Annotated in this window: 44 protein-coding genes; 24 read left to right on the top strand and 20 right to left on the bottom strand. The window is 59.1% G+C overall.

The features are described from left to right. Nucleotides 1-120: 120 nt before the first annotated feature. The 3 genes from VH599_05885 to VH599_05875 all read left to right on the top strand — a co-directional run bounded on the left by VH599_05885 (nucleotide 121) and on the right by VH599_05875 (nucleotide 5,108). Complete coding sequence (locus tag VH599_05885) at nucleotides 121-1,083, top strand: hypothetical protein (GenBank protein ID HEY7347831.1); 963 nt, start codon at nucleotides 121-123, stop codon at nucleotides 1,081-1,083. 213 nt (nucleotides 1,084-1,296) lie between these two features. Then, entirely contained in the window at nucleotides 1,297-2,994 is a 1,698-nt protein-coding gene (locus VH599_05880) for a hypothetical protein (GenBank protein ID HEY7347830.1), read from the top strand. A 188-nt stretch (nucleotides 2,995-3,182) separates the two neighbouring features. Next, nucleotides 3,183-5,108 (top strand): hypothetical protein, encoded by a 1,926-nt coding sequence (locus tag VH599_05875; GenBank protein ID HEY7347829.1) that lies wholly within the window; start codon nucleotides 3,183-3,185, stop codon nucleotides 5,106-5,108. Nucleotides 5,109-5,312: 204 nt separating this feature from the next. Here the strand turns inward: VH599_05875 and VH599_05870 are convergent, their stop codons facing one another. The 5 genes from VH599_05870 to VH599_05850 form a co-directional block, all read right to left on the bottom strand. After that, nucleotides 5,313-5,741 carry an HNH endonuclease gene (locus VH599_05870; GenBank protein ID HEY7347828.1) on the bottom strand — a complete coding sequence of 143 codons (429 nt, stop codon included), beginning with the start codon at nucleotides 5,739-5,741 and terminating at the stop codon, nucleotides 5,313-5,315. Further along, on the bottom strand, nucleotides 5,738-6,154 hold the full coding sequence (locus VH599_05865) for a hypothetical protein (GenBank protein HEY7347827.1): 417 nt from the start codon (nucleotides 6,152-6,154) through the stop codon (nucleotides 5,738-5,740). The genes VH599_05870 and VH599_05865 overlap by 4 nt, the downstream gene beginning before the upstream one ends. 61 nt (nucleotides 6,155-6,215) lie before the next feature. Further along, a complete protein-coding gene (locus VH599_05860; protein HEY7347826.1) occupies nucleotides 6,216-7,193 on the bottom strand; it encodes an electron transfer flavoprotein subunit alpha/FixB family protein in 978 nt (325 codons plus the stop codon). Between the two features lie 29 nt (nucleotides 7,194-7,222). Further along, nucleotides 7,223-8,005, bottom strand: coding sequence for an electron transfer flavoprotein subunit beta/FixA family protein (locus tag VH599_05855; GenBank protein HEY7347825.1), 783 nt, complete (start codon nucleotides 8,003-8,005; stop codon nucleotides 7,223-7,225). A 15-nt stretch (nucleotides 8,006-8,020) separates the two neighbouring features. Next, entirely contained in the window at nucleotides 8,021-9,163 is a 1,143-nt protein-coding gene (locus tag VH599_05850; GenBank protein ID HEY7347824.1) for a hypothetical protein, read from the bottom strand. A 493-nt stretch (nucleotides 9,164-9,656) separates the two neighbouring features. On the opposite strand from VH599_05850, the gene VH599_05845 reads away from it, so the two are divergent. After that, a complete protein-coding gene (locus tag VH599_05845; protein HEY7347823.1) occupies nucleotides 9,657-10,544 on the top strand; it encodes an LLM class flavin-dependent oxidoreductase in 888 nt (295 codons plus the stop codon). Between the two features lie 24 nt (nucleotides 10,545-10,568). Here VH599_05845 and VH599_05840 read toward each other — a convergent pair whose 3' ends face one another. The 6 genes from VH599_05840 to cofE all read right to left on the bottom strand — a co-directional run bounded on the left by VH599_05840 (nucleotide 10,569) and on the right by cofE (nucleotide 15,019). After that, nucleotides 10,569-11,486 (bottom strand): LLM class F420-dependent oxidoreductase, encoded by a 918-nt coding sequence (locus VH599_05840; GenBank protein ID HEY7347822.1) that lies wholly within the window; start codon nucleotides 11,484-11,486, stop codon nucleotides 10,569-10,571. Nucleotides 11,487-11,536: 50 nt separating this feature from the next. Continuing rightward, nucleotides 11,537-11,938 (bottom strand): PPOX class F420-dependent oxidoreductase, encoded by a 402-nt coding sequence (locus tag VH599_05835; protein HEY7347821.1) that lies wholly within the window; start codon nucleotides 11,936-11,938, stop codon nucleotides 11,537-11,539. A gap of 63 nt (nucleotides 11,939-12,001) precedes the next feature. After that, nucleotides 12,002-12,688 (bottom strand): 2-phospho-L-lactate guanylyltransferase, encoded by a 687-nt coding sequence (gene cofC / locus VH599_05830; GenBank protein HEY7347820.1) that lies wholly within the window; start codon nucleotides 12,686-12,688, stop codon nucleotides 12,002-12,004. Beyond that, nucleotides 12,685-13,608, bottom strand: a complete 924-nt coding sequence (gene cofD, locus VH599_05825) for a 2-phospho-L-lactate transferase (protein ID HEY7347819.1) — start codon at nucleotides 13,606-13,608, stop codon at nucleotides 12,685-12,687. The genes cofC and cofD overlap by 4 nt, the downstream gene beginning before the upstream one ends. Nucleotides 13,609-13,619: 11 nt before the next feature. Then, entirely contained in the window at nucleotides 13,620-14,252 is a 633-nt protein-coding gene (locus VH599_05820; GenBank protein HEY7347818.1) for a nitroreductase family protein, read from the bottom strand. A gap of 17 nt (nucleotides 14,253-14,269) precedes the next feature. After that, nucleotides 14,270-15,019: a coenzyme F420-0:L-glutamate ligase gene (gene cofE / locus VH599_05815; GenBank protein HEY7347817.1), complete on the bottom strand. Its 750-nt coding sequence runs from the start codon at nucleotides 15,017-15,019 to the stop codon at nucleotides 14,270-14,272. A gap of 179 nt (nucleotides 15,020-15,198) precedes the next feature. On the opposite strand from cofE, the gene VH599_05810 reads away from it, so the two are divergent. Continuing rightward, on the top strand, nucleotides 15,199-15,501 hold the full coding sequence (locus tag VH599_05810; protein HEY7347816.1) for a hypothetical protein: 303 nt from the start codon (nucleotides 15,199-15,201) through the stop codon (nucleotides 15,499-15,501). A gap of 64 nt (nucleotides 15,502-15,565) precedes the next feature. After that, nucleotides 15,566-15,781, top strand: a complete 216-nt coding sequence (locus tag VH599_05805) for an LUD domain-containing protein (protein ID HEY7347815.1) — start codon at nucleotides 15,566-15,568, stop codon at nucleotides 15,779-15,781. Nucleotides 15,782-17,408: 1,627 nt separating this feature from the next. Here VH599_05805 and VH599_05800 read toward each other — a convergent pair. Then, the gene (locus VH599_05800; protein HEY7347814.1) at nucleotides 17,409-19,163 is read right to left on the bottom strand and encodes a protein kinase; all 1,755 of its coding nucleotides are present in this window, start codon (nucleotides 19,161-19,163) and stop codon (nucleotides 17,409-17,411) included. 440 nt (nucleotides 19,164-19,603) lie between these two features. Here VH599_05800 and VH599_05795 point away from each other — a divergent pair, with 440 nt between their 5' ends. Together VH599_05795 and VH599_05790 are read left to right on the top strand one after the other, a co-directional pair. Then, nucleotides 19,604-20,632: an ABC transporter ATP-binding protein gene (locus tag VH599_05795; GenBank protein ID HEY7347813.1), complete on the top strand. Its 1,029-nt coding sequence runs from the start codon at nucleotides 19,604-19,606 to the stop codon at nucleotides 20,630-20,632. Then, entirely contained in the window at nucleotides 20,622-21,434 is an 813-nt protein-coding gene (locus tag VH599_05790) for an ABC transporter permease subunit (GenBank protein HEY7347812.1), read from the top strand. Before VH599_05795 ends, VH599_05790 begins: the two co-directional genes overlap by 11 nt. Before the next feature lie 9 nt (nucleotides 21,435-21,443). Here the strand turns inward: VH599_05790 and VH599_05785 are convergent, their stop codons facing one another. The 6 genes from VH599_05785 to VH599_05760 form a co-directional block, all read right to left on the bottom strand. Further along, the gene (locus VH599_05785) at nucleotides 21,444-22,034 is read right to left on the bottom strand and encodes a TetR/AcrR family transcriptional regulator (GenBank protein HEY7347811.1); all 591 of its coding nucleotides are present in this window, start codon (nucleotides 22,032-22,034) and stop codon (nucleotides 21,444-21,446) included. Between the two features lie 59 nt (nucleotides 22,035-22,093). Further along, nucleotides 22,094-23,863: a CocE/NonD family hydrolase gene (locus tag VH599_05780; protein ID HEY7347810.1), complete on the bottom strand. Its 1,770-nt coding sequence runs from the start codon at nucleotides 23,861-23,863 to the stop codon at nucleotides 22,094-22,096. Nucleotides 23,864-23,961: 98 nt separating this feature from the next. After that, complete coding sequence (locus VH599_05775; GenBank protein HEY7347809.1) at nucleotides 23,962-24,744, bottom strand: hypothetical protein; 783 nt, start codon at nucleotides 24,742-24,744, stop codon at nucleotides 23,962-23,964. A gap of 170 nt (nucleotides 24,745-24,914) precedes the next feature. Then, on the bottom strand, nucleotides 24,915-26,183 hold the full coding sequence (locus tag VH599_05770; protein HEY7347808.1) for a Glu/Leu/Phe/Val dehydrogenase: 1,269 nt from the start codon (nucleotides 26,181-26,183) through the stop codon (nucleotides 24,915-24,917). A 122-nt stretch (nucleotides 26,184-26,305) separates the two neighbouring features. After that, entirely contained in the window at nucleotides 26,306-27,793 is a 1,488-nt protein-coding gene (gene gatB, locus VH599_05765; protein HEY7347807.1) for an Asp-tRNA(Asn)/Glu-tRNA(Gln) amidotransferase subunit GatB, read from the bottom strand. A 73-nt stretch (nucleotides 27,794-27,866) separates the two neighbouring features. Further along, nucleotides 27,867-29,042 carry an aminotransferase class I/II-fold pyridoxal phosphate-dependent enzyme gene (locus tag VH599_05760; GenBank protein ID HEY7347806.1) on the bottom strand — a complete coding sequence of 392 codons (1,176 nt, stop codon included), beginning with the start codon at nucleotides 29,040-29,042 and terminating at the stop codon, nucleotides 27,867-27,869. Between the two features lie 204 nt (nucleotides 29,043-29,246). Here VH599_05760 and VH599_05755 point away from each other — a divergent pair, with 204 nt between their 5' ends. Next, nucleotides 29,247-30,233, top strand: a complete 987-nt coding sequence (locus tag VH599_05755; protein ID HEY7347805.1) for an alcohol dehydrogenase catalytic domain-containing protein — start codon at nucleotides 29,247-29,249, stop codon at nucleotides 30,231-30,233. A 26-nt stretch (nucleotides 30,234-30,259) separates the two neighbouring features. After that, nucleotides 30,260-30,904 (top strand): nitroreductase family protein, encoded by a 645-nt coding sequence (locus VH599_05750; protein HEY7347804.1) that lies wholly within the window; start codon nucleotides 30,260-30,262, stop codon nucleotides 30,902-30,904. 86 nt (nucleotides 30,905-30,990) lie between these two features. Here the strand turns inward: VH599_05750 and VH599_05745 are convergent, their stop codons facing one another. Beyond that, nucleotides 30,991-31,887: an alpha/beta hydrolase gene (locus VH599_05745; protein ID HEY7347803.1), complete on the bottom strand. Its 897-nt coding sequence runs from the start codon at nucleotides 31,885-31,887 to the stop codon at nucleotides 30,991-30,993. Nucleotides 31,888-31,994: 107 nt separating this feature from the next. On the opposite strand from VH599_05745, the gene lysA reads away from it, so the two are divergent. Then, a complete protein-coding gene (gene lysA, locus VH599_05740; protein ID HEY7347802.1) occupies nucleotides 31,995-33,311 on the top strand; it encodes a diaminopimelate decarboxylase in 1,317 nt (438 codons plus the stop codon). 72 nt (nucleotides 33,312-33,383) lie between these two features. On the opposite strand, the gene VH599_05735 is transcribed toward lysA, so the two are convergent. Beyond that, nucleotides 33,384-34,199, bottom strand: coding sequence for an aminoglycoside adenylyltransferase domain-containing protein (locus VH599_05735; protein HEY7347801.1), 816 nt, complete (start codon nucleotides 34,197-34,199; stop codon nucleotides 33,384-33,386). Nucleotides 34,200-34,448: 249 nt separating this feature from the next. Between VH599_05735 and VH599_05730 the strand changes: the two genes are divergently transcribed. The 13 genes from VH599_05730 to VH599_05670 all read left to right on the top strand — a co-directional run bounded on the left by VH599_05730 (nucleotide 34,449) and on the right by VH599_05670 (nucleotide 50,029). After that, nucleotides 34,449-35,414, top strand: a complete 966-nt coding sequence (locus VH599_05730; GenBank protein ID HEY7347800.1) for a glycoside hydrolase family 172 protein — start codon at nucleotides 34,449-34,451, stop codon at nucleotides 35,412-35,414. A gap of 270 nt (nucleotides 35,415-35,684) precedes the next feature. Next, a complete protein-coding gene (locus VH599_05725; GenBank protein HEY7347799.1) occupies nucleotides 35,685-36,206 on the top strand; it encodes a nitroreductase family protein in 522 nt (173 codons plus the stop codon). Nucleotides 36,207-36,641: 435 nt separating this feature from the next. Then, nucleotides 36,642-37,223 (top strand): hypothetical protein, encoded by a 582-nt coding sequence (locus VH599_05720; GenBank protein HEY7347798.1) that lies wholly within the window; start codon nucleotides 36,642-36,644, stop codon nucleotides 37,221-37,223. A gap of 157 nt (nucleotides 37,224-37,380) precedes the next feature. Continuing rightward, entirely contained in the window at nucleotides 37,381-38,070 is a 690-nt protein-coding gene (locus VH599_05715) for a C39 family peptidase (GenBank protein ID HEY7347797.1), read from the top strand. A gap of 14 nt (nucleotides 38,071-38,084) precedes the next feature. After that, a complete protein-coding gene (locus VH599_05710) occupies nucleotides 38,085-38,777 on the top strand; it encodes a lytic transglycosylase domain-containing protein (GenBank protein ID HEY7347796.1) in 693 nt (230 codons plus the stop codon). 50 nt (nucleotides 38,778-38,827) lie between these two features. Continuing rightward, on the top strand, nucleotides 38,828-40,468 hold the full coding sequence (locus VH599_05705) for a serine/threonine-protein kinase (GenBank protein HEY7347795.1): 1,641 nt from the start codon (nucleotides 38,828-38,830) through the stop codon (nucleotides 40,466-40,468). A 115-nt stretch (nucleotides 40,469-40,583) separates the two neighbouring features. Next, complete coding sequence (locus VH599_05700) at nucleotides 40,584-41,375, top strand: crotonase/enoyl-CoA hydratase family protein (GenBank protein HEY7347794.1); 792 nt, start codon at nucleotides 40,584-40,586, stop codon at nucleotides 41,373-41,375. A gap of 28 nt (nucleotides 41,376-41,403) precedes the next feature. Then, nucleotides 41,404-41,817 carry a GntR family transcriptional regulator gene (locus VH599_05695; GenBank protein HEY7347793.1) on the top strand — a complete coding sequence of 138 codons (414 nt, stop codon included), beginning with the start codon at nucleotides 41,404-41,406 and terminating at the stop codon, nucleotides 41,815-41,817. A gap of 123 nt (nucleotides 41,818-41,940) precedes the next feature. After that, nucleotides 41,941-42,417 carry a cupin domain-containing protein gene (locus VH599_05690; GenBank protein ID HEY7347792.1) on the top strand — a complete coding sequence of 159 codons (477 nt, stop codon included), beginning with the start codon at nucleotides 41,941-41,943 and terminating at the stop codon, nucleotides 42,415-42,417. A gap of 149 nt (nucleotides 42,418-42,566) precedes the next feature. After that, on the top strand, nucleotides 42,567-45,551 hold the full coding sequence (locus tag VH599_05685) for an FtsX-like permease family protein (GenBank protein HEY7347791.1): 2,985 nt from the start codon (nucleotides 42,567-42,569) through the stop codon (nucleotides 45,549-45,551). A 712-nt stretch (nucleotides 45,552-46,263) separates the two neighbouring features. Then, nucleotides 46,264-47,841 (top strand): ABC transporter substrate-binding protein, encoded by a 1,578-nt coding sequence (locus VH599_05680; GenBank protein ID HEY7347790.1) that lies wholly within the window; start codon nucleotides 46,264-46,266, stop codon nucleotides 47,839-47,841. 227 nt (nucleotides 47,842-48,068) lie between these two features. Continuing rightward, nucleotides 48,069-49,019, top strand: a complete 951-nt coding sequence (locus VH599_05675) for an ABC transporter permease (protein ID HEY7347789.1) — start codon at nucleotides 48,069-48,071, stop codon at nucleotides 49,017-49,019. Nucleotides 49,020-49,102: 83 nt separating this feature from the next. Then, nucleotides 49,103-50,029, top strand: a complete 927-nt coding sequence (locus VH599_05670; GenBank protein HEY7347788.1) for an ABC transporter permease — start codon at nucleotides 49,103-49,105, stop codon at nucleotides 50,027-50,029. The last annotated feature ends 314 nt before the right edge of the window (nucleotides 50,030-50,343 follow it).

The raw sequence follows: 50,343 nt of genomic DNA, 5'->3' as shown, positions 1-50,343 counted from the left end.
ATAGACAGTGTAGACACTGTAGACAGTCTCAACTCTTCACTTAGCAAAAGAAGTAAGGAGAAGCATACCGATGCTCTTTTTGAGAAGAAGAGAAGCTCTTCAGAACCTCCACTGTCTACAGTGTCTACACTGTCTATAGGGATACAGAGAAATGAGCCAGCCACCCTTCAGGATGAGCCAGCCGCAGGCGCAGACGACGAGCCAGCGCCAGAGGAGACGCCGCTGGACCCTGACGAGCGCGCGCGGCGCGTGGAGCTGCGCCGCCAGCGTCGTCTGCCGCCCGCGCTGCGCCGGAGGCCGGGCGTGACGCCCGCCGAGCATATCGAGACGCTGGACCTGGGCGTGCTGGAGCGCCTCATGCGTATCCCGCAGTGCGCCTTCTCGGAGGAAGCGATCCTCTACGATTCGGCCCGGTTGATGTTTGCCGACAAAGGGAAGCCGCTGGCCGAACGCCGCAGCGCCTGGCGCGATTGGCTGAAGCGGCACGCCCTCTGGCGCAGCGATGCCCCCTGGCAGGACTGGCTGGAGCAGCACGCCGCCGCTGTCGAGGGTGGCAAGCCGGTCCCGCCGCCCCCGCCGCCGCCCGACACCACCCCACTGAGCCGCCAAGATGGCGGCGCTACAGGTGGCCCCACCCCCTTGAGCCGCCAAGATGGCGGCGCTACAAGTGGACGCCTGGAAGGCGGCGCTGCAAGTGGACGCCCCACTCAGCCGGGACGCGCGCGCTCCGGCGAGGTGTGGCCGGTGGCGGGCGAGTGTACCGGCGTCTTCTGCGAGGGCGAATGCGTCTGCGGCGACCACCTCTGCGACGACTGCGGCTGCGAAGCGGGGGCGCTGATTGACGACCATCCCTGGTACTTCGAGCGCCACGAGCCGCGCTCCGGGGCCATCTGCGAATACTGCTTCGCTCCGGCAACGGTGGCCTCGCGTTGGAAGACGCCGCTGTGCGAACGCTGCTGGCTGATTGCCTCGCAGGGTCAGGGCATAGACCCCCGCGCCTATCAGCCGCGCCCCTTTGGTCCCATCCCTGGTGACGACGAGCTTGAGGGCGACGAGGACGAGGAGCCGGGCGAGATGATGTAGGGCCGCAGGAAACCACAGCCGTACCCCGGCTTTCTTTACCGGATGTCCACCAGATCAGCACCAGATCTCCCTACTGTTTGTGCAACCTCTTGCGTATACTCTTGATGAGTGCTTGTGTAGTTTCTTCCGTTCTCTGAGACATTTATCCCTCGCGCCACAAGTACTCTTCTATTGCTGTGATGTGACTGTTTCTGCACACATGGAGGCGCCTGGATGCTTTTCTCGCTTCGCTCAAAGATGAGGTCTGCCCTCCCGTTCCTCACGTTCGCCACCCTGTTGACGACGGTGCTGCTTGGGATGTCCCCAGGGGCCAGCGTCTACGCGGCGGGCGCGCCGACGGCCCACGCGACCACCGGCATACTCACCCGCGCCGGAACGGCGGACCCCATCCATCCTCCGGCCCCCGGACAAGGGGTGGTACCACAGCCTTCTGGCGCGAAGGACGCGCGGTTTGATCATGGGGATGAAGATGCAGGCGGCGGCGCAGGGCAGGGGCCTGTGGCTGCTCCTACCCCGCTGGACGCTCATGGCGCTGGCAAGCTGTTGGCAAACTTCAACGGCGTCAGCAGCCTGGACAGCGCCGTCACCAATTTCGGCGCTGAGTTTGAGCCGCCCGATCAGGGGTTGTGCGTCGGCAATGGATTTATCGTCGAGCCGGTGAACTCCGCGTTCACCATTTATCGCCGCAGCGGCAAGGTGGTTGCTGGCCCCCTCAACGTCAACGTCCTCTTTGACGAAGGGCTGACCGAGTTTACCAGCGACCCGCGCTGCTACTTTGATCCGGCCACACATACCTGGTTTGCGGTCATTCTCTTCATCAACGACAGTTTTGACGCCGCGCGCACCGACATCGCGGTCAACTCGTCGGGCGATCCCACCACGCCCTGGACCGTGTATCATCTCGACGCGACGGACGACGGCGCCAATGGGTCGCCCAGCCATCCTGGCTGCCCCTGCCTGGGCGATCAGCCGCTGCTGGGCATTGACAGCGCGAACCTGTACATCAGCACCAACGAGTTCTCCCTGCTGGGGCCAGAGTTCAACGGGGCGCAAATCTATGCTGTCGCCAAGAAAGACCTGGTTTCCAACTCCAACACGGTGCATTTCGTCCACTTCGATAACCTGAGCATCGGCGGCGATGTGGCGGCTTCGGTGCAGCCAGCCATCAACACCGGCAAGCACGATGGCGATGCTGCCGAATACTTCCTCAACGCGGTGGACCAGGAAGCAGACACCGGCAATCGCCTGGGCGTCTGGGCGCTGACCAATCAGCACGCCGTCGAACACGGGAAAATCCCTACGTTGTCCAGCCTGGTCATCACCTCCGAAGCCTATGGCGTGCCGCCTGGCGCGGTTCAGAAGGGCGCGACGAGCCTGCTGGATACCGGCGATGCCCGCATGCAGCAAGTGCAGTTCATTGATGGGAAGTTGTGGGGTGCGCTGGATACCGTCATCCAACTGCCCAACGACGCCACCCCACGCTCGGGGATCGCCTGGTTTGAGGTGCAGCCGCACCTGAAAGGGCAGACGATTGGTTCGGCGCATATCCGCGATCAGGGCTATGTGGCTGTCGCGGGCAACTATCTGCTCTATCCGGCGATTCAAGCCAGCGCCGAAGGCGTGGTTGCTATCGTTTTCACGCTTTCCGGGGCGGATCACTTCGGCAGCGCGGCCTACGTCGTTCGCTCTGACGACCGCCACGCCTTTGGGCATGTCAAAATCGCGGCGGATGGCGAGGGGCCGTACTTCCGCAGGTCAACCCGCTGGGGCGATTATTCCTGGGCAACCCTTGATCCCAGCGGCAAGAGTTTCTGGCTGGCAACGGAGTATATTCCTCCGCTGGCAAGCCAGACCGTAGATGGTCGGCAAAACTGGGGGACCAGGGTGCTGGAGGTGAGCACCGGGGACTAGCGCAAGCATCTATCCAGACCCCATGCCAGGTGTGAAGACGGCCTGGCATGGGGTTTCCGGCGACTGACCACAGTATCTCTCACCACCAGGCGTGGTCTGGAAGGAGAAAGGAGGTGACAGCAACGTAGCGCGGCGGCCTTTGGCAATGGAGCCAATCAACGCTTCACACAAGAAATAAAGGAGTGAATATGCTGTTGCATCGTCACAAACGGGTCATCCTGTACAGTGTGAGCAGCCTCACGATCCTGGCGCTGCTCCTGGGAGCCTTTGCCCTCATTCCTGGCAACGCACACGCGGCGCCAACCATTACTGGTCAAATCCTCCATTTGACCCCCATCGGCTCGGCATCATTCGATTCAGCGCCGACTGCTACGGACTTCACCACCCAGCCTGACGAGATTGATGCTGCCCTCAACGGTGATGATGAGGACAGCGCGGGTGGCGGTGGCGATGACGAGGAAGCCGGGGTGAACAGAACGGTGCCTGGCGCAACGACCGGGAACGGCAAGCCGGTCAAACCCAATGCCAAGCCCAAATCCAATCCGGTCCTGGGGACCAACTTCGATGGCCTGAACCTCTTTGATCAGCGGTTCGCCAACGGGGGCAATCAGTTCACCGTAGAACCGCCGGATCAGGCGCTGTGCGTAGGGAACGGATTCATTCTGGAGTCGGTCAACGATGTGCTGCGGGTCTATCATACGAATGGTTCGCCCGCGACGGGGGTGATTGACCTCAACACCTTCTATGGGTATCCTGCCGCCATCAACCGCACCACTGGCGCGCGTGGCCCCTCCATCACCGACCCGGTCTGTTTGTACGACCAGGCCATTCAGCGTTTCGTGCATGTCGTCTTAACGCTGGATCATATCGGTACGACGGCCAATCTGAGTGGCACTAATCATCTGGACATCGCGGTAAGCAACACGTCCGACCCGACGCAGGGCTGGACGCTGTTCAAGCTCCCGGTGCAGAATAATGGCACCGAGGGAACGCCCGACCACCACTGCACCAATAACTTCTGCCTGGGCGACTATCCCCACATCGGCGCGGATGCGAATGGCATTTACCTGACCACCAACGAGTTTGCGGTCTTTGGCGCTGGCTTTTTTGGATCGCAGGTCTATGCGATTGGGCATAACGTCCTGACTTCTGGTGTGGGCGGTGTGGTCCTGTTCAACACGCTGGGCGCTGGCCCTGATGGCGCTGGTTTCACCGTCTGGCCGGCACAGTCGCCTGGCAACCAGTTCGACGGGAGTAATGGTGGGACCGAGTTTTTCCTCAGTTCGCGCGCCGTCTTCGATAACGATGGGGTGAGCACCAGCATCCTTCAGTGGACGATGTCCGACACGTCTTCGCTCAATACGGCCAACCCGACGCCGAGCCTGGATGTCACCTCCATTGATGTGGATCAGTATGCTGTGCCGCCGCGAGCGACGCAGCCGGCTGGCAACCGCCCATTAGGCGACTGTATCGCGGATGTGACCATCATGCCGAACTGCAATACAGCCATCGCGGGCATTGCCAGCCACAACAACGCGACCTTCGGCCCGCCCAACGGCAACTTGAACTCCAATGACTCGCGCATGCAGCAGGTTTCCTATGCCAACGGGAAGCTGTGGGGCGCGTTGGATACCGCTGTGGAAGTTGGGGGCGAGATACGGGCTGGTATCGCGTACTACGTGTTCAACCCGCATGCCCACAAGGTTGTCCTGCAAGGGCAGGCTGGTATCGCCGATACCGATATGACGTATCCCGCCATTGGTGTTACCCAGAGCGGGCGTGGGGTGATTGCTTTCACCCTGACCGGTGATAACACGTTCCCGAGCGCCGCTTTTGCTGGACTGGATGCCAAAGTCGGCATGGGGAATGTCCAGATCGCCGCAGCGGGCGCGGGTCCGTGGGATGGCTTCACGAGTTACGTCGTATTCGGCAGCGGGCGTCCGCGTTGGGGTGACTACGGCGCGGCAGCGGTGGTTGGCAACACCATCTGGATTGCTTCCGAGTATGTGGCCCAGACCTGCGACTACACGGCCTATAGGGCTGACCCCACGTGTGGTGGCACACGCGCTCCATTGGGGAACTGGGCGACCCACATCAGTAATGTGACGCCGTAACGCTTTGCTCAGGGGCTTCGGCTGCGCTGCCTCGCCAGGCGGGCCGAATGTCCGGGTTGCTTTCATCATGAACAGAGGGGGCGAACACATTCGCAGTGTTCGCCCCCTCTGTTCTGGCGTCTGGACCACCAGCCTGCCCGCGCTGGAAGGTGTTGCTCTGCGAACGCGGCTCGCAGGCTGCATTGCGGGGCGACGAGGACGCGCTCATTCTTCAGGCGGGTGCAAGCCAACAGCGACCCAAACCTGACGGGCATCCACCAGCACAGAGCGATTGAGTTTCAAGGCAACAACAGTTGCCCGGCCCGTTGGCGTCATCCCAATAACCTGAGTTCCTTCAGGCGTCCAGGTGAAATGCTTGCTCCATCGCTGGGTACGTGGATTGTAGAGGCGCACTACCTCATCGGTGAGCGGGTCTGGCGCCTCTACGCGTTCGCCTTTGTGGTCGTTGCACAGTTTGCACGCTAACCAGAGATTGGATTCGACGGTCAAGCCGCCCCGGCTCTCCGGCACGATATGCTCAATCTCCATTGGCGTGCCGGTAATCGTTTCAGGAGTGAGGCAATAGCCACAGCGATGCCGGGCCTGATCGGCCACGCGGCGGCGGAGTGCTTTAGAAACATATGCCTTGCTCACGGCGTCTGGAGCAGCGGCGTAATATCATGTCCGCGCTGTTTCAGGAGCAAGAGCGCGTGCGAGCGGACGAGCAGCGATTTGTCATACTGGTGCATCAAGACAGCCAGTCGGCGCTTTTCAGCGTCTGTCAGCCGCTCGCCGCGCTGGCGTCTGAAGTGTAACTCCTCGCTCTCGTCAGACTCTTCCTGGGAGAGACGGCTGGCCCGGGCTACCTGCCAGAGCGCCGCATCATCCAGCACAGAAAGCGACGCCACCGCTGCCTGGATGTCAAGAGGAATCGGCTCATCATCCAGCGCCGCTGCTGCCAGCGAGAGCAGTTCATCCTCTATGCTGCGCTGCGCTCCCTCTGCCCGCGCTTTCAACCGCTGATAGAGGTCATCGGGAAAGTTCAATGTCAAACTCTGGTTCGCCATGCCTCGCTCCCCTTTCTCCTCTCCATTGTACCACCAGCCTGCCCGCGCTGGCTGCGCGGTGTTAGCCGCCAGCCGCTTTGCGGCGCTTCAATTCTTCGGTCAGTTGGGGTACGATGGTCAGCGCGTCGCCCACCACGCCGAGATCGGCGGCAGAGAAGATGGGCGCGTTCTCGTCGCGGTTAATCGCCACGATGTACTTCGAGCCTTTCATGCCCGCCAGGTGCTGGATCGCGCCGCTGATGCCGACGGCGATATAGAGGGTGGGTTTGACGGTTTTGCCAGTCTGCCCCACCTGATAGCTGTACGGCACCCATCCGGCGTCAACCACCGCGCGGGTCGCGCCAACCGCGCCGCCCAGGACGTTTGCCAGCGCCTCGACGACTGAGAAGTTTTCGGGCTTGCCCAGCCCGCGCCCGCCGCTGACGATGATCGCCGCGTCTTCGAGTCCCGGCCCTTCGGCGGCCTGCTCGACACGCCGGGTAATGCGCGCCCGCAGCAGTGCGGGATCAATGCTGGCCTGGACCTCTTCAACGGTGGGGGTAATGCCGCTGTGTTCCTCCAGGGCAAACGCCTTTGGCCGGAAGAGGACGAGCTTCGTTCCGTTGTGTACCAGCGTCGCCGTGACGATGTTCTCGCCGCCCCAGGGGACGCTGACGCGCAGTTCGCCGCCGTTGAGCGAGAAGTCAGTGGCGTCGGTAATCAGGCCGCTGCCAAGCATCGGACTCAGGCGCGCGGCCACGTCGCGGCCATCATAGGTGGTGGCAAACAGGAGCAGCGCCGGACGCTGCTGCTCGATCAATGCGCCCAGCGTGGCCGCCGCAGGCATTGCCATATAGTCATCATAGGCCGCGTCGTCGTGGACGTAGACCTTGCTCGCGCCATACGCGCCGAGGGTCGGGGCTGCCGCGCGCGCGCCGGAGCCAAAGACCACTGCCTCCGCCGCGCCTAGCTGGGCGGCTTTGCTCAGCACTTCCAGCGAACCACGAAACGGTTTGCCCTGGTTCAGTTCTACCCATACCCAGATTGTATCCGCCATCATTGCTCTCCTTACCGCGCCATCACTTGAAATTACAGCAATTTATACTGGTCCAGGAAGTCGGCGATTGCCACAGCGGCAGCGCCATCATCTTTGATGACACGTCCGGCGGCTCGCGCCTCTATCTTGGAAACCGAAACGACCCGCTCTTTCGCGCCTGCCTCGCCGACCTCGCTGGCGTTCAGCCCCAGGTCAGCCATGCTCAGGACAGAGAGCGGCTTCTTTTTGGAGGCCATAATGCCCTTCATTGACGGATAACGCGGGGTGTACGCGCCGCTGGCAACGGTGATGACGACAGGGAGTGTTGCCTCGACGACCTGATAGCCGGTGGGGGTGACGCGATGTATCGTGCAGGTATCGCCGTCAATGCTAATTTCACGAGCGAACGTCAGCGCGGGCATCCCCAGCAGTTGAGCGATACCGCCGGGGACCATGCCGGTGTAGCCGTCGGTGCTTTCGGTGGCGCAAATGACCAGATCGGGTTGTTCGCGCCCGATGGCCGCCGCCAGCGCGCGGGCTGTCCCCAGCGAATCCGCGCCAGCCAGCGCCGGATCACTAATGAGAATGGCTCCGTCGGCCCCCATCGCCAGAGTACGCCGCAGCGCCTCCTGGGCGGTTTGCGGTCCCATCGAGACGGCAACCACTTCGCCGCCATGCTTTTCTTGCAGCAGGAGCGCCGCCTCAACCCCGCCTTCGTCGCCGGGGTCCAGCACTAACGAAACGCCGGTGCGCACCAGGCGATTGGTCGCCGGATCAAGCTTACTCACTTCGATATTGGGGTCAGGAATCTGCTTTACGCAGACACATATTTTCACAGTACAACTCTCCCATCATTGTTGGTAGACCCATCTCGGGCCATCTGGTGTATCTTCAATAAGAATACCCGTTTCTTTCAAGGCGTCGCGCAGTTTATCGGCCAGCGCCCAACGCTTTTCACGCCGCAGTTCGCCGCGAATGTCCAGCAGCGTATCAATCACTGAAGCTGGCAGCGGAGGCAGGTCGGCGAATCCAATGGCTTCCAGCGTCTCCTCATCTGCGGCGTGCAACCCGCTGATTCCCAGGCCGCCTTCTCCCTCCTCTTCCTGCTCATCGGCGGGCAGCAGCGATATGAGGGGGGCCGGGCGATACAGGCGCTCCGGGTGGCTGTGCGCTTCGCCGCGCAAGACGGCGAGCGGGAAGGCATCCCCGGTATGATAGACAGCCGGGGGCATGTCTCGACGCAGCAGCGTCAGCGAGCCTCTGCCAATCACGCGCCCTGTCTCAGCGGCGATATTCAGGATGCAGGCGGTGTGTTCGTCAATGCCCAGGATGGTTTCCTGGGCAGGCAGCAAGGACTGGAGCAGCTCGAATCGCTCCTGGCCCATGAAGCAGTGTGAGGTATCGAGTTCTGCCCCGCCCTCTTTATTATTCCAGTGGGGGACAATCGTCAGGTGATAGCCAAAGGGACCAAGCATATCCAGGCCAGAGAGCCAGGAGAGATCAGCGCCAGCCTTAAATATCTCGTAGACTGGCAGGGCGTGCGCGCTCACCGCCAGCACGGCGGCGCTGGAGAAGACCAACGCTGCTCCCTGCGCGTGGCGCTGGCGCACAGCGGCCAGCAGGCGCGAATCTTGTAGTTGGCGAATCATGAAGCCAGGGCTGCCCGCGCCCGCGTAGATGCAGTTGGCGGCTGCGAGCGTTCCGGCTAGCTCAGGGGCGTCAGTATCGTAGGGTCCACCTTTATAACGCGCGTGGACCACCGCTGCTTGAGGCGCAAAGTCTTGCAGGCGATGGGAAACGAAATCAGCCACTTTCTCCGCGACAAGCGTGGCATTGGGTTGAAAGCCAGCCGGTGTCTCAAGGACGGCTACGGATATTGGCCGTTTCAACCTACGAAATACGTTGACAAAGACTTCTCTGCCCAGGGCGGCTGTTTCGCCGGAGCCAAGCAGGGCAATCACGCCGGGTTGTGCAGGAGCACGTTCTTCAGCCATATATGAACTCTTATCCCTTCGCGGCGCTCTCCGCTGACGCTCATGAGCCAGGACATATGCCGCTGCCCTTCCGCATCCCACGCACAATACTCATAGTATAGCCCATCAGGCATATTCAGGGCCATGTCTGTTGCTCATCCCGTTCCACCAAAATGAGGTGTTGGCAAGCGAGACCTGTGACTTGTAGCGCCGCCATCCTGCCTGGCAGGGGGCCACTTGTAGCGCCGCCTTCCAGGCGGCCAACGCTTCGCCCTGGCGCGCGTTCGCCCTCCAGGCCAACGTAGCGGCGGGCCAGCGTTGAGCCGCCAAGATGGCGGCGCTACAAGTGGCTCCCCGATAGGTGGTGGAACCTGCTCATCCTTCCAGGGCCATGTACCGGCCCGTCAGGGGTGTGGAGGCCAGCGGACTGAGATGCGTGATAAAATGGTCTACAGTCATAGAGGCCGCACGGAGTACCCTGAAAATGGTGTCTTGTAGAAGGCAGGAAGGTAGCATGGCTGATCTGGATTTTGGGTTTACGCTCTATCCGGTCGCGCGCGGCGAGGGGCGCGATGTTTCGACCTTGATGGATTATAACCGGCGCTGTCTGCGTTTGCTCTCACCGCGTTTCACCACCGTCTGGGTTGAAGATCACGTTCAATGGGGCGATCAGGCGACGCTGGAATGTTTGACGACGCTCAGCTTTCTGGCGGGTGAGTTTCCTGCGCTGCGTTTTGGCACATTAGTGCTAGGCCAGTCGTATCGCAATCCGGCCCTGACCGCCAAGATGGCCGCGAATCTGCACTATATCACGGGTGGCCGCTTTATTCTGGGCATCGGCGCGGGCTGGAAAGAAGATGAGTATCGCGCTTACGGCTATCCATATCCACCGGCCAGAGTGCGCGTGGCTCAGATGGATGAGGCTATCGAGATTATCCGCAGGCTGTGGAACGATGCCCCGGCCACGTTCAAGGGCGCGCACTATCAGGTCGAGGATGCCTACTGTTCGCCGCGCCCACAGCCTGCTATCCCTTTGATGATTGGTGGCGGCGGCGAACAACTGGTGCTGCGCTCGGTGGCTCGCTACGCTGATTGGTGGAACTATAATTTCTGTACGGCAGAAGCATACGCCCGCAAGCTGGATGTGCTGCATACACGCTGCGCTGAAGAGGGGCGCGACTTTTCGACGATCAGATTGACGTATTACGGCATCGTGAGCCTGCCAACAGACCCGGCCCAGGTGATGAAATCGCAACTGCATGTCATCGGCGGCGCTCCGCAGCAGGTGGCCGAAGAACTGATGGGATTTATCAACCTGGGCGTCAGCCATTTCATGATTCGTTTCAGCGATATTGCCTCGCTGGAACGCTTCAACAGCGAGGTCTTGCCGCTGTTGCCCTGAACAGGCGCGCGCAAGATGGGGCCGCTAGCCCCACCAGATGGCGGGCGCTGGATCGCCAAGATCGGCCAGGGCGGGAATGATGTCTCGCCCAAAGATTTCCAGCGGCTCCAGGGTTGAGACGTTCGGCATACTCAAATTGGCAAGCTGCACGCCAGCTTCTCCCAGGGCGCGCACCTGTTCCAGCGCCTGAGCAGGCGTCAGGCTGCCATCCGCGCCATTGGTGGTGACATGGATACGGCTGTTTGTGGTGCGCAGGATGGCTGCATAGGGGCGGCCTACTTCTTCACAGTGCCGCTTGAGGATCGCTAATTTCTGGCGCTGGGTGTCAGGGTTTCCAAAGGTATTGCAGCCATCGGCGTATTTTGCCACCAGGCGCAGCGTTTTTTGTTCGCCGCTGCCGCCAACCAGGATGGGGATGCGTGGCTGCGAAAGCGGCGCAGGTTTCAAGAGCGGCTCGGCGAGTTGATAATGGCGTCCCTCGTATGGCTCCGCGTTTCCGGCAAACATCTGCTGGGCAATCTGTAAGGTTTCCTCCAGTCGCTCGAAGCGTTCTTTCAGCGGGGGAAAGGCGACCCCCAATCCCTGATGCTCGCGCTCGAACCAGGCCGCGCCAACTCCTAGAAACGCTCTGCCGCCCGAAAGTACGTCAAGGGTGGTTGCCGTTTTGATGAGTACACCAGGATGGCGATAGGTCACGCCAGTGACCATTGTACCCAGGCGCGCTCTTTTCGTAGCGCCTGCCAGGTACGAGAGCGCGCTGTACCCTTCCAGCATCTCCATTTCAGGGGGACCATACGCGCCGATTTGGAAGAAGTGGTCCATCACGGTGATGAAGCTGAAGCCCGCGTCATCGGCAGTGTGCGCGACAGCCGCCAGGCGTTCCTGTAAGGCAGCCGGACCACCCGGCCAGGTGAAATTGGGGATGTGCAATCCGATTCGCATCTCTTGCTCCTCTGTAAGTTCTCGTCTTCCTGGGCGCTGTGCTGACAGCCCTAAAGGTCTTCGATGATGTGTTCTATCTTGAGGCGTATGGTGACTCGCTGCTGTTTGGAGAAGCTTTCGCGGGCCTGCCGCTCGCCCTTTTCCTGACCATGATAGCGTATCGCCAGCCGTTTAATGTCCGGCTGGGCAACTGCCTGATCGTCGTTGAGTTCGACATGCCCGCTGATCGTGACCCAGCGATAGCCATCCAGCACGCAGATTGACGCGCGTTGATCGCGCAGAAGGTTGCGATGTTTCACCCGCCCGGCGGCGGTATTCATCAGGACGGTATCGCCATCGAGGTCATACCACATGGTGGTTTGCTGCGGGGAACCATCTTTGTTGATGGTTGCCAGCGAGGCAAAGCGTGTCTCGCTTAAGAATGCGCGGGCGGCTGGTGTCAATTCTGTCATACGATGCTGCTCCTGAATCGTTTGGATACTGACCAATCCTTCAACGCGAATGAGCGGTTGAGGCTATGGGACGGGAGTTCGAGAGACGGTTTCTGATAGTCGTTCCAGCAGGCGCATCGGGGCGATGGCTTGATGGGTGTGTGTCTGCCCCCGGCTCCTGGCAAGATGAACGAGGTCAGAGGGCGTATCTATATCAAACGCCAGCCCAGGCGCGTGAACCAGATCAACGCGCACTCCACGTTCGGCGGCGGCCTGCTGGTGTCGCTGGAGGCTGTTGGGGCCAAACAAAAAAGGGATGGCTCCGGGCGGGCGTTGAAACAGGGCGTTTGTGCCGGTTGTATCGTGCGCGGGCGCCAGCAGCGCCAGGGGACTCTGCCTGGCCCGCATCCCCCGGGCTATCAACTGCTCAACGGTCGTCGAACATAAGAGCGGAAGATCAGCGGAGACGACCAGTACCGCGTCTGCCCCCTGTGCGCGGCTGTAGGCTGATCCCGCTTCCAGGGCTGCGTTTTGTCCTGTGCTTAGCTCTGGCAAGACCTCAGCCCCCAGGGCGCTGGCCTCCGCCCCTAAAGCGGCATCGGCGGTGACTACCGCTATGCGATCAAGGGTGTGTGCGCCGCGTAAGGCGATCAACACGTCGCGCAGCATTGCCAGGCTCAGGGCGCGGCGCTCGTTGGGACTCAAGACGTGCGCCAGCCGCGTTTTGGCTTGCTCCAGTGTCTTGGCGGGGACGATGGCCCAGGTCGTCATTGAATTGCCGCCAGCGCGGCGCGGGCCAGCGCCTCCTTTTCCGGTAGGCCGCGCATGATGGTATCCATGACCATGACTCGCTGGCCCTGTGCTTCTATGGCCGCTGCCAGCGCGGCGTCTACCTGATCAATAATCAAGACATCAAGGAAATCGCGGTAATAATCAGCGACCCCGCGCGCTGAGACCTCCAGGCCCAGGCCGCTCATCAGCTTATCCGCTGGCCCTTTGATTGTCGCGCCGCCAACGATGGGGCTGATTGCCACGACCGGCGCGGGTGTCTGGCGGAGCGCCGCGCGCACGCCTGGCACCGCGAGAATAGAGCCGATGCTGACAATGGGATTGCTGGGCGCGAGGATGATAGCCTCGGCTTCGGCGATAGCCTCCAGAACGCCAGGCGCTGGATGAGCCGCCTCGATACCGGCGAACTCGACGGTTTGTACGGGATCGCGGGCGTGTCGTTGGACAAGATATTCCTCGAAATGCAGCGAGCCACCTGGGGTGAGGATGCGTGTCGTCACGCGCTCATCGCTCATCGGCAAGAAGCGCGTTTCCAGACTGAGGGAGCGGCGAATCTGGTCGCTGACTTCTGTGAGCGTGCGCCCCTGGTTCAGCAGCAGGGTGCGATGGATATGGGTTGCCAGGTCACGATCACCGAGCAGAAACCAGGGGTCATGTCCATAGCTCTTGAGGGTGTCGAGGCAGTGATAGGTGTCGTTTTGTATACCCCACCCTTGTTTGGGGTCCACCAGCCCGGCCAGGGTATACATGACAATATCCAGATCGGGGGAGATACGCAGGCCATAGAGATCAATATCATCGCCAGTATTGACGATGACGGTAATGGACGCGGGCGGCACAACGCGCGCCAGTCCTTCAAGGAAGCGTGCCGCGCCGACACCACCGGCCAGAGTGACAATCATACTGCGGTTCCTCAATCCCAACGCGCAATGAGCGCCTCGATGGGGCGATGCTCCCGGCGTTTCGATGCCCGGCCAAGATAGCCAAGGGTAATCAAGGCGTGGGGAATAAGCGTCGGGTCTAAATCGAGCGCCTGACAGACGATTTCGGGGCAGAACAAGGGCGCGCACATCCAACCGCTGTCCAGCCCAAGACTCCAGGCGGCCAACATGAGATTTTCTACTGCGGCGCCCAGGCTCTGGATTGCCATGATGGTTTCAGCCTCCTGCCGCCGCGCATCAGGATAGTGGTCGAGTTCTTTCAGGTAGAGGCAGGGGATGATCAGGGCGGGGGCGTGGAGGAGCCGATGCCGGGAAAGCGCCAGACGGCTGTTGATGACCTCTTCAGGCTCCTCATCCATTGCCAGGTTGGCGCGCCAGCTCGCGCCCATCGCGTCCGCCAACTGCTCTTTCAGGTCCGGGCGAGTGAGCACCACAAAGCGCCAGGGCTGCCGACCATGAGGCGAGGGCGCCCACCGCGCCGCTTCCAGAACCTCTTCAATGAGCCGCCTGGGTACTTCACGCTCCTGGTAATGACGCACGCTCTGGCGGCCACGCAAGACGCTCCTCAAATCCTGTGGGCGCTGCTGTTGGGTGGGCGAAGTCATCGCCACACACGTCCTTTCTATCGGAAGAGATCGCTGGCAGGGTCGCGGATGAGACTGCGAGCGTTTCCCTCGGTAGGGGTATAGGCAAAGCCACGAATGAGAGCGACGGGAACCTGATCTGTTTTGCCCATGACGAGTTCAGCGGCGCTGGCAAGTTCATCGGCAACAGCAATCACGCTGACATGCAATTCATAGCCGTAGGGGTCACGCTGGCCGACGTAATCGCGCAGGGGGGCCATGCCGGCAAGGCCAATGGCAAAGTTGACCTGCCCCATCCGCCAGGGCCGCCCGAATGTATCAGAGATGATGACGGCAACACGCGCGCCTGCCCGCTGCGCAAAAACGTCGCACAAGCTGGCTGCCGAGGCATCGGGGTCTTCGGGAAGGAGTGTGAGCAGATGCCCACCCCCGACGTTGGATTCATCCACGCCGGAGTTGGCGCAGATCAGCCCATGTTTTGTTTCGGTAATCAGTACGCCGCGATCCATGCGAACAACACGCCGACTCTGGCGCAGCACCACCTCATAATGGCGCGCATCCTTACGGCCCTGTTGAGCAAGCTCCTGAGCAAAGGCGGAAGGTTCGACGGTTGCAGGGTCTACTATCTGACCTTCCGCTTTGGAAACGATCTTCTGAGTCACCACTACGATGTCATGATTGAGTAAGGGTTCTCCTTGTTGCTCAAGCGCGCCAAGGATTACTGCTGCCAGGTCATCGCCTGGCTCTATTTCACCAATCCCCCGCACTGGGATAATGCGCAACTCCACAAAAGCTGCTCCTTGCGTTCTGGTTGGCTCTTTGACAAAGGCGCTTGCGTCTGCGTGTGACGCGAGGGAAGCGCTCAAACAGTCTGATTTTATCCCCTTTTTCCTCAAAAAGCAATCCGTATTCACCGGGAGATTCCACCACCTAATCGGGGGGCGGCGCTACAAGCAACACGTCTCGCTTGCTAACATCTTATTCAGTATGGCAGGTGCGCGAACAGGCTGGATTCGCGCATGAGGAGTTCAGGCTGAATGCGGCGCTGACCCAGGCAGGCATCACGGCTATTGAAACCGATCTGGCCGAGTTGATCATTCAGCTTGCCGGGGAGTCATCCTCGCATATCCTGGTTCCGGCCATCCACAAGATTCGCGCCCTCTTTCGCCAGACGATTGCGCGGGGCCAGGACTTGACCGATCAGCCCATGTTTTGCGTGATGAGGTCGGGCGGCAGACGCTCCAGTGCATCCGCTGCTCGGCGTGCCTGAATGTCTGCCCGGTGTACGCGCGCGTGGGCGGCCATGCCTATAGTTCGGTCTACCCCCGCTCTCGCTGATACCAGACGCGCATCTGTGTGTGGTACAGGCCAGGCAGATTGTAGACCTCGTGCCGCGGGCGATCACCACCCTGCAAGCAAGTGCGACACGGCCCATTACCTTTATCTCTGGTCCTTCGGCAACCAGCGACATTGAACTGAGCCGCGTTGAGGGCGTGTATGGCCCCCGAATGTTGATCGTGCTGCTCATGATGGACCCCGGCGCGCTGTAGCCCTTCAACACGGCCAGCGCGCCCCTGTTCTTGCATTCTTAGCCAACCCATCCTATACTGGGCGCCACGATGGCACAGCAGCAGGACAGCATAATACAGCAGACAGCCCAGGATTCGGCCCCCCAGGTATCCCTCTTTGGGCGAAGGAGTCGGAAACGGCGTGGGATTGGCATGGGGAGCATTGTTCTTATCCTGTTTCTGGCGTATGGGTACTTCATCCCGCGCGGCGCTTTGTGGAACCCCGATACTCGTATCTTCCTGGCTGCCAGTATCGTTGACCGAGGCCAGTTGAACATTGATCCCTACGCGCAGTATACGGGGGATAAAGCCGCTTTCAACGGCCACTACTACAGCGATAAAGCGCCGGGAAGCTCGCTGCTCGCTGTTCCAGCCTATGCGCTGGTGAAGCTGACGCTTTTCCAGGGGAAGACGCCATATCTCCAGCTTCTGAGCGATTCTGATGAACAGCGAACCGATTTTCTGGCGCGCTACCTTATCACGCTGCTTCTGGTGGGCCTGCCTTCTGCCTTGCTGGGTGGGCTGTTCTTCCGCTTTCTCGCGTATTTCGGGCTGGGGCCGCGAGGGCGGCTGCTGCTGACGCTGGGTTATGGCCTGGGAACCATTGCGTTTGCCTTTTCTAGCGTCTTTTTCGGCCATCAGATCGTTGCCCTGCTCCTGTTTGCGGCTTTTTATCTGCTTTTCAGGATTCGCCAGAACGCCCTTTCGCAGCGCCACTATGTCACCGCCGGAGTGTTAGCTGGCTGCGCGATCATGAGCGAGTATCCTGCTGCCCTTATTGCTGTCTGCCTGCTGCTCTACGCGCTCTCCCACGCGCGCCATTGGCGTGCGCTGCTGCTGTTGGGAGCGGGGATGCTCCCCTCGCTGGTTATAGTGGCTCTCTACAATACGCTGTGCTTTGGCAGCCCCTGGAATCAGGGCTACGCCAATCTGGCAGGCCCCGAAGCATTTCGCGTCGGGCAGGCGCAGGGGTTTTTGGGCATTACTGGCCCTCACCTCGATGCCCTCTGGCAAACGACCTTCGGGCCGTATCGGGGATTATTCTTGTTTTCGCCCTTCCTGGCGCTGGCTGTGCCTGGTTTTGTGCTGCTCTTTCGCCAGCGCGCCTGGCGCAGCGAAGCGATCCTCTGGCTGGGGATTGTCGTGGTCTATTTCCTCTTTGCCATCTCGTACTATGCCTGGGATGGCGGCTACAGCCTGGGGCCGCGCCATTTCATTCCGGCGCTGCCGTTCCTCGTTCTGCCTATCGCTCTGGCGCTGAAACAGCGCGGGTGGCTCAGGGGCCTGGCAGCAGCCTCGATCTCGCTCTCTATCGTTATCGTGACGCTGGCAACTGCTGTCTTTCCCCTCAATGACCCGCGCTTTGACGCTCCACTTACCCAGCGGGTCATTCCGCTGCTGCTGGGCATGCAGCCCGACCCGGACCACCCCGCGCTCTCCGCTGCTGCGCTCTGGTCTGGCTTCTGGCGGGAAGCGCCGCTTTTTACCCATGCCCAGTTTGATAATAACTGGGGCGAACTGTTTCATCTGCCGGGCATCTGGCAACTGCTGCCCCTCTTTATCGGCGTAAGTATGATTCTGGCAAGGTTCTGGTTGCTTACACGCCCTGCTAGAGCGCCGCTGTTATCCGGGGCTGCTGAAAATCAGCCAGCCAGAGATCAATCTGCGACGCCTGAGCCGCCGGATGAACGTGTTTATCCATATTCCCCGCCAGGTTCAGACCGTCCGACTTCGCCTGATCCGACGAGGCTACCGCCAGCATAATCGCCACGACATTCTGGTCCTGAAAGACCACGTTATAGTCAGCGGCGCTGCTGCCGCAGCAGAGGCCGTCAATGGCCTGCTGCCCGATATTCTGCGTCTGCGGATTCTGGATGAGTTTCGCCACATCAGCGTAATAGCTCTGCGCACCGGCAGCCTGCGAAAACTGCGCGATAGCGACAGCAAGGTAGGCGCTTCCGTTCTGATCTACCTCAACATACGCCTCTTTCTGCCAGTTATATTTTCCTGACGTTGGATCGACCGCCAGAGGGAGGTTCAAGTCTTGGAACTGCTGAGGGGTCGTGGCGATTTGTGGCGAGGTCGCTTGTGTACCTGCTGGCAGATCGCCCGGTTGAGGCAAGAACTGCTCTGCTTGATAAAGCGTGGACGTAGGTGGACTGGTTGGCGCTGGCGTAACGGTCACGCCGGTGGTGGGCGTCTCGGTACTTGGTGTACCCGTCGGTGTGGTTGCTTTCGTCGGGGCAGTTGTGGGGCCAGCCGTTGGCTGTGGCTGGTTGCTCCTGATGGCGGCATACCCTCCACCAGCCGCTAATATCAGCAGTAAGCTCGTTATGAGTATTGCCAGCCAGCGTTGCCCGGAACGACTCTTCTTTGGGGGCTGTTTCTGGCGCAGGGCGCGTTCTGCTGCGGCGACTGCCTGTGGCGAGGGGGCTGCTGTTGTTTTGGGAGGCTCCGGCAGCGTTGAGGGCAGGGCCGCACGAAAAGCGCGCGAAAGCTCTCCGGCTGACCGATAGCGGGCGGCAGGGTCTTTCTCCAACGCCTTCAGAATCACCTGCTCGGCGGCGGGTGGCAGGTCAGAGCGAAACTGGCGCGGCGGTGGAGGCGGCTCGCTGACGTGCTTTGCCGCTACGGTCATCGGCTGAGGCCCGACAAAGGGAACGCGCCCGGTGACGAGATAGAATAATACCACCCCAAGACTGTAAATATCAGCCCTGGCGTCCACTGGATGCCCCATCGCCTGTTCAGGGGCAATATAATCGGGGGTGCCGACTACATGACCCATCGTGGTCAACTGAGGAAGCGTTGGCCCATCCTCGTCGGCTGCCGCTTGTTCTGCTACCTTGGCGATGCCAAAATCACTCAGCATCAGGCGCTTATTGGGATAGAGCAGCATGTTCTGTGGCTTGACATCCCGGTGAATCACCCCATGCGTGTGCGCGTAATCGAGCGCCGAGGCCATCTGCGCCAGAAATCCGGCCACTTCGGCCAGAGGCAGCGGACCTTTGCGCTCGACGCGATCACGCAGCGTACCGCCGGTGACGTGAGGCATCACCAGATAGGCCAGGTCAGCCTGCTCGCCATATTCATAGATTGGCAAGATATTGGGATGATCCAGCGTGGCAATCGCGTCGGCCTCGCGGCGGAAGCGTTCTAAGAATCGCGTGCGCCGCGAGGCATCGGGCATAAGCGAGAGCAACAATACTTTTACTGCCACCTGGCGATGTGGGCGCGATTGCTGGGCCAGATAGACGACGCCCATACCACCGCGCCCCAGGATTCGCTCCAGGGTGCAGGTTCCCAAGACGCTTCCCAGCAAATCTTCCGGCAAGCGTTGCTCTGATGTTCCAGCATCTATTCCCATAATCTCTCCCCTAGTGCAACATAGTCCCAGGGCTTGAAAGAATATTGGGCAGGCGCGCCTCTTATCCCTGGGCTACAGGAGTCGGGCTTCTTCCAGTTCATATCCTATTCCTCTTCTGTATCATACTACGAGCGAAGAGCACTGAAAAGCGCGGAGTGATACAGGCCGCTTAAAATGCCTCACAAAACCGACGGTTGGCCCCACCCCTGCCGCCTAGAAGGACGGCGCTACAACCCCGCCCCTGCTCGTGCGGAGGGTGTGTGAGACGCTCTTAAAAGCATCACGCTCCTCCCTCGCCGTTCTTGTCTCTTGTTGGTTCCTCTAGCTTCGCTCGAATACATGGGTTATAATAGTGCGCATAGCCATCCAATCAGCTATTGGAGCGGGCTGGCCGATGTCGCCTCGCCTGGCGTCACGCCACAAGCGGGTAGGGGGAGTATATGATTCGGATTGCTCACTTAACCAAACAGTTTGATACCACAACGGCTGTTGAAGGTCTCACCCTGGAGGTCGCTGAGGGCGAGGTGTTCGGGCTGCTTGGCCCCAATGGCGCGGGCAAAACGACCACCGTTCGCATGCTTAGCACGCTCATTGCGCCTACTGCTGGCGAAGCCTGGGTGGCGGGCCAACAGCTTGGAGCCAGCGAAGCAGGCAATGCGTTGATCCGCCGCAGCGTGGGGCTGCTCACCGAGGTACCGGGGTTATACGAGCGCCTGAGCGCCGAGCAAAATCTGCGTATCTTCGCCGGCCTCTATGGAGTGGCCGATGGCCCTGTCCAGGTAAAACGCTACCTGCAATTGATGGGTCTGTGGAACCAGCGCAGAGACCCGGTTGCCAGTTTCTCAAAAGGCATGAAACAAAAGCTGGCTATCGCCCGCGCGCTCCTCCACGAGCCGCAGGTACTTTTCCTGGACGAGCCAACCAGCGGATTAGACCCGGAATCAGCCAGAATGGTACGCGAATCTATTGGGGAACTGCGCGCGCAGGGACGCACCGTTTTTCTTTGTACCCACAATCTGGTTGAGGCCGACCAACTCTGTGATCGCGTGGGCATCATGCGCCAGCGTTTGCTGCGCGTTGATACTCCTGAGCATCTGCGTCAGGAATTGTGGGAGCCGCAAGTTACCCTGCGCATACGGGGCCGCGCTGAGGGTTATCAGGCGCTGCTCAGCCCGCTGCCTTTTGTTCGTCACATCACCTCGTCCGGCGATAGCATGACAGTTACCTTGACGAGCGGCGGCGAGAAACAGGAGGCAACCGCAGCGATGGTGCGGCGATTGGTGGAAGCTGGCGCTGATCTGTTCGCGGTAGCAGAGGCTACCCATTCTCTGGAGGACGCCTATTTGACGCTGCTTGCAGAGAGCCAGCCAGCGGAGTTAGCGCCGCGCCGCCAGACATCACCGAAAAAGCCGGCCCCGCGAACGATGGCTGGCGAAGCTGTGCGGAAGGGGCGCAAAGATGCGTTCTAGTTCTCTGCGGCGCATTCGGATCGTCATCGTGAAAGAATGGCTGGATGCGTTCAAGAATCGCTACATCTTGTTGATCGGCATCTTGCTGCCGCTGCTCCTCACAGCGATACCCCTGATTCTGCTCGCGGTGGCGCGAACCGTTTCTGCGGAGCAGTTAGGCGTGGGCAATAGTTTGCCCGCGTTTCTGCGCCAGAATCCCGCTCTGCATGATCTTCAGCCTGGCGAGATTTTTCAAGCGGCGCTTGCCAATCAGTTTATGCTCCTGTTTCTCATCCTCGCGTTACCCCTGCCTGTAGCTATGGCGGCCTACAGCGTTGTCGGTGAGAAGCGTGATCGCAGCCTGGAGCCGCTGCTGGCGACCCCGATCTCCATTTCTGAACTCTTGCTCGCCAAGGGGTTAGCCTCCCTGATCCCTGGCGTATTAAGCACCTGGCTCTGTTTCGTCATCTATCTGGCTGTGGCGCGCGCCCTGGTGATCAGCGATGCGGTCTACAGCGCGATCTTTAATACCACCTGGCTGCTGGCGATGTTTCTGGTGGTTCCCTTGCTCACCCTTTTGAGCGTGTGTCTTGGGTTGATGGTTAGCTCGCGCTCCAATGACCCGCGCGCAGCCGAGCAGTTGAATACGTTTGTTATTCTGCCGATCCTGGTGCTTTTCTTCAGCCAGCTTCTGGGCATCGCGGTGATCAATACGCTGACGATCCTGGTTCTGGCGGTACTTATTGTTGTTGTCGATCTTGTTTTCCTGCGCCTGGCGGTGCGCCTCTTTCAGCGTGAAACCATCCTCACCCGCTGGAGATAGGCGCTGAGGTTATGCGGAGATCGGCATGCCCACGCTGCGCAGCAGGAGGGCGCGCAGCGCGGGCAGGGAGCGTTCGAGCGGCTCAGGATCAGGTGTTATCAGCCAGCGCACAACGACCTCGTTGATGGCCCCAAACCAGGCATAGGAGGCTACCTCTGTATCCAGCGGGGCTATCACCCCTTCGGCCACCGCCAGATCGAGATAGCGCCGGATCATGCTGGCGAATTGGCCGTGAATCTCGACGATCTTCTCATCGAAGCCATGACCCAGGCCGACCGCCTCGACGAGCAGAATCTTGCTCAGGCGGCGATGGCGAGAGAACTGGTCCAGCACGACGCGCAGCGCGGCATCCACTTTTCCTATAGCTGTGTCCTCGTGCTCGATGGCTCGATCAACCGCAGCCATGAGTTTGGGCGCAAGGACATCGGTCAGTGCCAGAAAGATGCCCTGTTTGCTGGGGAAATGGAAATAGAAGCCCCCTTTGGAGGTTTTCGCCACCTGGATAATGTCGTCAACCACCGCGCCGTGATAGCCTTTTTCGGCAAAGACCTCTTCAGCGGCATCTAAAATGCGCTGCCGGGTAGCGTCCTTATCGCGCATCCCGCTGTGTTCCCTGCTTTGCTTAGAGTGTTGCTGGTCTGATGGTTTCCTGGCTGGCATTAGCGTGGTATCACCGGCAGCAGCACACGCGAGGGATATTCGCGGCTGTGCAAGATGGTTTGGCTGGCGCTTTGCGCCTCGGCATCCGCGCCGATCTGATGGCCGGTATTCAGGTTGCGGTCCCAGCGGGGGAAGCTGCTGCTCGTAATATCCAGGCGAATACGATGGCCTGCTTGAAAGAGGTTGCTGGTTGCCCAGAGGTCAATCGTGTATTCGTAGGCTTTCCCTGGTTCCAGCAGTTCCGGCGCCTGAAGGCTGTTGCGATAGCGCGCGCGAATGATGCCGTCCGTCAGGTTTTGCGCGAAGCCATCAGGATGCACATCTACCAATCGCGCCACGAAATCGGTATCTGGCGCGCTGGAAGCCGCCCAGAGTGTGACCGTCACCGGCCCCGTCACCTCAAGGTCGCGCTCCAGCGGGGCGCTGGTATAGACCAGCATATCGGCGCGGCGTTCAATCGGCTGCTGATCGCGCGCGCCTGGGCGATAGATCGCGGGCATCAGCAATGCGCCGCCCAGCGTGGGCATCGGGTTCAGCGGGTCATAGACAAAGCGATCAGCCGATTCACTGCCGGGAAGCTCTGTGCTGAGCGAACCATCGCCCTCCAGCGTATTCGCGTGCCCATTGCTGTGCAGATAGAATGGCGTGGGGATGGCGCGAGCCAGCGGCCAATCCTGTTCATCGCGCCAGGCGTTCTCACCCATGACAAAGATTTTTACCGGCGGCTCGCGGTCAACGCCATTGTCTATCCCTTTGAGCCAGCGATCAAACCAGCGCAGTTGCAGGCTCATAAAATCGATCTGAAGGTTGATGAACGCCGACGCTGCGCCGTAGCCAAAAGCCACATCGCCGACGGTGTGGCTCGCGTTGCTGTGAGACCAGGGGCCGATCAGGAGCCGCGCCTGGCGGGCTTCGGGGGTAGCCCCGCTGGCGCGCATCTCTTGAAAGTTGCGAATGGTGCCTGACAGGAAAATATCATACCAGCCCCCGGCGTTGAAGGTTGGCACATGCACCTGATCATGATGCCCCAGGATGGTCGAAGGCGCCGCATACTCTGGCGCAAAGGGATGCTCGATCCCGTCGAAGAACGATTGCCCAAGGTCGGTACGGCGGAACGGCTCAAACGCCTTCAATGGCAATGACTGATAGCCCTCGTCGGGCAGGCGATCAATCTCACGCGCCAGGGCCACCAGTTTCTTATACCCCGCGCTCTGATCGGGGTTGCCCCGTTCCCGGCGCAGGACGCTATCGAGGCCGGTTTCAAGCAGCCAGCCCGCTTGAATGCCGAGTTCCAGCGCGCCTCCTCGGCTGAACACTCCATTATGCGGGTCAGCCCAGGTTATGTAGGGGAACATAGCTGTCAGGTGCGGCGGGCGTTGGATAGCGCCAGCCCATTGGGTAAAGCCGAAGTAAGAAGCGCCATACATGCCAACGTTCCCATTGCTCCCTGGCAGCGCAGCCGCCCACTCAATCGTGTCGTAGCTATCCGGCCCCTCGTCGCGCAGCGGGTACCAGTCTCCTTCAGAGGTGAAGCGCCCGCGTGTGTCCTGCACCACGACCAGATACCCCTGGCGCGCGGCTCTCACCGGGTCCAACACCGAAGCGCCCAGCGGGAAATCCTTGCCATAAGGCAGGCGGGTCAAGACTACCGGGTAGCTGCCCTCGGCAGCCGGACGGTAGATATTGGCCCGCAAGGTGATGCCGTCGCGCATCGTAGCTGGCACATCAAAGTCAACGTGGATGCCCTGGTTGGCCTGTGGGTCTGGCATTCGCTGCTCCTTTGTTGAAGACGCTTTCTGATGGTTTTGCTATCAAGCGTTTGCTAAAACAGAAGAACGCTCTCTAGAAGCTCTATGAGAGGCGTCACTCAGCGTGGAGGTCTGGCGTGTTCCAGATCAGCAGAGATGACACCTGGCTGCTGGCGGAACCGCTGAATCAGCGCCTGCTCTTGTCCGGGGGGTACCGCGACCTGATAGAGATTGAGCGCCGCTTTGTGGCGCAGCGGCTTGCCGCCCAGCGCGCCTATTTCTTTCACGGCCTCCTCCATCGAGACGGTGGGGGCAAAGCCGACGATGATCAGCCCAGGCACTATCTCTTCTGCGTTGGAGGGTTTAGGCTGGCTTTGCATCTTCTGGTTCAGCAAGTCCTTTGCCTGGTTCATCATTTCTTGAGCTTTTGCGCTTGCGATAGAGAGACCCTTGCGGCCCTGAGCGATCCATTCTTTTGCGCGCTCTTCGTATGGGGTCGCCGTCGTCGGTAAAGGGGGTGTGGCTGGTCTGGTCTCTTTCTTCTCCGCTTGCGGGTCTGTAGGGTTTACAGAAGGGAGCCGCCCTGAAAAAGGGCCATGATGCCACCAATGCTTGAGAAGTTCCTGGACTGGTGGCTGAGCAGGCGGTGGGGTTGGCAGGCCGCGCCGCTGGAAGTCTGCCGGAGGGATCGGCCCGGCGCCAAACTGCTGGCGCTGCTCGCGCAGTGCGCGCAGGCGCGCCAGGCGCTCATCTTGCGGCGAAGGGAAAGCCCCTGATGGCTGAGGAGGAGGCTGCGGTTGTCCCTGCCTGGAAGGTTGGGGGAACCTATGGGAAGATGCGGGGTCAGAACCTCGCTCATTCGGTGGATTATTCAATGACAGGTCATCCGGGTCTTGGTTCATAACTTTCCACAGGTACGGGCACTGAAGACGACTGCTATTCCAGGCGCGAGGAGCCGCCGCGCTCGGACTGCTTCCAGCAAAGTAAGCAATCATTCTGTGGGCGCGAGGCGGCGGAATCTCCTCATGTATTATAATACAGTTCGGCTTACCCAGGAAAGTCTTCCAGGACATCAGGGATAAATGCCGCGCAGTTGGGTCGCTTCGGCAACGCGCGCAATGGCAACCATATAGGCTGCTGTGCGCATGTCGCATTTATGGGTCAGGGACTTGTCTAAGACGGCCTGGAACGCGCGGTCCATGATCGTTTCAAGTTTGGCTGCAATCTCGTCGTTGCTCCAGAAGAAGCTTTGCAGGTCTTGCACCCACTCGAAATAGCTTACCGTTACGCCGCCAGCGTTCGCCAGAATATCCGGGATGACAAAGATGCCACGTTTATAGAATACCCGATCAGCGTCCGGCGTCGTCGGGCCGTTGGCTGCCTCAGCGATAATCTTTGCCTGAACGCGCTCGGCGTTCTCAACGGTCAGCATCCCTTCAGTGGCCGCAGGGATGAGAATATCGCAGGGAACCTCCAGCACCTCGCGGATACCCATCTTCTGAGTGCCAGGGAATCCGACAACCGTTCCTCGCTCTTGCTTATGCAGCAAGACTTTGGATGGGTCGAAGCCAGCCTCGCTGTAGATGCCGCCCTGCGTGTCACTGACTGCTACGACTTTGCAGCCCTCAGCATGAAGCAGCCGCGCGGCAATAGCGCCAGCGTTGCCATAGCCCTGAACGGCTACGCGCGCGCCAGGAAGATTGATGTTCAGATGCCGGGCAGCCTTTTTGACGACGGAAATAACTCCGCTGGCGGTAGCGTCGTTGCGGCCCTCACTGCCTCCGATTGCCAGGGGCTTACCAGTCACGACAGCGGGGACCGAGTAGCCCTCGTGCATCGAATAGGTATCCATAATCCAGGCCATTACCTGGGAGTTGGTATTCACGTCAGGCGCGGGAATATCGCTGGTTGGGCCAATCAGGATAGCAATTTCAGTGGCATAGCGTCGGGTCAGCCGCTCCAGTTCGCCAATGCTCATTTCTTTGGGGTTGCAGATGACGCCGCCCTTCGCGCCGCCATAGGGGATACCTACCACCGCGCACTTCCAGGTCATCCACATCGCCAGCGCCTTGACCTCATCGTGGGTCACTTCGGGACTGAAGCGGATGCCGCCCTTGGCCGGTCCGCGATTCACGTTATGCTGCACACGGAAGCCGGTGAACATACGGATCGAGCCATTGTCCATGCGTACCGGGAAGTTGACGATCAGTTCGCGCTTGGGGAAGCGGAGTACCTGGCGCATATCTTCGCTGAGGTTCAGCAGGTCTGCCGCCACGTCGAATTGAGTTACCGCCATTTGATACGGGTTGATTGGCGCCGATTCTGGCACAACTTTGTGCATGTCGGTCCCTTTCTCCTTCAATATTATGGCGCAACATTGCGCCAGAGTCCCCATTGTTTGCTAGAGAACAGAAACGTCTTTTCATTTAGAAAGACGTTTCTCTCCTACCAGTTCGCCACAGGCTACGACGATTTGTGTTGCAATTTTTCCAGCAGCAGCCGACGTACCAGGGCGGGCTTCGCGCGTCCGGCGCTTCGTTTCATGACCTGGCCGATCAGCCAGGTGACTGAAGATTCCTTGCCTCGCTGGAAATCCTCTACCGCTTTTGGATTGGCTGTAATTACCTCCTCTATCATGCGCTCCAACTCAGCTTGATCACTGATTTGAGCAATACCCTCCGCCTCCACAATTTCTGCTGGCTGCCCGCCGGTGGCAAACGATTTTTCCAGCACGTCTTTGGCTTGGCTGCCGCTGATCCGTTCCTGGGCCAGCAGATCAACGAGCTGGGCCAGGCCCGCAGGCGTCACCGGGCAGGCGCTGATCTCCTGACCGGCGGCGTTCAGCAGACGCAAAAGATCGCCAGTGATCCAGTTTGCCAGCGCCTTGGCGCGCCCAGGCAATGTTCCCTGAGAAGCGTCGGCAACAGCCTGCTCAAAATAATCGGCCAGCGCCCGTTCCGCTGTCAATAGCTCGGCGTCATAGGCATTGAGGCCGTAGTGCTGCATGAAACGCTGGCGCTTGGCGTCGGGAAGTTCCGGCATTTTAGCGCGCACGCTGTCCACCCATTCCTGGCTCAGCACCAGGGGCGGTAAGTCCGGCTCTGGAAAGTAGCGATAATCGTGCGCCTGCTCTTTGCTGCGCTGAGAGACCGTTATCCCTCTGCCCTCCACCCAGCCGCGCGTCTCCTGAGAGATCTTCCCGCCCTCGCGCAGTATGGCAATTTGCCGCGCCGCTTCGTACTCCAGCGCGTGCTGCACCGAGCGGAACGAGTTCATGTTTTTGATTTCGGTCTTGACGCCCAACCGCGAGTCCCCGGCGGGTCGGACAGAGATGTTTGCGTCGCAGCGCAGGCTGCCCTCTTCCATGCGCCCCGAGGAGACGCCCAGGTAGACGAGCGTAGTCCGCAGCTTTTGCAGATAGAGGCGCGCCTCTTCGGCTGAGCGAATATCTGGCTCGCTGACGATCTCCATCAGCGGCACGCCAGCGCGGTTGAGGTCTACCAGGCTGTACGAGACGCCATCCGGCCCAACACGGTGAAGCAGCCGCCCGGTGTCTTCTTCGAGGTGAACGCGATGAATGCCGATGCGCTTTTCCTCATCCTTTAGCCTGATGGTCAGATAACCATTGCGGCTCAGTGGAATATCATATTGCGAGATCTGGTAGCCCTTGGGCAAATCGGGATAAAAGTAGTTCTTGCGGTCGAACTTTGAGAAAGAGGGAATGGTACAGTTGAGCGCCAGAGCCGTCATGACCGTATACTCTACGGCCTGTTCGTTGATGACTGGCAGCACCCCAGGCATGCCCATACAGATCGGGCAGTTATGGGTATTGGGCGCTGCATCAGCGTAGTCAGCACTGCACCGGCAGAACATTTTGCTCGCGGTCAGGAGTTGGGCGTGTACCTCCAACCCGATTACCACTTCATAATCCACAGCAGATAGTGTCGCCATCACCGCCTCATATACACCAGAGAGCTATCCAATGAGATGCGTTGCTCTTTGTTCTTGAAATCCTACCAGAACGTCAAACATGTCGTTTGACAAAACGCTCGATGCGTATCAATGCCTCTTCGATCTTCTCCTGGGCTGTGCAGTAGGCGCAGCGTACAAACCCTTCGCCAGCAGCGCCAAAGGCGCTGCCAGGGACGACAGCCACCTTTTCCTCAAACAAGAGGCGCTCGGAGAACTCCTCTGAAGTCATACCAGTAGATACGATGGAGGGAAACGCATAAAACGCGCCTCTCGGGTCGCCGCAGGCCAGTCCGATGCGGTTCAGGCCATCCACCATTACGCGGCGGCGCTGAGCGTAGCTGGCGACCATCTGCTGCACATCTTCTTCACCATGCAGCAGCGCCTCCAGCGCGGCGGCCTGGCTCATCGAGGCAGCGCACATGATGGCATACTGATGGATTTTGAGCATAGCCTCCAGAATCGGCTGGGGAGCGGCCACGTAGCCGATGCGCCAGCCTGTCATCGCGTAGGCTTTCGAGAAGCCGTCGAGCAACACGGTGCGCTCGCGCATCCCCGGCAGCGTGGCAAGGCAGATATGCTCAAAGTCATAGGTCAATCGGCTATAGACCTCATCTACCAGAACGATCAGATCATGCCGACGAGCTACCTCGGCAATAGCTTCCAATTCATGGCGCTCGATGACACCGCCAGTCGGGTTATTCGGGTTGCCAAAGAGGATCAGCCTGGTACGTGGCGTAATCGCTGCCTCGATGGCCGCTGCTTTTACTTCAAAGTTATCTTTCGCATGCGTCGGCACTGGCACCGGGACACCACCGGCAAAAAGAATACCGGCCTCGTAAGCGACATAGCCAGGGTCCGGCGTGACGACCTCAGCGCCGGGGTCAATGAGGGCGCGCAGCGCGGTGTCAACGCCTTCGCTCACGCCAACGGTCACAAAAAGCTCGTGCTGAGGATCGTAGTCCAGCTTATAACGCTGTTGAAGATGCTGGGCAATGGCCCGACGGAGTTGGGGTGTGCCATAATTTGAGGTATAGTGCGTGTCGCCCTGCTCTATGGCGGCAATGCCAGCGCGGCGGATATGTTCAGGAGTCACAAAGTCCGGCTCACCCACGCCCAGCGAGATGACATCAGGCATCCCGGCCACAATATCAAAGAACTTGCGGATACCGGAGGGCTTGACGAGGCGCACGCGCTCGGCCAGAAGTTCTCGCTTGATAACGTAGTCCATGATGCTCCTTAAATCAAAGCTGCTTAGAAGCTTCTTTGCCGATGACGACAGTGAGGTTGTGTATCGTGCCATACGGCGCTTCTGCACAAGCCGTTCCCAAGTCAGAGACTGTTGGTGATGGTTCTATGATAGCACATGGACGCCTGGCTTTCAATCGGCGTGCAGTGAGGTAGAAGACGGAATAGCATAGAGGAAAGGTGAGCTATGAGAGTGCTTTATCTCTCCAAGGGCAAGATTCGCTTTATTCAGGACTACCCTCGTCCCGATCCCTTACCGGATGAAGCGCTTATCCGTGTCCTGCGCGCTGGGATTTGCAACACTGATCTGGAGCTTCAGCAGGGCTACAAAGGCTTCGAGGGCGTTCCCGGCCACGAGTTTGTCGGCCAGGTCGAGGTTTGTGATACTCATCCAGAATTGATTGGGCGCAGGGTGGTCGGTGAGATTAACATAAGCTGCGGCTCTTGCCCGCGCTGCCGCGAGGGTCTGCGAACGCACTGCCAGAATCGGCGAGTCTTGGGCATTCTCAACAAGGATGGGGCTTTTGCCGAGTACCTGACGCTTCCGGTTGAGAACCTGCATCTAGTTCCAGATGCCGTAAGTGACGCTGAAGCGGCCTTCGTTGAGCCGCTGGCGGCCTGTTTTGAGATACTGGAGCAGGTCCAGGCGCGGCCAACCAGGGCGGTATTAGTGCTGGGAGACGGCAAACTGGGTCTGCTGGCGGCCCAGGCGCTGCGGCTGACGGGAGCGCAGGTGACGATACAGGGGAGGCACGCAGAAAAATTAGCCATTGCCAGCAGGCTGGGAATAGCAACTAGCAGAGCCGATGACGCGCCTCGTTCAGCAGCGGCCTATGATCTGGTCATTGAATGCACTGGAAGCGCGTCTGGTCTGGAAACCGCCAGAGAACTGGTGAAGCCGCGTGGAACTATCGTGCTGAAGAGTACGGTGGCAAGCCGGACGACCCTCGATCTGGCCCCATTTGTTGTTGATGAGATCACTCTTGTCGGCTCGCGCTGCGGGCCGTTCGAGCCTGCCCTGCGCGCCCTTGAACAAAAACGTATCAGCGTAGCCCCGCTGTTGAGCATTACCTATCCGCTGGATCGAGGAGTGGAAGCATTTGCACGAGCCGCAGAGCATGGTATGCTTAAGGTGCAATTGGAGATGGCTCAGAACGAGTCCACTGCCCGCTAATTTCATCGTCTCATAGGAGTATGTTCATGCCCCTACTTGGCCTGACCGCTGACGAGGTGCTGACGACCACCCGCTCAGTGCGCAAACGTCTCGATTTCTCCCGCCCTGTCGAACCCGAAGTCATTCGAGAATGCCTGGAGATTGCCTTGCAGGCGCCCACCGGCGGCAACCGCCAACAATGGCATTTTGTTGTGGTGATCGATCCGGCACAGCGCCAGGCGCTCGGCGACATCTATCGGCGCGGCTATGGGGTCTATCGCTCCAGTGTTGCCCCACGAGTCGTAGATGAAACGCCGCGCGGACAGACCTTGCAGCGGGTTATCAGTTCTTCGGATTATCTGGCAGCCCATATGCACGAAGCGCCTGTTCTGCTGATCCCCTGTATCAAGGGTCGCCTGGAGGGGAAATCCAGTGTCGAACAGGCTGGAGTATGGGGGTCTATCTTGCCTGCCGCCTGGAGTTTCATGCTTGCCGCCCGCGCTCGCGGGTTGGGGAGCGTCTGGACGACCATCCACCTCTTCTTTGAGCAAGATGCGGCGCAGCTTCTCGGCATTCCCTACGAGAAAATCACCCAGGCGGCGATGATTCCTGTGGCTTATACCAAAGGTGTGGACTTTTCTCCGGCACAGCGCGAGCCATTGGATACTGTGGCGCATTGGGATCACTGGTAATGTCGGTATACCTTCTCTGCTGGGAGGTTTTTCTCGGTGCTGGGAGGTTTTTCAGAGAGTGAGCAGAGGAAACGACTTGCTCGGGGTTATTTCTTCGTATGAGTCGTTTCTGGCATAGTCAGGGCCATGAGGAGGTCTCGCCAGTGGGCAAGCAGGAGGCAATGACCTTCTCCATGATAAAAAGTAGCGCGGCAGTTGGGGATCGTCTGGGCTAGATGGCGGCCAAAGGCAGGCGCCAGAAGTGTATCCGCTTCACCATGCCAGAGGAAGACTTCTTTGAGAATCCCTTCGAGACGAAATCTCCAGGGACGCGCCAGCACCAGCATATCATCATAGAGTCCACGGCTGCCCTGCCGGAAGAGTTCTAGTGTCGTTTCCAGCATCATGGCGCGCATGCGCTGGTTGTCCAGAAGCGCCCGATCTGTCTTTGAATACCGCGCGATGATCGCCTCCAATGTCTGGTATAGGTTGTGGCGTGCCTGTCGGCCCTGCTGCCAGGCAAATAGGCGCGCGGCCCAGGGAGCAACCTGGACGATACGCGCTGCCCCCCACCATTGGGGCGTCAGGTAATCTGCCGGGTGAATGCCAGCCAGGGGCGCGCCGCCGCTGACCACGCCTATTGCTGAGAGGCGTTCGGGGATTTTGTAAGCACAGGCCAGAGCATGCGCCCCGCCGCCTGACCATCCAAGAACTGCGAACTGGCCGATTCCCAGGGCGTCTGCCAGCGCCACGACATCGTCGGGCCAATCGAGCAGAGTCCGGCCAGGTTTGGGGTCGGAAAGGCCAATGCCGGGTCGATCAATCGTTATCAGGCGAACTCCCAGCCCCGCCGCGATAGAATCATCAGGGTGGCGGGTAAGCCGCGAAGCTCCCAGGCCGTGAAAGAAAAGAAGGGGCTTTCCATCGGGCGAGCCAAATTGAGCGAACCCAAGCGCCCTCCCATCGGGGAGGGCGTATATTTCTCCAGGTGTTGATCTTTGCATAGGCATTATCTTCCTTTCTATCTGCAAGGGATATACCCACTTCAAGGCTTGCCAGCGAGGACTATTATGAAGTTTGACGAATAATCAAGGTACCGGAGGGCTGCGTTATGATCCATACTCATCTCTGGCCGGATACCATTGCTGTGGATGAGGTCGGGCGCCTGTCTGTGGCTGGCGTGCCTCTGGCGAGCCTGGCGCGTGAGTATGGAACGCCGCTCTACCTCTTTGACGAGGCAACCATTCGGAGCCAGTGTCGGGCCTTTCGTCGAGCTTTTGCCTCGCGCTGGACGCAGAGCGCCATTGCCTATGCAAGCAAGGCGTATCTCTCCCCGGCGCTTTGCCAGATACTGCTTCAGGAAGGGCTGGAACTCGATGTAGTCTCGGCGGGCGAATGGGGCCTGGCTTTGGCGGCAGGCTATCCCGTCGCCCGGATGCACCTGCATGGCAATTTCAAACCAGAAGCGGAGTTGAAGGCGGCGCTGGAGGTTGGCCTGGGGCGCATCGTGGTTGATAGTCTGGAGGAAATGGAGCAGATCGAGTCATGGGCAGCCCGGCGTCAACAGCGCGTCTCTCTCTGGCTTCGCCTCTGCCCGGATGTCCCCGTCCAGACACATCGTCATCTGCAAACAGGACACGCCGCCTCCAAGTTCGGACTTCCCCTCGCCAATGGCAGCGCAGCCAAGGTTGTCGCCCGCGCCAGCGTCTCGCCCTGGCTTGATCTGGTCGGATTGCACGCGCATGTTGGCTCCCACCTCAGCGACCTGGAGCCGCTGGCGCAGGCGCTGTGGGCGCTAGGCGATTTCGCGGCTGCGATGGGCGAGAGCTACGGGATCACTGTCCGTGAGATAAGTCCAGGAGGTGGGCTGGGGGTGGCTTCGCTGCCAGAGGAGCAGTCGCCCGACATCGAGATATACGCCGAAACCTTGACGACCACTCTGCGACAGGTGGTGGAGCAGCGCGGTCTGTCTCCACCGAGGTTGGTGGTGGAACCAGGGCGGGCGATTGTCGCGCGGGCGGGCATCGCGCTTTATACGGTTGGGCCACGGAAAGTACTGGCTGATGGGAGCGTTGTGCTGGCGGTGGACGGCGGGATGGGGGACAATGTGCGGCCAGCCTTGTATGGAGCAGCCTATCACGCGGTACTGGCCGAGCGGGTAACGGTCCCCGCCACCGAGCAGGTGCGGGTGGTTGGACGCTATTGCGAATCGGGCGACACCTTAATCGAGCAAGTGGCGCTGCCGCCAGCGGAGGCGGGGGAGGTGTTGGCGATCCCGGTGAGCGGAGCGTATCACCTGCCGCTGGCGAGCAACTATAATATGGTCCCACGACCAGCGGTGGTTTTCTTGCGCGAGGGGTCTGCCCGACTGGTCCGTCGCCGTGAAACGCTGGAGGATATGCTGCGCCTCGACCTGCTCGCCACCTGATATACGGTGGGTCGCAGAGCAGCTTGAATAACGAGGCGGTATCAATCGGCCACATTGAGAGGGAAAGACCACTTATTCAAGATGGTTGGCTGTTGCATAGCTCCTGCTCTGGTTGATGATGTAGCGGACAAACTCCAACGTTGCTTGGAAATCTGCCTGGTCGGCAGGCTGGCGCACAGAAAGGGCCGGATTGGGTCGGCCAGCCCACGTGCGATCAATCAGCCCTTTCCAGGAAGTATCCAGGGTGGTTTTGGCCCAAGCTGCGCCCGCTCTCTTGGAGCCAGGGAATCCGTTGTGCAGATCGTGGAGCATGCGGCAATACTGCAAGACGATGTAGGTTTGATAAAAGCGGTTCTGGTAGTGATCAGGATGGGCCAGGATGTCCTGCCCCCAGTCCTGAATGGTTGCCAGCATTTCTTGGCGTAATGCAGTCACCGATAAGGGATCGATCAGGGTCACAGGAGCAGGCCCAGCCAGAGGTATCCCCTGTTCGCGCACAACCCACCTGACCAGGAGGGTATTACAATGATCGGATTGAATGAGTGAGCGGCTCCCATGATCGAGATACCAGAGCAGACCGTTGCTCTGAGGAGGGCGCCGCAAGATACGCTGGGGAAAGTAAGAACCCTCTAAATGCTGCGCCCACGCGCTCTCCAGCCCATACAAACGTGCGTGCATAAGCTGGAGGGCTGATACCTCAGAGTCAGCGAGGTCATCGGTGATGACGATGATGAAATCCACATCGCTATGCTCATCGAAATCGCCAACGGCGAATGACCCCTGGAGGTAAGCGCCCATGAACTTCTGACCAAGAGCTAGCTGGACGCTTTCTACCAGGTTCTGGAGCACCACATTGAGATCGGGGTAGGGTGTGGGAATGCTTTCCATTGCTCACCTGCTTTCTCAACGATGACATGCTTTGCGGCGCTTTCGCCTCTAGATGCTATTATCCTGGCAAGGAAAAGCCTTGCATAGAGGTATCATCATACGCTAAGCTAAGCAAGAAAGAGCGGAACAATGGAAGCGCAGCCGTTTCCTGTCCTGAATCTCGGGCTGGGAAATCTCCCCCAGCTTTCTCGGGCGAAGTCGCGTTCGATCAGTGCTGAAAACAGGACCGGGGAGAAAGGACGTGGGGGTATGGCGACGGAAGGAACCGGCGCCTGGCATGCCCGTGAACTGGGGCAGGGGTGGAAAATCTCCCCATCAGTAATAATACCTCCGCAGAATGTCTTTCTGCTAGCCGCCATCCAAGAGCCTGGCGTTATCCAGCATCTCTGGATGACAACGGCTCCCAAACACTGGCGGCACCTGATCTTGCGGGCCTACTGGGATGGAGAGGACACACCATCAGTTGAATGCCCCTATGGTGACTTTTTCGCCAGCGGCTGGTGTGAACCCTGCCAGATCAGTTCGCTGCCTGTTGCCGTCAATCCGATGGGAGGGATGAATGCGTACTGGCCGATGCCTTTTCGGCAGGGCGCGCGCCTGACCCTGGAGAATCGGAGTGCGGAGGAGGTGACGCTGTTCTACCAGGTGGATTATGCGCTGACCGATGTGCCGCTGGATAGCGCCTATTTTCACGCCCACTGGAGACGGAGCAACCCGCTCGCGTATAAGCAGGTCCATACGCTGCTGGATCAGGTTCGTGGCCCAGGACACTATGTTGGGACGTACCTCGCCTGGCAGTCCAACAGCCCAGGCTGGTGGGGTGAAGGGGAGATCAAATTTTATCTGGATGAGGATGAGGAGTTCCCTACCATCTGTGGGACAGGAACCGAGGATTATTTTGGAGGCGCCTGGTGTTTTGAGGCCCCGCAGGGGCGTTATGGCGCCTATACCACGCCATTTCTGGGCTTGCCCCAGGTCATACCACCCGAAGCGTTCTTCCAAAGTGGACAACGCTTTGGCCTGTATCGCTGGCATATTCTCGATCCCATCCGGTTCGAGGACAAACTGCGGGTGACGATTCAAGCTCTGGGCTGGCGTGAAGAGGGGCACTACCTTCCTCTCCAGGACGATATCGCTTCCACAGCCTTTTGGTATCAGCGCGAGCCACATACACCCTTTCCACCCCCAGCATCGCTTGACATCAGCTTGTCTTAACGCCTCCGGCTGGGCCGTTTCTTGCGGTTGATCGGTAGGCGATGCTGGCTCACAGGGGTTGACCAGGTTGAGGCAGCATCTTATGCTGTCCATACCAAGGGCTGCGTAAAGCCCATCGCTCAAGTGATGGGGAGTGTCAAAGCAGTCGGCTAGTCTCTGGCGGTGTAGGTCCGACCATTACCTACCCCCTCTTGTGCATGTGTGCAAGCGCCAGGTCGGAAGGCAAGAGCACCTAGGCCCAATGAGGGTACAACAGAAAGAAGGAGCAGCATGGAGGTCTTTGAAGCGGTTCGCACAGTCCTGGCAGTACGCCAATTTCAAGAAAAACTTGTCCCCGAACCCGTCATCCGGCAAATCGTCGAAGCGGCCCACCTGACCGCGAGCAGCAGGAACGGCCAACCCTGGCATTTCGTCGTCGTAGAGAACAAGGACACGCTGCGCCAACTCGGCGCGCTCGCGCCCACCGGGCGGTATCTCGCGCAAGCCTCGCTGGCGATTGTGGTGGGTATGGAAGCGAGCATCTTTGCGGTGTCTGATGCGAGTCGGGCCATTCAATCTATGATGCTGACCGCCTGGGCACAGGGCGTCGGCTCCAACTGGGTCGGTTTCCAGAATCTCAAGCAGGTCAATTCTGTGCTGGGCATTCCTGAGGAGATTGAGATTCTGGCGATTCTGGCCTTTGGCTATCCGGTGGCCGCGCTCGGCAAAGGGAAGAAGAATCGCAAACCACTGGGCGAGATTGCGCACCGGGAGCGGTGGGGCCAACCGTTCACCCAGGCTCTTCCTGAGTAACAGCGCATCCAATATCTCGGATCCCAGGGAAAGCCGCTTAAAATTTTCCTATAGCCCTCTTGACAAGATAGAACTTACGTTCTATTATTGCCTGTAATAGAACACTTGTATGTAAAACCTATGTTCAAGAGGGCTTTGTAGCGTGTCCATGTTGTAAGCCGCCACGAGCAACAAAGCTTGCGCCCGCGCAGGTAGCGAAGGTTTTGCATCTGAGCATGAGGCTGTTACCACTCATGCCAGCGCCGCGCCTTGATTCACAACAGGCGCTCTGTGAAATCAGCTTAGCACACTGATCTGACCATGTGCGCTTTTCAGCACAGCATATCCTGGCTCGCTGAGGCAGCGTCCGTGTTGTTTGCCAACCTTGAAACCTCAAACATGAGCTTGGGGAAGCCTCTTAACTGTCCTGTTTACATCTGTGATAGGAGGAAAACCATGCCTGCGAATGCACCTGTCAATCAGGCAGCTATTAAAGCCGCCAGGAACCCAGGCAGAGTAACGCAATATCTGGCGAGCAGATTTAGCATGTGGGGGAAGTGGACCATCGGGATGCTCTTTGCAGGTTTTGCGATCATATGCCTGCTGCTCTATCTTGCTGTGCAGTGGATCACTTATACCACGCTCGTCTGGGGAAACGGGACCAACAATGCCGTGACGCTCGTAGAGAATATCGGACATGGCGGCATGAGCGAGATTACCGTAGCCTTTAACGATCACACCCTGATTGTCACTGAGGTTGATGCGAACGATCCCAGCCGGGTGACGGTGATGAAAGTCAACGAACAGATAGCGATCCCCGATGGGAGCAGCGTGCTTACCGCCTCCTTGCAAGAGGTGCTCCAATCTGGCAGGCTGGACCTGGTGATCAGGCTCAAGGGCGGGCTAGCATACCATACACAGTTTACGACGGTTCTGGTCAATAATGTGGATGCGGTGAAGAAAAACCCGCAGGCCCCTGGTTTTCGCGCGCCGACCTCCGCTGAGCTGACGCAGGCGTTGCAAAAATTGGGAAGCTGAGGTTCTCTTCTCCTCTCCTTCTGACCAAACGGCACGTTGTTTTCCTAACCCACTCATCCCTACCAATACGCTCCCTGTTTAAGAGAGCTTTTCTTGTGTAACTTGAAGACAGAGCAATCTGTGTGCCTGACAAGGCGCTGGAGCCTGGAGCTGCTTTATGTCCAGAAAAGTGGTCATGTGCCTGTCGCTGCTCATATCAGCGGGCGTTTTGGTCAGTCTGCTGCTGAGCATGGGTGGTTCTGCCGCGCTCTACGGGGTGAGTTGGGCGACATCGCAGGCTCCGGGGATGAATACTCCTGCGCCTACTCCGCGCCCCATTGCGGGCCAGGTACAGGCGCTGTACCAGGGCGATCCTGGCATCGGGTGGGATACCCGCCAGCAGTATACCCTCTGGTGGCCCAGCGCCTGCTCGCCAGCGGCGCTGACAATGGCCTTGCGCGCCTGGGGAGCACCGGTGCGCATTGGGCAGGTGCTTGATCGCCTGATTGCGAAAAAGGCCATTACCCCTCAGCATGGGCTGCTGCATGTCGAGGCGCTGGAGTCGGTGGCAAAGAGCTATGGGTTTGCGGCCACGACCTTCTGGAGTTGGAAGCTCAAGGATCTGCGGCACGTGACGGACCAGGGCGTTCCGGTGCTGATTGATGTGGTGGATGCCAAACGCCAGACGCCGTACCCCGATTTCGTAGTCGGCCATTGGCTGGTGGTGGTCAAGGTGACGGCAGATCGGGTGGAGGTGCGCGATTCGAGCGGCTATCACCTGCGCACGCTCGGCCTGGGGGTGTTTCACACGCTCTTCACTGGCATTGGCGTGGTGATCTGGCAGGGAGCCTCCATCTCGCTGCCCTGAAAGGGAGAATGGCAATGCGCCGTAACGTGATGGTTTCTGTCTCGGTGCTGTTGTTGCTCGGCGTGAGCCTGCTCTTGCTCAGGCAAGCTGGAGCGCCAGACTTCACACTCGCTGAGCTGCACTGGACGACGAATGCCAATGCTCCATCTCCTGGCAGCGGTGAGTCCGGCGCCGATACCCTGCGGGCTTTTGGGTTGAGCGGCTCGGCTACCTGTCGGACGGCTGAGCCGCCTACACACTCGCCCTGGCTAGCGGTGGCGCGCGCTGACGCCAAGAAATATCAGCTAGACGCCCTGGTGTTCGAGTGGAAAATCTGGCAGGAGTCGGGCTTCAATCCCGATGTCCACAATAGCTCTGCGGGGGCGATTGGCATCGCGCAATTTATGCCGGAGACTGCCGCAGGGATGGGCATTGATCCCCGTGACCCCAGGCAGGCGCTGGATGCTTCGGCGCGGCTGGATGTGGGGCATCTGAAACAATATGCCAGCCGTGCACGGCAGCTTTCCGATCATTATGGCGGCTGGTCTGCTCGCTATGGCTACGCGCTGGCGCTGGCAGCCTATAACGCTGGCCCAGGTTCGCTGGAGAGCGCCTGGTATCTGGCGTTTTCGGCTGCCTGGCCCAAAAGCCCCTGGGCCTGGCTGGCGCGGATGGCTTCTGAGACGCAGCACTATATTCCTAACATCATGAATTGTTCAGTGAAGTAAGCTCTTGATCTTAAGCTCCTGGCCTCTGGAAGAAGAAAGGAATGCTGGTGATGAAATATCCAACCAGATCGCTCCCTCCAGAACTGGTCCCGTATGCCCAGGCTCTGGAGGAGTTTAAGCAGCAAACCGGCATACGGCTCTCGTTCCCGCCGCTGGGAATGGGTGGTGGGGGAACCGTTCTGGCCGCCGAGGATGGGTGTGGAAAGCCTCTGGCAATTAAGGTGATTGCGGCGGAAGATGCAGCGAGTAGAGATCAGGCGCTGCGTGAAGCCGACATTCTGAGGCAGGTCCAGCATGTGGCAACGCTGGGCGGCGGTGACGGTCTGCTCTGGCAGAAACACTATCATCAGGTTGATCTGTTTTTTTTGGCAATGGATTATGTTCCTGGTCAGACGCTGACGCAGTTGATCGCCTCTCAGGGGTCGCTTGCCGAATCAACCGCTATAGAGTTGACGATTGCTATTGCTGAGTGGCTTGAAGTGCTGCATCAGCAAAACATTATTCATCGGGATGTGAAGCCAGATAATGTCATTATGCTGAAGCTGGGGAAGCGCTACCAGCCTGTTGTGGTTGATTACGGGATTGCCAAAGTGGGCAACCAGACCTGGCGCGGCGCCAGAGCAGCAACCGATGGCTATGCGCCCCCTGAACAATATAAAGGCGGCACAGACCGCCGCACCGATGTCTATGGGCTAGGCGCGACGCTTTATGAAATGGTAACAGGAGAAATACCACCTGCTTCTATCGGTCGTGGCCCCAGGGATATATTGGAGCCGCGTCAAAAGAACCCGGCTCTCTCGCTTGAGTTGGAACTGATCATTCAGATAGCCACTGCCTATCATCCTGGACAACGCTTCTCTACAATGGGGGAGATGATTGATGCGCTCCGGCTGGCGCAGGATGGCAATAAGACGGCGCTGTTTTCGACACTTCAGGCACTGGGCTTGCTGAGCGGCGCGGGAAATGGCGCGCTGGTTACAAAGGCTTCATCACCCGCGAATGTGCCGCCGCTGCCCCCATTGCCGCTGAAGCGGCCCAAACAGCAGCCCTCGGCGCGAGCGATGCCTGCGCGCCGGGGCAATGTTTGCCTCTGCTGCCAGAAGCGCAACCGGCCTGGAGAGGTATTCTGCGATGATTGCGGCGCTGCGCTTGATCCAGCGGCCAGAGTGGTTCCGGCTTCTGCGCCGCCGCTGGCTATCCTGGGGGCTGCTGGCCTCTCTGTGCCGCGCACGCCTGGCCCGCAGTTTATGTCGCTGCTGTTTGCCCGCCAGATTGTCCTGGGTGGGCCGATGCTGAGCGGGCTGGGAAAGAGCCTGCTGGTGCTGGCCTACTGGGTTCTTCTGGCTGGCCTGGCCCTTGGTGGTCGGTCAGTGAGCATGGTCTTTTCGCTGGTGAGTGGGGTGACTATTGGCTGTTCGGTGTTCTTCTTTTTGCTCTTTCCCCTCTTCGCCAAAATCCTGATCCGCTGGGATGATACCGTTATCACCCGGCGCGGCAAGGCCGGTTGGCTGCGCCGCAGAGCCGTGATGCTGCTGGGCCTGGCCGGTCTGGTGGGGTTTCTCTACTGGCTGTTCGTGGAGGTAGCCCTATGGAAAAGTGACTGGTTTATGACTCCGCCAAGCATCTCGATTCTGGTCTATGCCGGTCTGGCGTGCTTTGCCTCCATTTTGATAGAGGCGCTGCTGGCCTGATGCGCCGCCAGGGACGGCGGCGGTACACGCAGAACGAACTTCTTCAAGCTGATATAGTATGAGAAGAGTACGGGCGGTATGATCAGCGGGGCGCTTAACATAAGGAGAAGGCGTTATGTCTGTTACTATCGAACGCAACGGACCCGTGACGACGGTGATATTGAGCCGACCAGAGGTGCGCAACGCCGTTGACCGCCAGACGGCGGAATCGCTGGCGGCGGCGTTCAGGGCTTTCGATGCGGACCCTGCCGCGCTGGTGGGTGTGTTTGCTGGCGATCACGGCCAGTTCTGCGCTGGCGCGGACCTAAAAGCGATTGCCAGCGGCCATGCAAACCGGATGGAACCGACAGGCGACGGGCCAATGGGGCCAAGCCGCCTGCTCTTGAGTAAGCCGGTGATCGCGGCGATTGCGGGCTACGCCGTTGCCGGTGGTCTTGAGTTGGCGCTCTGGTGCGACCTGCGCGTGATGGAGGAAGATGCTACGCTGGGCGTGTTTTGTCGGCGCTGGGGGGTGCCGCTGATTGATGGCGGGACGATCAGGCTGCCTCGGCTGATCGGCCTGAGCTGGGCGCTGGACTTGATTTTGACTGGTCGCCCGGTCAGCGCGGAGGAGGCGCTGGCGATGGGATTGGTCAATCGCGTGGCAGCGCATGGGCAGGCGCGCCAGGTGGCCGAGGCGCTCGCCAGCGAACTGGCGCACTTCCCGCAGGTGTGTATGCGCGGGGATCGGCTCTCGGCATATGAGCAGTTCGATCTTGCGTGGGACCAGGCGCTGGCAAACGAGTTTCAACATGGTCTGGCGTCCATGCAGGCGGGAGGCGCGGCGGGCGCGCAGTGGTTCGCCGAGGGGCTGGGCCGACATGGCCGTTTTGATCTGGAGGGGAAGGGCGCTTCTCAGACTCAATAAGCTATTGTATTTTCTGGAAGGGGAAGGTATGGCTGAAACGATGGAGCCGGAGCCTTTGCTGCTCTCGCTGGATGAGACCAATCCCTTGCCCAAGTATATGCAGATCGTCGAGCAGGCGCGCGCCTTTGTGGCCGAAGGTAAGCTAAAGCCGGGGATGCAGCTTCCTTCAGTCCGCCAGCTTGCCTCGGACCTGGGCATTAATGTCAATACGGTCCTGACCGCTTACCACGCGCTGGAGACTGAGGAGATTATTCTGCTGCGGCATGGTTCGCGGGCAGTGATTCATCCGCGCCTGACCAGGCCAGCTTCGCCCCAGGCGGGCGATGTTGCCCATGTCCGGGCGCTGTTGGGGCGAGTGCGCACCGATGCGCTGCTGCGTGGACTGTCGCTGCCTATGCTTCAGGAACTGGCGGCAGATGTCTTTAGCCAGCCGATAGATTAAGCGTTCAGAAACGCTTCCAACGGCTGGCGCGTTCTATCATCAGAGACAACAGCATCTCTTAACAGGCGGCCAGGCATGGTATCGAGACATGGCCGGGGCCGGATTAAGACAGGGGGCGGAACGATGGATGAGCATCCTGTAGAGCAGGCGGTGTCCGAAGTGGGTGTGCGTGTGGTGAAGCCGCATCAGTTTGACGCCAATACTATCCAGACGCCAGGTATGCAGCGAGTCACGGCCATTTCGCGCCAGTTGGCGGGCGCAGTGGGCCTGTGGGGTGGAGTGACCGTTGTTGCTCCGACTGTTGCCAGTGGTGTGCATCATCACGGCGAACTGGAAACGATCATCTATGTGGTTTCTGGGCATGGAAAGATTCGGTGGGGGGCGAAGATGGAACACGAGCAAGAGGTGGAACCGGGCGATTTTATTTATGTGCCGCCGTTTGTGCCTCACCAGGAAATGAACCCATCACCTGATACGCCGTCGCAATGGGTGGTAGTTCGCAATGCCCAGGAGCCAGTGGTGGTGAACCTGGAGCCGGGCGAATGGGACGCAGCGCAGCAAGTCGCTAATGCTGCCATGCATCAGGGCAGCGGGCATTGACATCTGGCTGTGAATCTTCCTGGCTCAGCAGCGTAATGATCATGATGGGCTTCCTTCGCCGCTGCTTCAGACAATCCCTGGCGATAGAGTGATGCTCGCCTCTGCGTTTCTTTGCCTGAGATGGACTCATTTTAAGGTGATGAGAGGGTATGATGACCAGTTCAACCAGCGCGCCTCCGCGCCGGAAGAGCCGGACGGTTCTGCCTGCAACTGTGACTTTGGCTGCCTGGCGGATGCGCCAGACATGGCGCTTGCTCGTCGTGACCGGCCTGGGTATGCTGGTAGGAGTGGTGATTGTGTGTACCACGCCGTTCTTCTCGCAAGTCACGCTGACGGCGGGGCTGCGCAGTGTGCTGACGGCTACTCCCCCGGATTCAGAGGTGGTTATCCGCACCACCGCGCTTCAACTCTCAACCTCGATTGCGGCCCAGAACAACAAGGAGCTTGGGGATTTTATGCGGCAGCACGCGGGGGCGTATTTCAGTGGCCCGCCACATTTTACCATTCAACCACCACGGCTGCATGTCGCTTCCTTCAGAGCGGGCGATCAACTTCAGCTTGTTGGCGATTCTATGCAGGCGAGCGCAGCCCACGTGGAACTGATTAAAGGGCGGCTGCCACAGGCTACGAACAGCGATGAGGTAGAGATCGCTATGACGCCAACCACGGCTGACGCTATCCCTGCAACCATTGGGACAGTGCTTACCACTACTATGGGGTTCCTTGGCTCGACGGCTCCTATTGAGGTAAGGTTGAAGCTGCGGCTGGTTGGTACGTTCATACCTATCCCCGGCGATCCATACTGGCATGGTGAGACGTTTAGCCCAGGCATCCTGGGAAAAGACTTTACCTTCTTTCAAGCGTTGATGTCGAATGATGGCTTCCTGGCTACTCTGACGCGCCTGGAGGATCCGCTTTGGCCCCTCCTCCTGGATAAGCCCACCCTGTTATGGTATTACCACCTGGATGTTTTGCATATCAGCATGGCTGATCTCGATGATCTGATTGGTAAGCTGAATGTTACGCAGCTTCAGATTACTCAGCAATTTGGAGACACCTCTACATTAGAGGGTACACGACTTATTGGCCCCCCTGTAGAATCATTTGGCGCTCCAAGCACGCTGGAAAAGTATCGTGATCGTGTCGCGGTAGTCCAGATTCCTGTAAACATCGTGGCGCTGCAAGTCTTCTGCCTGCTCCTCTTTTTTGTGAGCATGATGGCTGATCTGCTGGTTGAGCGCCAGGCGGAGGTGATTGCCCTGCTGCGCAGCCGGGGGGCCAGCCGCTGGCAGGTCTTTGGTTCTTTTGTGAATCAGAGTATTGGCCTGGGCGTGATTGTGCTAGTTGCTGGTCCATTGCTTGCCATCCTTACGACGCGCTGGATCGCGCAGGCTCTGCTTATATCGGCAGATCAGGGCGCGCTGAATATTCTCGCGGGAAATCCGCTTCGGATCGCGCTTGGAGCGGGCTGGTACGCGCTGGCGGCTTCCCTGGGCGCGGTCATTGCAATGATCGTGGCGCTGAGGAGTTCGGCCAGCCGCGATGTGCTTGAGATGCGCCGCGAAGCTGCCAGAGCGACACGCGCGCCGCTCTGGCAGCGGCTCTATCTGGATATAGTGGCGATGATTATTGCGCTCACCGGCTTTGGTATTTCGCTCTATGTGGCCCATGCCGGTGTCTTCGATACGCGCGTCAATCTGTTGATTGCGGCCCCGCTGGCCTTGATCGCGCCCATTTTTCTGGTCGTTGCGGGTGTGCTGTGCTTTCTGCGCTTTTTTCCCCTGCTCGTGCGCCAGGCCGCGCGGTTTGCTGCTCGCCGCCCTGGCGCGCCGCCGATGCTGGCGCTGGCGCAGATAGCCCGCGCGCCGCGTCAGGCGATGCGTATGGTGCTGCTGCTGGCATTGGCGAGCAGTTTTGCGATCTTTTCACTGACCTTCACGGCTTCGGAGTCGCAGCAGATTCTCAATGTGGCCGCTCAACAGACGGGGGCCGACTTTAGCGGGATCACGCAGGAGTCCGCCGTTGTCAATACCGCTGTCGAGCAGTTAACGCTGGCACAGCGGATAGCCGCCTACCGCAAGATTCCTGGGGTCTTGTCGGCGACGCTGGGCTTTGCAGCCGACGCAGTGCCTGCGGGAGGAGCTTCGACCATTCCGATAGCGATCAGGGCTGTCGATCCGCAGACCTTTGTCCAGACGGCTCTCTGGACTGACCAGGACTCGTCCCAATCCTTGCCATCGCTGATGAGCCAGCTTACGCGCGCGTCTACAAAACTTGCTATTCCGGCCATTGTAGATGCGTTGGCCTGGAAAAACCTCCACCTGACCAGCGGAGCGCGGTTTGAGCTTTCTGTGCAGAACAGCGCGCTCCTATTCGCCGCCGTTGCTGAGGTGCAGCATATCCCAACGGTGAATGACAGCCTGGATGCCCCAGGAACCAGCGATTATACCCCGCCTGGGGGTATTCTGGTTGATTATAATGTACTGGCCGCCTCCTACCAGACAGCGAATCTGGAACGGCTCGCGCTGAATTATGTCTGGCTGCGCACCAGCGATGATCCTGCTGTGCTGACGAAAATACGCGCTGCGTTGAGCGCCGGGCTGTTAGGGTTGGCGCCGCTGAATGATCGCCGCGCGATGATTGCTGCCCTGCAATACGATCCGCTGTATCTCGATCTTATCGCGGTGCTGGGGCTGGGGGCGATTGTCACGGTGCTGCTGGCGTTGGTGGGTAATCTGATCGCTTCCTGGCTGAATGCCCGCAGCCGCCTGCTGAACTTTGCGGTGCTGCGCGCGCTGGGCAGCGCACCCTGGCAGCTTGCCAGGGTGTTGATCTGGGAGCAGGGGATGGTCTATGCAGCGGCTCTTCTGCTGGGCATCCTTTTTGGCGCGCTGCTGATTGCAACCATCGTTCCGGTGCTGGTGTTTGTTGGCGCGCCCAATAACGGGGCGGCTATCAGCAGCGGTGAGTTTTACGTGATCCAGCATGTGCTGCCGGTCCAGATCGTTCTGCCCCCTTCGCTGGGCGCTGTCTTCGCGGGGCTGATCCTCATCTGTGTGGTGGCGCTTTGGATGATGGCGCGCATTGTTGCGAAGCCATCAATCGGCCAGACGCTGCGGCTCAATGAGGACTGAGGGGATTATCTGTGAGATTGTCATTAGAAATGACGTATTCTCTAAAAAACCAATATTTTCTCTGTAACGCACTTTATGTAACTTTCTAGCGTAATGAACAGTAACGTCCACATTCCACAGTTTGGGTTCAGACAATTTTCCTTATTCTGAAGGAATGTTGGGCGAAGCACTCAACCCCCAGGGCAATTCAGGGATCAGGCTATAAAGTGGAATTGTAAGAGAGCAGGCCCAAAACACTGTTTCCTGGCATGTAATCTAGGGAAGCGGCGCTTGATGTGCATGAACCGCGTTCTTCATGAGCCGCGCTCATCCTGAGTTTATAGTCCCTCTGCCAAAATAATCAAAAATCACCTGTTCGCAAACTGCGGAATGTTGGGAGAACAGACATGCGTTATCTCCTGAAGACATGCTGATGCTGCCTGCGAACGGCGTTCTCACTTTATAGGTTGAAGCAGTAGAAGTTACTATACGCTTGACAGTGAGCGCGGCGCATGGTATTCTTGTGATAACCACTGGTGGCTTGCTTCAATTGTTGCTCAGGTTGAGCTAGAGATACGTGTCTCTTGGATTTATTCTGCGCGTTTGCTTGTGTGACGCGGGCGTCTGTATAGTGTCCATAGAGAGCAGGGGTCGCGCACCGCCAGCAAGATGTTTGCTGCGCGGCCACGCGGCCCCTGGATCAAACTAACGGAGGGAATTCAAGATGTGGTCTATGGCCCAACGCCTTGTCAAAGGCGTTTCTCCGCGCAATGCTGTGTGGGGCACCCTTCCAGTCTGTTTTGTCCTATTAGCCCTACTCTTTTCAGCTTGCGGTTCGGGGACTACCACTACCACCAAAGGAGGCGATCTCAAGGTTGGCCTGGCTGCGGACCTCAGCACGCTAGACCCGTTAAAGTCAAGTTCGTTCTATGATCGCCAGGTTATGTTGAATCTCTACGATACCCTGGTACGGGTAGATGCTAAGAACAACGTTCAACCAGAGTTGGCGACATCCTGGCAGTATCCCTCGCCAACCGAACTGGTATTTACCCTGCGCACCGACGTGACGTTCCAGGATGGGACACCTTTTAACGCCGATGCTGTGGTCTTCAACATCAAGCGCATCCTCAGTACGCCAAGTTCACCGCGCCTCAGTGAGATTTCAACGGTGAAAGATGTCGTGGCGGTTGATGCCTCCCATGTGCGTTTCGATCTCACAACGGCCTTCGCGCCATTATTGTTGACTTTAACTGACCGCGCTGGAATGATCCTTTCGCCCAAGGCCGTACAGGGCCTGGGTGATACGGCTCTGGCAACCACCCCGACCAATGCCGGCAGTGGACCCTTTGTGTTCAAGGAATGGGTGAAGGGCGATCATCTCACCGTTTTGCGCAATGCGCACTACTGGAAGAAGGATTCGGATGGTCAGGCTTTGCCTTATCTGAGTTCCGTGACCTATCGCCCCATCACTGATAGCACAGTGGAGTACACCAACCTGCAAACGGGCAATATTGATGTCGCTGATGCTATCAATCCAAACCTTGTGGCTCAAGCCAAAGCGAACCCTGATCTCATCTATAAACAGCAGGCCAGTTTGAGCTTCGGCGGCTTCATGCTCAACACCCAGGCCCCGCCGCTCAATAATGTGAATGTGCGCCAGGCCATCGCGTGGGGAGTGAACCGCGACGAGATCCTGAACACGGTACTCAAAGGAGTGGGAGTCACCGCGCAGGGGCCACTCTCGCCTGGTAGCTGGGCTTTCGACAGCTCTTTCGCGCCCTTCAGCTACGATGTAGATAAGGCGAAAGCCGCGCTACAGCAGTCAGGACAGTCGAATGTGAGCTTCACCTTGCTGATTGCCAGCGGCAGTCCCCTGGGAACACAGGAAGCGGAGTTTATCCAGGCAGAACTGAAACCTGTGGGGATTACCGTCAACATCAAAGAAGAGGTTTTTGCCACGTTGTTGGATGATACCGCCGCGCATAACTTCCAGGCGGCATTGGTCGGCTGGAGCGGACGCCCGGACCCGGACGGCAATACGTATGCCTGGTTCCACACTGGCGGTGGCTTTAACGACATGCAGTACTCCAATCCGCAGGTAGACTCTCTGCTGGAGTCGGCTCGCACCTCCAATGACCAGGCAACGCGCGCCCAGGATTATATCCAGGCCCAGCAACTGCTCGTGAATGATGCCCCGTACATCTTCCTCACTCATGGGGTCAGCATTCAGGCAACTTCGAAGAAAGTGCAAAACTTCCTGCTCCTGCCAACGGGGATCATGGAGTTTGCCAGCGTGTATGTGAGTTCGTAACCAGTTGGTTGAAGAAACGGAAGCAAGCTCCGTTTCTCGGATGGGCCTGAGCTTGCCTCAGGCCCACCTGCCACTCAGGCGGCACGCGGCCAATGAGGAGATCAACACATCCCTACACACGGGTGTCAGTGAGGCAAGCTCGCTGACGCCTGTGTGTAGGGATGAAGCTAACCTGCATCCCTCGGATTTGGCGCCCTGATAGCTTTCTTTTTTTAGAGGAGCCAAGGATGTTGCGTTATATTATCCAGCGGATAATTTTCATGATACCGGTGGCCTTGATCGTCAGTTTTATGGCGTTCCTGCTGATCCACCTGATCCCTGGCGATCCGGCGCGTGTTCTGCTAGGAGAGGAGGCGACACCCCAGACTGTCGCGGCCTTGCGGAAAGAGCTTGGCCTGGATCAGCCTCTTCTCATCCAGTTCGTACTCTGGCTCTGGCAGGCGGTACACGGCAACCTGGGAGTGTCGATCCAGCTCCACCTGCCGGTGACTCAGGCGTTGATGCAGCGCCTGCCAGTCACAGTCGAGTTGGGAGTGGCTTCACTACTTTTCTCCCTGGTGCTGGCTATTCCTCTGGGGGTGTATAGTGCAACGCATCGCAATAGCCTGGTTGAGTGGCTGGTCAATATTTCCAGTCTCCTTGGCACGGCTGTTCCCAGTTTTGTGCTGGCCCTAGTTTTGATTTTCCTCTTCGCTGTGGTCTGGCGTCCCTTCCCACCCGGCGGTTACGCGCCGCTTATAGATGATCCGGTTCGCAATCTGCGCGATCTGGTTCTGCCGATGATTGCCCTTGGTACAGGCGCCGTTGCGGTGAACCTGCGCCAGATTCGCGCCAGTATGACTGAGGTGTTGGCGCAGGATTACGTGCGTACAGCGCGGGCCAAGGGTCTCTCTGAGAGGCGAGTCAACTATGTACACGCCTTGCGCAACGCGCTGGTCCCGATGATCACCATTGTCGGGCTGCAAATAGGCTCGATTCTGGGGGGCGCATTTGTGATTGAGACGGTCTTCCTCTGGCCGGGCGTAGGGGCGCTAGCGATCCAGAGCATTTTCTCGAAAGATTATCCTGTGGTTCAAGGTGTCGTACTGCTCGTGGCCTTTTCTTATATGCTGACCAATCTGCTGGTTGATGTCTCTTATCCTCTCTTTGACCCGCGTATACGTCTCAGCAAGTCGTAGCAATGGGGGTTTTTTTTACCATGTGGTGTAACGCATCTTCGCAGAAGGTCGTAGCCTGTTGGCGATAGTTTGCAGGAGTAGTTATGGCAAGGCCAATCCAAATTGACGAAGCTCCGGTAATAGCAACCCAGGCGGATGAGGCCAGGGATCCTCGCTTCAGGAGCCTGTGGAGAGGGTTTCGCCGGGATCCGCGCTGGTGGTTCGGCGTCGTACTCCTCCTCTTTACCCTGGCCGCCATCTTCGCGCCTCAGGTCAGCCCTTACGATCCGCTGACCTACCATCCCACTATTGTTGAACAACCTCCCAGTTGGTCTCACCTGCTTGGCACTGACGCGCTTGGGCGCGACCAGTTGAGCCGGGTCATCTATGGCGCGCGCATCTCGCTCTCGATTGGGGTTATCTCGATTCTGATGGGCGGACTGGCAGGGGTGCTGCTGGGTATGCTCGCGGCCTACTTCAAAGGGTGGGTTGACCAGTTGATCACTGCCGTTGTTGATGCGCTCCTGGCCTTCCCCTCGCTGATCCTGGCGCTCGCCATTTTGGCTTCGCTGGGGCCTGGCCTCGTCAATGTGGCGGTTGCGCTCGCTATCGTGCGTATCCCCATTTATGCCCGCCTCGCGCGAGGCCAGACGCTGCAAGTTGCGGCGCAAGATTACGTTGCGGCTGCTCGCAGCACAGGAACGAAAACAACGAGAATCTTGAGGCGGCATGTCCTGCCCAATATTTTCAGTCCGCTGCTCGTCCAGGCAACCCTTTCAATCTCTTTCGCCATTCTCGACGAGTCTGTGCTTAGCTTCCTGGGCCTGGGTTCTCAGCCACCAACGCCGGAGTGGGGTTCGATGATCACTGCTGCGCAAAGCTTTCTCTTTAGTGATCCCTGGATGATGCTTGGCCCAGCACTGGCGATTGTTCTGGTGCTCTTAAGCCTGAATATAGTTGGCGATGCCCTGCGCGACCGCCTCGATCCACGCGATGCCAAACGGCTTGCGATGCCGCTCCGCAAATCGTGAACTTCGCCTCTGGTGGTTGTGGCGACGCGTGACGTGAAAGCCTCGTCGGGCAGGTGTTCTGATTTGCTGATGGCTCCCTTGCTGCGGCGCTCTGGCGCTGGCGCTCCCTAAGAGGGGTTCATTGGCGGCGGCCATCTCAGGGGCCAGCAGGCACAGGCGTCCCTCAATAGGGATCATGAGTTTTTGGGCGCGGATACCCACGCGCTTTCGACGTGGGAGGAAGCGCCCCCTCCTCTCGCTTGACAGATAGGCTCGTCTGTAGTATACTCATTCCTATGAGCGAAACCCTCATAAGAACCACTTGTATCAAGTTG

It is taken from the genome of Ktedonobacterales bacterium (genome assembly GCA_036557285.1).
Taxonomy (GTDB): domain Bacteria; phylum Chloroflexota; class Ktedonobacteria; order Ktedonobacterales; family DATBGS01; genus DATBHW01.
The sequence above is the reverse complement of the archived record's forward strand: the minus strand, read 5'-3'. Positions and strand labels throughout refer to the sequence as shown.

What these genes read in the sequence shown, in the direction of transcription:
- VH599_05880 (HEY7347830.1), top strand. Translation starts at nt 1,297, where the DNA reads ATGCTTTTCTCGCTTCGCTCAAAGATGAGGTCTGCCCTCCCGTTCCTC.
- VH599_05875 (HEY7347829.1), top strand. Translation starts at nt 3,183, where the DNA reads ATGCTGTTGCATCGTCACAAACGGGTCATCCTGTACAGTGTGAGCAGC.
- VH599_05865 (HEY7347827.1), bottom strand. Translation starts at nt 6,154, where the DNA reads ATGGCGAACCAGAGTTTGACATTGAACTTTCCCGATGACCTCTATCAG.
- VH599_05860 (HEY7347826.1), bottom strand. Translation starts at nt 7,193, where the DNA reads ATGATGGCGGATACAATCTGGGTATGGGTAGAACTGAACCAGGGCAAA.
- VH599_05850 (HEY7347824.1), bottom strand. Translation starts at nt 9,163, where the DNA reads ATGGCTGAAGAACGTGCTCCTGCACAACCCGGCGTGATTGCCCTGCTT.
- VH599_05845 (HEY7347823.1), top strand. Translation starts at nt 9,657, where the DNA reads ATGGCTGATCTGGATTTTGGGTTTACGCTCTATCCGGTCGCGCGCGGC.
- VH599_05840 (HEY7347822.1), bottom strand. Translation starts at nt 11,486, where the DNA reads ATGCGAATCGGATTGCACATCCCCAATTTCACCTGGCCGGGTGGTCCG.
- VH599_05835 (HEY7347821.1), bottom strand. Translation starts at nt 11,938, where the DNA reads ATGACAGAATTGACACCAGCCGCCCGCGCATTCTTAAGCGAGACACGC.
- cofC (HEY7347820.1), bottom strand. Translation starts at nt 12,688, where the DNA reads ATGACGACCTGGGCCATCGTCCCCGCCAAGACACTGGAGCAAGCCAAA.
- cofD (HEY7347819.1), bottom strand. Translation starts at nt 13,608, where the DNA reads ATGATTGTCACTCTGGCCGGTGGTGTCGGCGCGGCACGCTTCCTTGAA.
- VH599_05820 (HEY7347818.1), bottom strand. Translation starts at nt 14,252, where the DNA reads ATGACTTCGCCCACCCAACAGCAGCGCCCACAGGATTTGAGGAGCGTC.
- VH599_05800 (HEY7347814.1), bottom strand. Translation starts at nt 19,163, where the DNA reads ATGGGAATAGATGCTGGAACATCAGAGCAACGCTTGCCGGAAGATTTG.
- VH599_05795 (HEY7347813.1), top strand. Translation starts at nt 19,604, where the DNA reads ATGATTCGGATTGCTCACTTAACCAAACAGTTTGATACCACAACGGCT.
- VH599_05790 (HEY7347812.1), top strand. Translation starts at nt 20,622, where the DNA reads ATGCGTTCTAGTTCTCTGCGGCGCATTCGGATCGTCATCGTGAAAGAA.
- VH599_05785 (HEY7347811.1), bottom strand. Translation starts at nt 22,034, where the DNA reads ATGCGCGATAAGGACGCTACCCGGCAGCGCATTTTAGATGCCGCTGAA.
- VH599_05780 (HEY7347810.1), bottom strand. Translation starts at nt 23,863, where the DNA reads ATGCCAGACCCACAGGCCAACCAGGGCATCCACGTTGACTTTGATGTG.
- VH599_05775 (HEY7347809.1), bottom strand. Translation starts at nt 24,744, where the DNA reads ATGAACCAAGACCCGGATGACCTGTCATTGAATAATCCACCGAATGAG.
- VH599_05770 (HEY7347808.1), bottom strand. Translation starts at nt 26,183, where the DNA reads ATGCACAAAGTTGTGCCAGAATCGGCGCCAATCAACCCGTATCAAATG.
- gatB (HEY7347807.1), bottom strand. Translation starts at nt 27,793, where the DNA reads ATGGCGACACTATCTGCTGTGGATTATGAAGTGGTAATCGGGTTGGAG.
- VH599_05760 (HEY7347806.1), bottom strand. Translation starts at nt 29,042, where the DNA reads ATGGACTACGTTATCAAGCGAGAACTTCTGGCCGAGCGCGTGCGCCTC.
- VH599_05755 (HEY7347805.1), top strand. Translation starts at nt 29,247, where the DNA reads ATGAGAGTGCTTTATCTCTCCAAGGGCAAGATTCGCTTTATTCAGGAC.
- VH599_05750 (HEY7347804.1), top strand. Translation starts at nt 30,260, where the DNA reads ATGCCCCTACTTGGCCTGACCGCTGACGAGGTGCTGACGACCACCCGC.
- VH599_05745 (HEY7347803.1), bottom strand. Translation starts at nt 31,887, where the DNA reads ATGCAAAGATCAACACCTGGAGAAATATACGCCCTCCCCGATGGGAGG.
- lysA (HEY7347802.1), top strand. Translation starts at nt 31,995, where the DNA reads ATGATCCATACTCATCTCTGGCCGGATACCATTGCTGTGGATGAGGTC.
- VH599_05735 (HEY7347801.1), bottom strand. Translation starts at nt 34,199, where the DNA reads ATGGAAAGCATTCCCACACCCTACCCCGATCTCAATGTGGTGCTCCAG.
- VH599_05730 (HEY7347800.1), top strand. Translation starts at nt 34,449, where the DNA reads ATGGCGACGGAAGGAACCGGCGCCTGGCATGCCCGTGAACTGGGGCAG.
- VH599_05725 (HEY7347799.1), top strand. Translation starts at nt 35,685, where the DNA reads ATGGAGGTCTTTGAAGCGGTTCGCACAGTCCTGGCAGTACGCCAATTT.
- VH599_05720 (HEY7347798.1), top strand. Translation starts at nt 36,642, where the DNA reads ATGCCTGCGAATGCACCTGTCAATCAGGCAGCTATTAAAGCCGCCAGG.
- VH599_05715 (HEY7347797.1), top strand. Translation starts at nt 37,381, where the DNA reads ATGTCCAGAAAAGTGGTCATGTGCCTGTCGCTGCTCATATCAGCGGGC.
- VH599_05710 (HEY7347796.1), top strand. Translation starts at nt 38,085, where the DNA reads ATGCGCCGTAACGTGATGGTTTCTGTCTCGGTGCTGTTGTTGCTCGGC.
- VH599_05705 (HEY7347795.1), top strand. Translation starts at nt 38,828, where the DNA reads ATGAAATATCCAACCAGATCGCTCCCTCCAGAACTGGTCCCGTATGCC.
- VH599_05700 (HEY7347794.1), top strand. Translation starts at nt 40,584, where the DNA reads ATGTCTGTTACTATCGAACGCAACGGACCCGTGACGACGGTGATATTG.
- VH599_05695 (HEY7347793.1), top strand. Translation starts at nt 41,404, where the DNA reads ATGGCTGAAACGATGGAGCCGGAGCCTTTGCTGCTCTCGCTGGATGAG.
- VH599_05690 (HEY7347792.1), top strand. Translation starts at nt 41,941, where the DNA reads ATGGATGAGCATCCTGTAGAGCAGGCGGTGTCCGAAGTGGGTGTGCGT.
- VH599_05685 (HEY7347791.1), top strand. Translation starts at nt 42,567, where the DNA reads ATGATGACCAGTTCAACCAGCGCGCCTCCGCGCCGGAAGAGCCGGACG.
- VH599_05680 (HEY7347790.1), top strand. Translation starts at nt 46,264, where the DNA reads ATGGCCCAACGCCTTGTCAAAGGCGTTTCTCCGCGCAATGCTGTGTGG.
- VH599_05675 (HEY7347789.1), top strand. Translation starts at nt 48,069, where the DNA reads ATGTTGCGTTATATTATCCAGCGGATAATTTTCATGATACCGGTGGCC.
- VH599_05670 (HEY7347788.1), top strand. Translation starts at nt 49,103, where the DNA reads ATGGCAAGGCCAATCCAAATTGACGAAGCTCCGGTAATAGCAACCCAG.